The 56,291-nt window shown below is 64.3% G+C and carries 53 protein-coding genes (1 of these 53 running past the window's edge); 23 read left to right on the forward strand and 30 right to left on the reverse strand.

Annotated elements, in window-relative coordinates:
* From rpsA to gyrA, 7 genes are all read right to left on the reverse strand, one after another.
* The coding region (rpsA, locus tag ACE3SS_RS01615) for a 30S ribosomal protein S1 (RefSeq protein WP_374590588.1) at window positions 1-1,219 on the reverse strand (1,219 nt) is incomplete at its 3' end.
* A 191-nt stretch (window positions 1,220-1,410) separates the two neighbouring features.
* The gene (locus tag ACE3SS_RS01620) at window positions 1,411-3,456 is read right to left on the reverse strand and encodes a bifunctional 3-phosphoshikimate 1-carboxyvinyltransferase/cytidylate kinase (RefSeq protein ID WP_374590590.1); all 2,046 of its coding nucleotides are present in this window, start codon (window positions 3,454-3,456) and stop codon (window positions 1,411-1,413) included.
* Between the two features lie 36 nt (window positions 3,457-3,492).
* The gene (locus ACE3SS_RS01625; protein ID WP_374590710.1) at window positions 3,493-4,386 is read right to left on the reverse strand and encodes a prephenate dehydrogenase; all 894 of its coding nucleotides are present in this window, start codon (window positions 4,384-4,386) and stop codon (window positions 3,493-3,495) included.
* A gap of 17 nt (window positions 4,387-4,403) precedes the next feature.
* Entirely contained in the window at window positions 4,404-5,534 is a 1,131-nt protein-coding gene (gene pheA / locus ACE3SS_RS01630; protein ID WP_374590592.1) for a prephenate dehydratase, read from the reverse strand.
* Window positions 5,527-6,618, reverse strand: coding sequence for a 3-phosphoserine/phosphohydroxythreonine transaminase (gene serC, locus ACE3SS_RS01635; RefSeq protein ID WP_374590594.1), 1,092 nt, complete (start codon window positions 6,616-6,618; stop codon window positions 5,527-5,529). The genes pheA and serC overlap by 8 nt, the downstream gene beginning before the upstream one ends.
* 45 nt (window positions 6,619-6,663) lie before the next feature.
* Complete coding sequence (locus ACE3SS_RS01640) at window positions 6,664-7,242, reverse strand: DUF2059 domain-containing protein (protein WP_374590596.1); 579 nt, start codon at window positions 7,240-7,242, stop codon at window positions 6,664-6,666.
* Window positions 7,239-9,878 (reverse strand): DNA gyrase subunit A, encoded by a 2,640-nt coding sequence (gene gyrA, locus ACE3SS_RS01645; RefSeq protein WP_374590598.1) that lies wholly within the window; start codon window positions 9,876-9,878, stop codon window positions 7,239-7,241. Before gyrA ends, ACE3SS_RS01640 begins: the two co-directional genes overlap by 4 nt.
* 433 nt (window positions 9,879-10,311) lie before the next feature.
* Here gyrA and ompA point away from each other — a divergent pair, with 433 nt between their 5' ends.
* Entirely contained in the window at window positions 10,312-10,977 is a 666-nt protein-coding gene (gene ompA, locus ACE3SS_RS01650; RefSeq protein WP_374590600.1) for an outer membrane protein OmpA, read from the forward strand.
* A gap of 96 nt (window positions 10,978-11,073) precedes the next feature.
* On the opposite strand, the gene ACE3SS_RS01655 is transcribed toward ompA, so the two are convergent.
* Window positions 11,074-12,684, reverse strand: a complete 1,611-nt coding sequence (locus ACE3SS_RS01655; protein WP_374590602.1) for a GMC family oxidoreductase N-terminal domain-containing protein — start codon at window positions 12,682-12,684, stop codon at window positions 11,074-11,076.
* On the reverse strand, window positions 12,681-13,184 hold the full coding sequence (locus ACE3SS_RS01660) for a hypothetical protein (RefSeq protein WP_374590604.1): 504 nt from the start codon (window positions 13,182-13,184) through the stop codon (window positions 12,681-12,683). The genes ACE3SS_RS01655 and ACE3SS_RS01660 overlap by 4 nt, the downstream gene beginning before the upstream one ends.
* A 288-nt stretch (window positions 13,185-13,472) precedes the next feature.
* Between ACE3SS_RS01660 and ACE3SS_RS01665 the strand changes: the two genes are divergently transcribed.
* Window positions 13,473-15,191, forward strand: coding sequence for a long-chain-fatty-acid--CoA ligase (locus ACE3SS_RS01665; protein WP_374590606.1), 1,719 nt, complete (start codon window positions 13,473-13,475; stop codon window positions 15,189-15,191).
* Window positions 15,192-15,384: 193 nt separating this feature from the next.
* Window positions 15,385-15,849: a hypothetical protein gene (locus tag ACE3SS_RS01670; protein WP_374590608.1), complete on the forward strand. Its 465-nt coding sequence runs from the start codon at window positions 15,385-15,387 to the stop codon at window positions 15,847-15,849.
* Window positions 15,850-16,289: 440 nt separating this feature from the next.
* On the opposite strand, the gene ACE3SS_RS01675 is transcribed toward ACE3SS_RS01670, so the two are convergent.
* From ACE3SS_RS01675 to ACE3SS_RS01710, 8 genes are read right to left on the reverse strand one after another with little or no spacing between them, the layout of a single operon-like run.
* Complete coding sequence (locus ACE3SS_RS01675) at window positions 16,290-17,687, reverse strand: ISL3 family transposase (RefSeq protein WP_374590610.1); 1,398 nt, start codon at window positions 17,685-17,687, stop codon at window positions 16,290-16,292.
* Window positions 17,688-17,689: 2 nt separating this feature from the next.
* Entirely contained in the window at window positions 17,690-18,310 is a 621-nt protein-coding gene (locus ACE3SS_RS01680; RefSeq protein WP_374590612.1) for a DUF5710 domain-containing protein, read from the reverse strand.
* 9 nt (window positions 18,311-18,319) lie between these two features.
* On the reverse strand, window positions 18,320-18,985 hold the full coding sequence (locus tag ACE3SS_RS01685; protein WP_374590614.1) for a hypothetical protein: 666 nt from the start codon (window positions 18,983-18,985) through the stop codon (window positions 18,320-18,322).
* Window positions 18,986-19,017: 32 nt separating this feature from the next.
* Window positions 19,018-19,407: a hypothetical protein gene (locus ACE3SS_RS01690; protein WP_374590616.1), complete on the reverse strand. Its 390-nt coding sequence runs from the start codon at window positions 19,405-19,407 to the stop codon at window positions 19,018-19,020.
* 21 nt (window positions 19,408-19,428) lie between these two features.
* The gene (locus ACE3SS_RS01695) at window positions 19,429-20,136 is read right to left on the reverse strand and encodes a GIY-YIG nuclease family protein (protein WP_374590618.1); all 708 of its coding nucleotides are present in this window, start codon (window positions 20,134-20,136) and stop codon (window positions 19,429-19,431) included.
* Window positions 20,137-21,123: a hypothetical protein gene (locus ACE3SS_RS01700; protein ID WP_374590619.1), complete on the reverse strand. Its 987-nt coding sequence runs from the start codon at window positions 21,121-21,123 to the stop codon at window positions 20,137-20,139.
* 13 nt (window positions 21,124-21,136) lie between these two features.
* A complete protein-coding gene (locus tag ACE3SS_RS01705) occupies window positions 21,137-21,853 on the reverse strand; it encodes a hypothetical protein (RefSeq protein WP_374590620.1) in 717 nt (238 codons plus the stop codon).
* On the reverse strand, window positions 21,850-22,968 hold the full coding sequence (locus ACE3SS_RS01710; RefSeq protein WP_374590622.1) for a Fic family protein: 1,119 nt from the start codon (window positions 22,966-22,968) through the stop codon (window positions 21,850-21,852). Before ACE3SS_RS01710 ends, ACE3SS_RS01705 begins: the two co-directional genes overlap by 4 nt.
* A gap of 95 nt (window positions 22,969-23,063) precedes the next feature.
* Here ACE3SS_RS01710 and ACE3SS_RS01715 point away from each other — a divergent pair, with 95 nt between their 5' ends.
* Entirely contained in the window at window positions 23,064-23,900 is an 837-nt protein-coding gene (locus tag ACE3SS_RS01715; protein ID WP_374590624.1) for a DUF535 family protein, read from the forward strand.
* A 33-nt stretch (window positions 23,901-23,933) separates the two neighbouring features.
* Here the strand turns inward: ACE3SS_RS01715 and argH are convergent, their stop codons facing one another.
* Window positions 23,934-25,325 (reverse strand): argininosuccinate lyase, encoded by a 1,392-nt coding sequence (gene argH, locus ACE3SS_RS01720; protein WP_374590626.1) that lies wholly within the window; start codon window positions 25,323-25,325, stop codon window positions 23,934-23,936.
* 92 nt (window positions 25,326-25,417) lie between these two features.
* Here argH and ACE3SS_RS01725 point away from each other — a divergent pair, with 92 nt between their 5' ends.
* A complete protein-coding gene (locus ACE3SS_RS01725; RefSeq protein WP_374590627.1) occupies window positions 25,418-26,527 on the forward strand; it encodes a histidine kinase in 1,110 nt (369 codons plus the stop codon).
* Window positions 26,528-26,544: 17 nt separating this feature from the next.
* The gene (locus ACE3SS_RS01730; protein WP_374590629.1) at window positions 26,545-27,324 is read left to right on the forward strand and encodes a LytR/AlgR family response regulator transcription factor; all 780 of its coding nucleotides are present in this window, start codon (window positions 26,545-26,547) and stop codon (window positions 27,322-27,324) included.
* On the opposite strand, the gene ACE3SS_RS01735 is transcribed toward ACE3SS_RS01730, so the two are convergent.
* From ACE3SS_RS01735 to motA, 4 genes are read right to left on the reverse strand one after another with little or no spacing between them, the layout of a single operon-like run.
* Window positions 27,325-27,963, reverse strand: coding sequence for a protein phosphatase CheZ (locus ACE3SS_RS01735; RefSeq protein ID WP_374590631.1), 639 nt, complete (start codon window positions 27,961-27,963; stop codon window positions 27,325-27,327).
* Between the two features lie 21 nt (window positions 27,964-27,984).
* Window positions 27,985-28,377 (reverse strand): chemotaxis response regulator CheY, encoded by a 393-nt coding sequence (gene cheY / locus ACE3SS_RS01740; protein WP_374590633.1) that lies wholly within the window; start codon window positions 28,375-28,377, stop codon window positions 27,985-27,987.
* A gap of 57 nt (window positions 28,378-28,434) precedes the next feature.
* Complete coding sequence (gene motB, locus ACE3SS_RS01745; RefSeq protein WP_374590635.1) at window positions 28,435-29,370, reverse strand: flagellar motor protein MotB; 936 nt, start codon at window positions 29,368-29,370, stop codon at window positions 28,435-28,437.
* A gap of 6 nt (window positions 29,371-29,376) precedes the next feature.
* Window positions 29,377-30,237 (reverse strand): flagellar motor stator protein MotA, encoded by an 861-nt coding sequence (gene motA, locus ACE3SS_RS01750; protein ID WP_374590637.1) that lies wholly within the window; start codon window positions 30,235-30,237, stop codon window positions 29,377-29,379.
* 264 nt (window positions 30,238-30,501) lie between these two features.
* Here motA and ACE3SS_RS01755 point away from each other — a divergent pair, with 264 nt between their 5' ends.
* The 5 genes from ACE3SS_RS01755 (at window position 30,502) to ACE3SS_RS01775 (ending at window position 35,112) form a co-directional block, all read left to right on the forward strand.
* On the forward strand, window positions 30,502-31,281 hold the full coding sequence (locus tag ACE3SS_RS01755; RefSeq protein WP_374590639.1) for a hypothetical protein: 780 nt from the start codon (window positions 30,502-30,504) through the stop codon (window positions 31,279-31,281).
* A gap of 75 nt (window positions 31,282-31,356) precedes the next feature.
* Window positions 31,357-32,115, forward strand: coding sequence for a hypothetical protein (locus tag ACE3SS_RS01760; RefSeq protein ID WP_374590640.1), 759 nt, complete (start codon window positions 31,357-31,359; stop codon window positions 32,113-32,115).
* A 40-nt stretch (window positions 32,116-32,155) separates the two neighbouring features.
* The gene (locus ACE3SS_RS01765) at window positions 32,156-32,821 is read left to right on the forward strand and encodes a response regulator transcription factor (protein WP_374590642.1); all 666 of its coding nucleotides are present in this window, start codon (window positions 32,156-32,158) and stop codon (window positions 32,819-32,821) included.
* Window positions 32,797-34,197 (forward strand): sensor histidine kinase, encoded by a 1,401-nt coding sequence (locus ACE3SS_RS01770; RefSeq protein WP_374590644.1) that lies wholly within the window; start codon window positions 32,797-32,799, stop codon window positions 34,195-34,197. Before ACE3SS_RS01765 ends, ACE3SS_RS01770 begins: the two co-directional genes overlap by 25 nt.
* A 90-nt stretch (window positions 34,198-34,287) precedes the next feature.
* Complete coding sequence (locus ACE3SS_RS01775) at window positions 34,288-35,112, forward strand: hypothetical protein (protein ID WP_374590646.1); 825 nt, start codon at window positions 34,288-34,290, stop codon at window positions 35,110-35,112.
* Between the two features lie 198 nt (window positions 35,113-35,310).
* Here ACE3SS_RS01775 and flhC read toward each other — a convergent pair whose 3' ends face one another.
* The 3 genes from flhC to ACE3SS_RS01790 form a co-directional block, all read right to left on the reverse strand.
* Window positions 35,311-35,847, reverse strand: coding sequence for a flagellar transcriptional regulator FlhC (flhC, locus tag ACE3SS_RS01780; protein WP_374590648.1), 537 nt, complete (start codon window positions 35,845-35,847; stop codon window positions 35,311-35,313).
* An 89-nt stretch (window positions 35,848-35,936) separates the two neighbouring features.
* On the reverse strand, window positions 35,937-36,260 hold the full coding sequence (gene flhD / locus ACE3SS_RS01785) for a flagellar transcriptional regulator FlhD (RefSeq protein WP_374590712.1): 324 nt from the start codon (window positions 36,258-36,260) through the stop codon (window positions 35,937-35,939).
* A 390-nt stretch (window positions 36,261-36,650) separates the two neighbouring features.
* Window positions 36,651-37,346: a glutamine amidotransferase gene (locus tag ACE3SS_RS01790; protein ID WP_374590650.1), complete on the reverse strand. Its 696-nt coding sequence runs from the start codon at window positions 37,344-37,346 to the stop codon at window positions 36,651-36,653.
* A gap of 132 nt (window positions 37,347-37,478) precedes the next feature.
* Between ACE3SS_RS01790 and ACE3SS_RS01795 the strand changes: the two genes are divergently transcribed.
* The 9 genes from ACE3SS_RS01795 (at window position 37,479) to ACE3SS_RS01835 (ending at window position 48,975) form a co-directional block, all read left to right on the forward strand.
* A complete protein-coding gene (locus ACE3SS_RS01795; RefSeq protein WP_374590652.1) occupies window positions 37,479-38,198 on the forward strand; it encodes a transposase in 720 nt (239 codons plus the stop codon).
* 138 nt (window positions 38,199-38,336) lie between these two features.
* Entirely contained in the window at window positions 38,337-43,097 is a 4,761-nt protein-coding gene (locus ACE3SS_RS01800) for a glutamate synthase-related protein (protein ID WP_374590654.1), read from the forward strand.
* A gap of 34 nt (window positions 43,098-43,131) precedes the next feature.
* A complete protein-coding gene (locus tag ACE3SS_RS01805; RefSeq protein ID WP_374590656.1) occupies window positions 43,132-44,595 on the forward strand; it encodes a glutamate synthase subunit beta in 1,464 nt (487 codons plus the stop codon).
* A gap of 235 nt (window positions 44,596-44,830) precedes the next feature.
* Window positions 44,831-45,679: an ABC transporter ATP-binding protein gene (locus ACE3SS_RS01810; RefSeq protein ID WP_374590658.1), complete on the forward strand. Its 849-nt coding sequence runs from the start codon at window positions 44,831-44,833 to the stop codon at window positions 45,677-45,679.
* Complete coding sequence (gene mlaE, locus ACE3SS_RS01815) at window positions 45,679-46,461, forward strand: lipid asymmetry maintenance ABC transporter permease subunit MlaE (RefSeq protein ID WP_374590714.1); 783 nt, start codon at window positions 45,679-45,681, stop codon at window positions 46,459-46,461. Before ACE3SS_RS01810 ends, mlaE begins: the two co-directional genes overlap by 1 nt.
* A gap of 20 nt (window positions 46,462-46,481) precedes the next feature.
* Entirely contained in the window at window positions 46,482-46,955 is a 474-nt protein-coding gene (gene mlaD, locus ACE3SS_RS01820) for an outer membrane lipid asymmetry maintenance protein MlaD (protein WP_374590660.1), read from the forward strand.
* Window positions 46,952-47,920 carry a VacJ family lipoprotein gene (locus ACE3SS_RS01825; RefSeq protein ID WP_374590662.1) on the forward strand — a complete coding sequence of 323 codons (969 nt, stop codon included), beginning with the start codon at window positions 46,952-46,954 and terminating at the stop codon, window positions 47,918-47,920. Before mlaD ends, ACE3SS_RS01825 begins: the two co-directional genes overlap by 4 nt.
* Window positions 47,921-48,027: 107 nt before the next feature.
* A complete protein-coding gene (locus tag ACE3SS_RS01830; protein ID WP_374590664.1) occupies window positions 48,028-48,678 on the forward strand; it encodes a phospholipid-binding protein MlaC in 651 nt (216 codons plus the stop codon).
* Between the two features lie 15 nt (window positions 48,679-48,693).
* Complete coding sequence (locus tag ACE3SS_RS01835; RefSeq protein ID WP_374590666.1) at window positions 48,694-48,975, forward strand: lipid asymmetry maintenance protein MlaB; 282 nt, start codon at window positions 48,694-48,696, stop codon at window positions 48,973-48,975.
* Between the two features lie 10 nt (window positions 48,976-48,985).
* On the opposite strand, the gene zwf is transcribed toward ACE3SS_RS01835, so the two are convergent.
* The gene (gene zwf / locus ACE3SS_RS01840) at window positions 48,986-50,461 is read right to left on the reverse strand and encodes a glucose-6-phosphate dehydrogenase (RefSeq protein ID WP_374590668.1); all 1,476 of its coding nucleotides are present in this window, start codon (window positions 50,459-50,461) and stop codon (window positions 48,986-48,988) included.
* A 178-nt stretch (window positions 50,462-50,639) separates the two neighbouring features.
* On the opposite strand from zwf, the gene tal reads away from it, so the two are divergent.
* Genes tal through ACE3SS_RS01855 form a run of 3 tightly spaced genes read left to right on the forward strand, consistent with a single transcriptional unit; the run spans window position 50,640 to window position 53,948 of the window.
* Window positions 50,640-51,590, forward strand: a complete 951-nt coding sequence (tal, locus tag ACE3SS_RS01845) for a transaldolase (RefSeq protein ID WP_374590670.1) — start codon at window positions 50,640-50,642, stop codon at window positions 51,588-51,590.
* A gap of 20 nt (window positions 51,591-51,610) precedes the next feature.
* Window positions 51,611-53,269, forward strand: coding sequence for a glucose-6-phosphate isomerase (gene pgi, locus ACE3SS_RS01850; RefSeq protein ID WP_374590672.1), 1,659 nt, complete (start codon window positions 51,611-51,613; stop codon window positions 53,267-53,269).
* A gap of 28 nt (window positions 53,270-53,297) precedes the next feature.
* A complete protein-coding gene (locus ACE3SS_RS01855) occupies window positions 53,298-53,948 on the forward strand; it encodes an oxidoreductase (protein ID WP_374590674.1) in 651 nt (216 codons plus the stop codon).
* Between the two features lie 5 nt (window positions 53,949-53,953).
* On the opposite strand, the gene ACE3SS_RS01860 is transcribed toward ACE3SS_RS01855, so the two are convergent.
* The 4 genes in view from ACE3SS_RS01860 to ACE3SS_RS01875 are tightly spaced (at most 42 nt apart) and all read right to left on the reverse strand, a layout consistent with a single transcriptional unit that may run on beyond the window.
* The gene (locus tag ACE3SS_RS01860; RefSeq protein ID WP_374590676.1) at window positions 53,954-55,027 is read right to left on the reverse strand and encodes an MBL fold metallo-hydrolase; all 1,074 of its coding nucleotides are present in this window, start codon (window positions 55,025-55,027) and stop codon (window positions 53,954-53,956) included.
* Window positions 55,028-55,052: 25 nt separating this feature from the next.
* Entirely contained in the window at window positions 55,053-55,784 is a 732-nt protein-coding gene (ubiE, locus tag ACE3SS_RS01865; protein WP_374590678.1) for a bifunctional demethylmenaquinone methyltransferase/2-methoxy-6-polyprenyl-1,4-benzoquinol methylase UbiE, read from the reverse strand.
* A 42-nt stretch (window positions 55,785-55,826) separates the two neighbouring features.
* On the reverse strand, window positions 55,827-56,225 hold the full coding sequence (locus ACE3SS_RS01870) for a gamma-butyrobetaine hydroxylase-like domain-containing protein (RefSeq protein WP_374590680.1): 399 nt from the start codon (window positions 56,223-56,225) through the stop codon (window positions 55,827-55,829).
* Window positions 56,222-56,291 carry the end of an HIT family protein gene (locus tag ACE3SS_RS01875; RefSeq protein ID WP_374590682.1) on the reverse strand. The gene runs 371 nt beyond the window's last position, so 70 of the gene's 441 nt are visible here — the last part of the coding sequence; its start codon lies beyond the right edge, outside the window — the gene reads right to left on this strand; its stop codon occupies window positions 56,222-56,224. Before ACE3SS_RS01875 ends, ACE3SS_RS01870 begins: the two co-directional genes overlap by 4 nt.

Below are 56,291 nucleotides of genomic sequence, written 5' to 3' on the forward strand. Positions count from 1 at the left end.
ACAGGTCGGACAGGTGCACCAGGCCGTCGATGCCAGCGGCCAGACCCACGAACACGCCGAAGTCGGTGATCGACTTGACGGGGCCCTTGACCTTGTCGCCACGCTTGAAGTTGACGGCGAAGTCGTCCCAGGGGTTCGGCTTGCACTGCTTCATGCCCAGGCTGATGCGGCGCTTGTCTTCGTCGATCTCGAGAACCATGACTTCGACTTCGTCGCCCAGGGTGACGATCTTGCTCGGGGCCACGTTCTTGTTGGTCCAGTCCATTTCGGACACGTGAACCAGGCCTTCGATGCCGGGTTCGATTTCAACGAACGCACCGTAGTCGGCGATGTTCGTGACCTTGCCGAACAGACGGGTCGAAGCCGGGTAACGGCGCGACACGCCCACCCACGGATCGTCGCCCATTTGCTTCAGGCCCAGCGAGACGCGGTTCTTCTCGGCGTCGAACTTCAGGACCTTGGCGGTCAGCTCTTGACCAACCGTCACCACTTCGCTCGGGTGACGCACGCGGCGCCATGCCATGTCGGTGATGTGCAGCAGGCCGTCGATGCCGCCGAGGTCGACGAAGGCACCGTATTCGGTGATGTTCTTGACCACGCCGTTGACGATCGCGCCTTCGCGCAGCGTTTCCATCAGCTTGGCGCGCTCTTCGCCCATCGAGGCTTCAACCACGGCACGGCGCGACAGCACGACGTTGTTGCGCTTGCGGTCGAGCTTGATGACCTTGAACTCCATGGTCTTGCCTTCGAACGGCGACATGTCTTTCACAGGGCGCGTATCGAGCAGCGAACCGGGCAGGAAGGCGCGGATGCCGTTGACCAGCACGGTCAGGCCGCCCTTGACCTTGCCGCTCACGGTGCCGGTCACGAAGTCACCGGACTCGAGTGCGGTTTCGAGCGACAGCCACGAAGCCAGACGCTTGGCCTTGTCGCGCGACAGGATGGTGTCGCCGTAGCCGTTTTCGATGGCGTCGATGGCCACCGAGACGAAGTCGCCGACTTGCACTTCGACTTCGCCTTGATCATTCTTGAACTCGTCGATGGGCACGTAGGCTTCGGACTTGAGGCCAGCGTTGACGACGACGAAGTTGTGCTCCACGCGAACCACCTCGGCCGAGATGACTTCGCCAGCGCGCATGTCTGAGCGCTTCAGAGACTCCTCGAACAGGGCGGCAAAAGATTCCATGCCCTGCGAGGCAGCGGTTTGGGTTTGAGTCATGAGATTTCCTGATGCCGGTTGATGAACCGCCGGCTGCGGTGCTGTGGTCCGACCGGTGTCGGCAGCGGGTTGCGTTGAACAACCGGTCTTCAGGCGAAGCGATGTCTGATGGACTTCAGAAACCCGTTGCGCCCCAGGCACCGGGCGGTGCGCTGGCGAAGACCGGAGCCTAGGGTGTCAATTCGCGGCGATCAGGCCACGAAGTGACGGTGCTCGGCCCACCAGCCCAGGACCAGGTCGATGGATTCTTCGACCGTCATCTCGGAGTTGTCGAGCAAACGAGCATCTTCGGCGGGCTTCAAAGGCGCAACGGCACGGGTGCGATCCCGCAGGTCGCGCGCTTCCAAGTCCGCGAAAAGATCGTCGAGGTTAGCGGAAAATCCTTTGGAAATCAACTGGTTATGGCGACGCAGGGCGCGCGTGCGGGTGCTCGCCGTGAGAAACACCTTGAGCGGCGCGTACGGAAAGAGCACCGTGCCCATGTCCCGCCCATCGGCCACCAGGCCGGGGATCTGGCGGAACGAGAGCTGCAGGTCGAACACCGCCTGGCGAACCGCTGGCCAGGCCGAGATGCGCGAGGCCATCGAGCCGACGGATTCGTCGCGCAGGGTCTGCTTGACTTCTGTGCCATCGAGCCAGACCTGCTCGCCCTCGAAGCGCAACTTGAGCGTGGCGGCGAGGCGGGCCAGGGCGGGTTCGTCGTCGGGCGACACGCCCAGGCGCATGGCGGCCAGCGCGGTGGCGCGGTAGATCGAGCCCGAGTCGAGCAGATGAAAGCCCAGGCGGGCGGCCAGTTCGCTGGCCAGCGTGCCCTTGCCCGAGGCGGTGGGGCCGTCCACCGTGAGCACCGGGATGTCGGTGGGGCGGGTGGTGACCACGCCGAACAGGCTCTCGAAGTAGTCAGGGAAGGTCTTGGCCACGCACTTGGGGTCTTCGATGCGTACCGGCACGGCTGGGGCCTCGCTGCCATACAGCGCCGTCAGCGGGTTGAAGGCCGCCAGCGAGAAGCACATCGCCATGCGGTGGTCGTCGTAGGTGTGGATGCTGGCCGCGCGCCAGGCTTCGGCGCTGGCGGGCGGCGTGACGGTGATGTAGTCGGCGCCTTCCTCGACCGTGGCGCCGAGCTTGCGCAACTCGCGGGCCATGGCGGCGATGCGGTCGGTCTCCTTGACGCGCCAGCTCGCGATGTTGTTCAGCCGCGTGGTGCCGCGGGCGTAGAGCGCCATCACGGCCAGCGTCATCGCGGCGTCGGGGATGTGGTTGCAGTCGAGCTCGATGGCGTTGAGCGGCCACCCCTTGCCTGGTTCGCCGCGCTTCACCTCGAGCCAGTTCGGCCCGCTCGACACCTGCGCGCCCATGGCCTGCGCGGCCTCGATGAAGCGGATGTCGCCCTGGATGGACGCCGCGCCGACGCCTTCGATGCGCAGCGGCGCGGTGGTGGCCGCCAGGGCGCCGGCGGCGATGAAGTACGACGCCGACGAGGCATCGCCATCGACGGGGATCTCGCCCGGCGACTGGTAGCGGCTGCCCTGCGGGATCACGAAGCGCGACCAGCCTTCGCGCTGCACGTTGATGCCAAAGCGTGCCAGCAGGTTGAGGGTGATCTCGATGTACGGCTTCGAGATCAGCTCGCCCACGACCTCGATGGTCAGGGCCTGCTGTTGCGACACCAGCGGCAGCGCCAGCAGCAGCGCCGTCAGGAACTGGCTCGACACGTCGCCGCGCACCTTGATGGGCGCGGCCAGCTGCAGCGTGCCGCCGGCCAGCCGCAGCGGCGGGTAGCCCTCGACGCCCAGGCAGTCGATGTGGCAGCCGAGCGGGCGCAGCGCGTCGATCAGGTCGCCGATCGGGCGTTCGTGCATGCGCGGGATGCCGCTGAGCTCGAAGGTGCCGCCCTGGCTGGCCGACAGCAGCGCGAGCGCGGCCGTGAGCGGGCGCATGGCGGTGCCGGCGTTGCCCAGGAATAGTTGGGCGTCGCGCACCTTGAGTTGGCCGCCCAGGCCGGTGATCAGCATCGCCCCGTTGGCCTCCGCTTCGATGGCGCAGCCGAGCTTGCGCAGGCTGTCGAGCATCACGCGGGTGTCGTCGGACTCGAGCACGTCGAGCACGCGCGTCGTGCCCTCGCTCAGGCCGGCCAGAAGCAGCACGCGGTTGGAGATGCTCTTGGAGCCCGGCAGACGGACCGTGCCGCCCGCACCAGACAGCGGCGGCAGATCGAGGAAGGCGATGTCGTACATGAAAGAGTCGGGGGAGTCGAAGGACGCCCCGATGAATCAGCGGCTGCCCGAGGAGCCGGTGGTTTTGGGTCCGCTCAGGTGCCAACGGCCCCGGGCTTGAGAGATCTGGCGGATGCGTTCTTCGAGTGCTTCGGCATTGCCGTCGCGCATGGCGGTCTCGAACTCGTCGAGTACCGAGCGGAACAGTGCCGACTGACGGATCACCTCGTCGCGATTGGCGATGAGCACGTCACGCCAGACGTGCGGGGCGCTGGCGGCGATGCGGGTGAAGTCGCGAAAGCCCGGGCCCGCGAGTTGCAGAAAGTCCTTGCCCGCCGGCTGGTTGGCGACCGCGCTGAAATAAGCGAAGGCCAGCAGGTGCGGCAGGTGACTCACGGCGGCGAACGCGGCATCGTGGTTCTCGGGGCGCATCTTCAGCACCTGGCAGCCGATGGCGGCCCACACGTCGGTGGCCTTTTGCAGCATCACCGGGTCGGTCTGCGAGGTGGGCGTCAGGATCACTTGCCGGCCGGCGTAGAGCTTGGCCTCGGCGTGGTCGATGCCGGCCTGCTCTTTGCCCGCGATCGGGTGCGCGGGTACGAAGGACTGCGCCCGATCTTTGAGCACGCGCTTGGCGGCGTTCACCACGTCAAGCTTGGTGCTGCCGACGTCCATGAAGAGCGTGGCGGGGGTGACCATGTGGCGGATCGCCAGCAGGGTGCGCTCGGTGGCGGCCACGGGCACGGCGATCAGCACGATGTCGGCGCCCGACACGGCCAGCAGCGCCGATTCGGCCGCCACGTCGATCACCCCCATGCGGCGGGCTTTCTCGAGGGTCGAGGGCGATTTGCTGTAGCCGACCACGCGGTCGACCAGGCCGGCCTGCTTGAGTGCGAGCGCGAACGAGCCCCCCATGAGGCCGCAGCCGATGACGCCGAGTTGATTGAACATGGCCATGGGGCGGAGATTCAGTGAGTGTCCAGAGGGTAGGCGCCGAGCAGCTTGAAGAACGAGCACTGCGCGCGCAGTTCGTTCAAGGCGGCGGCAACGTGGGGCTGTTCGGGGTGGCCGGCGAGGTCGATGTAGAACAGGTATTCCCATTGACCCGAGCGTGCCGGGCGCGACTCAAACCGCGTCATCGACACGCCATGCCGCTTGAGCGGCACCAGCATGTCGTGCACCGCGCCGGGCCGGTTCGCCACCGACACGACCAGACTGGTGCAGTCGTGGCCCGAAGGCTGCGGCTGCGGATGCTGCTCGGGCAGAGCAACGATGACGAAGCGGGTGCGGTTGTGGGCGTCGTCTTGAATCGCCGGCGCGACGACGTGAACCCCGTAGGTGGATGCCGCGCGGGCGCTGGCGATGCCGGCGACGCGCTCGTCTTGCGTGGCCAGACGGGCGCCCTCGGCGTTGCTGGACACCGGGCGACGCTCGGCATCGGGCAGATGCTGGCTCAGCCAACCCTGGCATTGCGCCAGCGCCTGTGGATGGGCACAGACCACCTCGATGCCGGCCAGCTCGGTGCGCTTGCGCAGCAGGTTGTGGCGCACCATCAGGCTGGTCTCGCCGACGATCATCAGCGGCGTGGTCAGGAACAGGTCGAGCGAACGGGCCACCATGCCCTCGGTCGAGTTTTCGACCGGCACCACGCCGAAATCGGCCGCACCGGCGGCCGTGGCGCGGAACACCTCGTCGATGTTGACGCCCGGCACGCCGGCGATCGACGAGCCAAAAAAGCCGAACGCGGCTTCTTCGCTGAAGGTGCCCGCCGGGCCCAGGTAGGCCACGCGCGTGGGGGCTTCGAGCGAACGGCAGGCCGACATGATCTCGCGCCAGATCGGCGCCACGCTCTCGGCGCGCAGCGGGCCGGGGTTCGCGGCCTTGAGGCCATCGATCACCTGCGCTTCGCGCTCCGGGCGAAACACCGGCGAGCCTTCGCGCTTCTTGATCTCGCCCACGTGCTGGGCCAGTTCGGCGCGCTGGTTGAGCAGCGCGAGCAACTGACGGTCGAGGGCGTCGATCCGCACCCGCAGCGAGCCCAGATCGGCGCCCGACTCGGACGCTGTCACGCAAGAAGTTGTAGGCACCGGATCAGCCATGACGCGCTTGGAAGTCTTTCAAGAAGGCCACCAGGGCCCGCACGCCCTCGATGGGCATCGCGTTGTAGATGCTGGCGCGCAAGCCGCCCACCGACTTGTGCCCCTTGAGCGAAAGCAAGCCGCGGGCCTTGGCTTCGGCCAGGAAGGGTTCGTACAGCCGATCGTCAGGCAGGAAGAATGGGACGTTCATGCGCGAGCGGCAATTGGGCGCGACGCGGTTGACGTACCAGCCGGACTCATCGAGGCAGCCGTAGAGCAGCTCAGCCTTGGCGATGTTGATTTGCTCGATGGCCGCCACGCCGCCTTGGCGCTTGAGCCACTGGAACACCAACCCGGCGATGTAGATGCCATAGGTGGGGGGCGTGTTGTACATCGAGCCGTTGTCGGCCACGACCTGGTAGTCGAAGGCCGTGGGGCAGTGCGGCAGGGCGTGGCCGAGCAGGTCGTCGCGCACGATCACGAGCGTCACGCCGGCCGGGCCGATGTTCTTCTGGGCACCGCCAAAAGCCAGGCCGACGCGGCTCCAGTCGATTGAGCGCGAGAGGACGTGCGACGAGAAGTCGATCACCAGCGGCGCGTCGCTGCCCAGCGCCTTCAGGTCGGGTAACTCGTGGAACTCGACGCCATGCACCGTCTCGTTGCTGCACAGGTGCACGTAGGTGGCGTCGCGGCTCAGGCGCCAGCTGCTCGGCGATGGCATCGAGGTGTGCTGGTCACCCTCGTTGCTGGCGGCGATGTTCACGCTGCCGTACTTGCGCGCTTCTTTTTGCGACTTCTGGGACCACGAGCCCGTGACGACGAAATCCATCGTGCCGCCACGCGAGAGGTTCAACGGCACGATGGCGTTCTCGGCCAGCGCGCCGCCCTGCATGAACAGGATCTTGAAGTTTGCGGGCACCGCCAGCAACTCGCGCAGGTCGGCCTCGGCCTGCGCACAGATGCTGACGAACTCCTTGCCCCGGTGGCTCATCTCCATCACGCTCATGCCGCTGCCGCGCCAGTCGAGCATCTCGGCAGCGGCTTGCGCGAGCACTTCTTCGGGCAGGGTGGCCGGCCCGGGGGCGAAGTTGTAGGGGCGTGTCATGGTGAGGCAGTCGTCAGGGGCCGCATCCTTCGATGCGGCAGAGAGTCACTTCTTGGCCGGAGTCGCTGGAGCGGTCGATGCGGCCGGAGGTGGCGTGATCGTGATGCCGAGATCCTTGGCCACGGTCTGCTGCAGGGTCTTCAGGCGCGGCTCGAAGGTGGACTGCGCATCAGCCGCGAGTTGCTGCAGCAGGGCGTCCTGCACTTGCGGCAACACCTGCTGGAATTTCTTGTTGACGGGCGACTCCGTCCAGGCGATCAGCTGCTTGAGCTCGTCTTCGGTGAAGCTTTCTTCCAGCTTGGCGCCGATCGTCATCGGGGCCAGCTTCATGGCCTTGGCCTTGATGATGGGCGTTGCTTCTTCGACGTACTTCTTGATGTCGGCCTCGACCTGTTTGGCAACAGCCTCGCGCTTGTCAGGCGGCACCTGGGTCTGCAGAGCCTGACCGGCTGCCTGCATGAGCTGGATTGCCGGACGCTCGGCCATGTTGCGGGCGAGGGTCTCGATGTTGGGTTGCTGCAGGGTCAGGAACTTCTGCACCAGCTCCTTCTTGGTCGGGGCGGCCACGGCAGCCACGGCGGCGGCCGTGAGAGTCAAGGCAATCAGAGGCTTCTTGAATTTCATGTCGTGGTCTCGTCAGCGGGGTTGTCATCGCCGGCATCGCTGCCAGCATCGGTTTGCGCATCGTTCTCGACGATACGCTGCAAGCCGATCAGCTTGGCGCCTTCGTCCAGGGCGATGAGAGTCACGCCCTGGGTCGCGCGACCCAGTTCGCGAATTTCAGAAACACGGGTGCGTACCAGCACGCCCTTGTCGGTGATCAGCATGATTTCGTCTTCGGCGCGCACCAGCGTGGCGGCCACCACCTTGCCGTTGCGCTCGCTTTGTTGGATCGCGATCATCCCTTTGGTTCCGCGACCGTGGCGCGTGTACTCGACGATGCTGGTGCGCTTGCCGTAGCCGTTTTCGGTGGCGGTCAGCACGCTTTGCGTTTCGTCTTCGGCCACCAGCATGGCGATCAGCGATTGGCCTTCTTCCAGCATCATGCCGCGCACGCCGCGGGCGCTGCGGCCCATCGGGCGCACGTCATCTTCGTCGAAGCGCACGGCCTTGCCGCCATCGGAGAACAGCATCACGTCGTGCTTGCCGTCGGTGAGCGCGGCACCAATCAGGAAGTCGCCGTCGTCCAGGCCCACGGCGATGATGCCTGCCTTGCGCGGGTTGCTGAATTCAGTGAGCGCGGTCTTCTTGACGGTGCCCATGGCGGTGGCCATGAAGACGTAGTGATCTTCGGGGAAACTGCGGAATTCGCCGGTCAGCGGCAGCACCACGTTGATCTTCTCGCCGTTCTCGAGCGGGAACATGTTGACCATCGGCTTGCCGCGCGAGTTGCGCGAGCCTTGCGGCACTTCCCACACCTTGACCCAGTAGACGCGACCGCGGTTGCTGAAGCACAGGATGTAGTCGTGCGTGTTGGCGATGAAGAGCTGGTCGATCCAGTCGTCTTCCTTCGTGGCCGTGGCCTGCTTGCCGCGGCCGCCGCGTTTTTGCGCGCGGTACTCGGACAGCGGCTGGCTCTTGATGTAGCCGGTGTGCGAGATCGTGACCACCATGTCGGTGGGCGTGATCAGGTCTTCGGTGCCGAGTTCTTGCGCGTTGTGCTCGATCACGCTGCGGCGCGCGCCGACCTTGGTCTGGCCGAACTCGAGCTTCAGCGCGGTCAGCTCTTCGCTGATGATGAAGGTCACGCGCTCGGGCTTGGCGAGGATGTCGAGCAGGTCGGCGATCTGGGCCATGACTTCCTTGTACTCGCCGATGATCTTGTCCTGCTCCAGCCCGGTCAGGCGTTGCAGGCGCATCTGCAGGATCTCGCTGGCCTGGTCGTCGGACAGGCGATACAACCCATCCGGCTGCATGCCGTAGCTGGCGGGCAGGCCTTCGGGGCGGTAGGCGGCGCGGCCACCGGGCGTGTCGGCCTCGGCGCGGGCGAGCATGTCGCGCACCAGGCCGGAGTCCCAGCTCTTGCTCATCAGGGCCTGCTTGGCCACCGGCGGCGTCGGCGAGGTCTTGATGGTTTCGATGAATTCGTCGATGTTGGCCAGCGCCACGGCCAGGCCTTCGAGCACGTGACCGCGGTCGCGCGCCTTGCGCAGCTCGAACACCGTGCGGCGCGTCACCACTTCGCGGCGGTGTTCCAGGAAGATCGAGACCAGATCCTTCAGGTTGCACAGCTTGGGCTGACCGTCGATCAGCGCCACCATGTTGATGCCGAAGGTGTCCTGCAACTGCGTCTGCTTGTAGAGGTTGTTCAGGACAACCTCAGGCACTTCGCCGCGCTTGAGCTCGATCACCACCCGCATGCCGGACTTGTCGGACTCGTCCTGGATGTGGCTGATGCCTTCGATCTTCTTCTCGTTGACCAGCTCGGCAATGCGTTCGAGCAGGTTCTTCTTGTTCACCTGGTAGGGGATCTCGTCGACGATGATCGCCTGACGCTCACCCTTGCCGATGTCCTCGAAGTGGCACTTGGCACGCATCACCACCTTGCCACGGCCGGTGCGGTAGCCGTCGCGCACGCCCGAGAGGCCGTAGATGATGCCGGCGGTCGGGAAGTCAGGCGCGGGGATGATTTCCATCAGCTCGTCGATCGAGCAGTCGGGGTTCTTCAGCGCGTGCAGGCAGGCGTCGACCACCTCATTGAGGTTGTGCGGCGGGATGTTGGTGGCCATGCCCACGGCGATACCGGCCGAGCCGTTGACCAGCAGGTTGGGCAGGCGGGTGGGCAGCACCAGCGGCTCTTTTTCGGAGCCGTCGTAGTTGGGGCCGTAATCGACGGTGTCCTTGTCGATGTCGGCCAGCATCTCGTGCGCGATCTTGGCCAGGCGGATTTCGGTGTACCGCATGGCCGCCGCGTTGTCGCCGTCAACCGAGCCGAAGTTGCCCTGGCCATCGACCAGCATGTGGCGCAGCGAGAAGTCTTGCGCCATCCGCACGATGGTGTCGTACACCGCCGAGTCGCCGTGCGGGTGGTACTTGCCGATCACGTCACCAACGATACGCGCCGACTTCTTGTAGGGGCGGTTCCAGTCGTTGTTCAACTCGTGCATCGCGAACAGCACGCGCCGGTGCACCGGCTTGAGGCCATCGCGCGCATCGGGCAAGGCCCGGCCGACGATCACGCTCATCGCGTAATCGAGGTACGAACGCCGCATTTCCTCTTCGAGGCTGATGGGCAGGGTTTCCTTGGCGAACTGGGTCATGAGGTGGTGAGCGATCAATACACACAAGCCATACAGGCTGCGTCGTCGTGTGGCGCCACACGGCAGCAGGCTGAAACGCGCAGAATTGAGCCGCTCTGCAGCGTCGAGCGAAAAGATGGGATTCTAAGTAACGTTCAACGTGATTCCTTGCTTCGACGCGAGGCGGGTCAAATATCGGCTTGCCGGTGGCGAGGCCGCCAGCGCCTGTGTCGGGAGCGCCCGAGGCGGCTGGTTGTTTGGTATTGTTGCGGTATCGCAACATTCAAATGAATGCATGACACTACGCGCGCCCAGCGATTGAGGTGAAAACCCTATGTGGCACAATGAATCTCAATGGGAAGCCTGAGAAGAATTGTTTGGCGATCCTGCGGTTTTGTTGTCGAATCTTGTGTTTGTTGCAGCACTTTCCGCTGCTCTTTTTGTGAGGAGAACCATGAATAATCTGAACAAGGTGGCGCGCCTGTTTGCGTCCGTCGCTCTGGTTGCCGCTGCATCAAGCTCGTCCGCTCAGACTGTTGACAACTGGCGTGCCTCGGATGGCACCGTGTGGCGCAGCGGTGCTGACGCTACGCTGTGCGCCCGCAATGCGGGGTGGACTCCCGCCACCGGCGTGCAAGGTTGCGACGGCGTGCCGCTGCCTCCCGCTGCGCCTGCTCCGGTGGCCGCTCCGGCTCCGGCTGCGGCTCCGGTGGCCCCGGTCGCTGCTCCCGCCCCGGTGGCTGCGCCTGCTGCCCCGACCACAGAGAAGGTCACCTACTCGGCTGACGCCCTGTTCGACTTCGACAAGGCTGTGCTGAAGCCCGAAGGCAAGGCCAAGCTGGATGATCTGGCTCAGAAGGTCAAGGGCATCACTCTCGAAGTGATCATCGCCACGGGTCACACCGACTCGGTGGGCAAGGACGCCTACAACCAGAAGCTGTCGGTGCGTCGTGCCGAAGCCGTCAAGTCGTACCTGACCGGCAAGGGCATCGAAGCCAACCGCGTGTACACCGAAGGCAAGGGTGAAACCGCCCCGGTGGCCGACAACAAGACCGCCGAAGGTCGCGCCAAGAACCGTCGCGTGGAAGTCGAAGTGGTCGGCACCCGCACGAAGCAATAAGACCGATGGCAGGCTGCGTGCCTGCCGGCCGATCTGAAAACCCCGCCTCTCACGGCGGGGTTTTTTTGTGCCCGAAATACTCGAGCCCGCGTTTCCTTACACCAGCGCGACGTCCTTGCCGCTCAGGCGCTTGGCCAGGCCGGTAGCGAGCCGGGTACTCAGCCCGTAAACCGACAGTTGCGGGTTGGCGCCGATGCTGGTCGGGAAGAGCGATCCGTCGTGGATCGACAGGTTATCCAGTTGCCAATGCACGCCGTCGGGACGCGTGACGCCCTGCGGCTCGGTGCCACCGAGTTGGCAGCCCCCCATGATGTGCGCGCTGCCAAAGCCCGTGAGGTGCGGCTCGATGGGTAGCGTGGTGAGCGCGGCTTTGGCTTGCTCCCAGCTGGTGTAGTACTCGGCCAGTTCGTGCTGGGGGACGACCTTCTTGGCGCCAGCGGCGAACTGGATTTCAGCCATGCTCAGCAGGGATCGACGTGCGCCATCGAGGACGTAGCGTGAGATCGGGTAATCGAGCTGTGGCGAACCATCGTGTTGCAGCTTGACTTGTCCGCCCTGACTTTGCTCGTGGAAGCCGTCGCGCAACAGCGCCAGCGCGACGTGCGTGTTGGGCAGCGCGGCCATGTGCTCGGCCAGCTTGGAGCCGTAACCGCCCAGAATCACCGACGACAGCGCCGGGTGTAGCGGGGGAACCTCGATCTTGTAGCCGATCGGGCCGTCAACGGGCTGGGTATGCAGGAAGTGATCGGTGTAGATGGACTGCGGCGCGCCAGCCCAACCCTCGACCTTGTCGTCGAACAGCGCGATCGAGAACACCACCGGATGCAAGAAGGTGCGCTTGCCCAGCAGGCCGTGCGGATCGGGCGCGTTGGAGCGCAGCAGCAGCGCGGGCGAGTTGATGGCGCCGCCCGAGACCACGTAATGCTTGGCCGTGACGCGCATGGTGCGCTCGGAGACCTTGTCGCCATTGAGATGCACCGGCGCGCAGATCAGCGCCTGCACCTTGCCGCCGCTGATATCGAGCTTCTCGGCGCGGGTGTGGTGGAAGAGCTTGGCGCCGGCGTCCAGCGCGGCCGGGATGGTGGTGATCAGCATCGACTGCTTGGCGTTGGTGGGGCAACCCATGCCGCAGGAGCCGAGGTTGTAGCAGCCCTTGACGTTGCGCGGGATCACCTTGGCCTCGATGCCGAGTTTTTGCGCGCCGATGCGCAGCAGCTCGTTGTTGCGGTTCGGCGTGCCTTCCCAGGGGTGCATGTTGAGACGCTGCTCGACTTGCGCGAACCACGGCGCCATCTCGGCTTCGCTGAAGTCCTTCAGGCCGAAATGCTCTTGCCAGTAGGTCAGCGTGGTGGGGGGCGTGCGGAAGGAGCTGGTCCAGTTGATGACGGTGGTGCCGCCCACGCAGCGGCCTTGCAGCAGCGTGATGGCCTTGTCGGCGGTCTTGCGGGCGGCGCCTTCTTGATACAGCTCGGCGTAGGCCTGCGACTCGCGCTGGTTGAAGTCGGCGCTGGTCTTGAGCGGGCCTTCTTCGATCAGCACGACGGCGAGTCCGGCCTTGGTGAGGATTTCGGCGGTGACGCCGGCGCCAGCGCCCGTGCCGATGATGGCCACGTCGCACGAGAGGGTGTCAGGCAGACCTTGCGTGCCGTCGGTGACGTGCCAGCCGCGCGTCAGACCTTGGCGGAAGGGGTCGGGGAGCTTGCTCATAGATCGGTGGGGCCGGGGTAGCCGGCGGACTTCCAGTTTTCGGGTTGGGCGAGAAACACGATGGTGGTGAGATCGCGCACGGCGTGATAGACCATCTTTTGCGTGGTCATGGGGTGGGTGCGCAGGGTTTCGAGCGCGGCTTGAACCTGCGCCACGCTGGCGTTGGCCCAACTGGTGGGCATGTAGGTGAGCGCCGCGCGCCCGACCGTGTTGCCGAGCAGCCCGAGCAGCAACGAAATTTCTTGGCGCAGCGCGGCGGGTACGCCGAGCAGGAAGGTTTCCATGTGCTGCACATGCTGGGCCAGGGCGGCCTCGCGAGCGGCGGCATCGGCGGGCAGCAGGTTGTCGAGCACGCCCAGCGCGATGCCGCGCAGCACCTCGCGGCCGCTGTCGGTGAGGTGGTCGTCGGCGATGCCGCGCCGCATGAAGATGGTGCCGCCGAGCACGGCGCCGGCGCCGGCCACGACCAGGGCGGCGCGGAGGAAGAAGCGTCGTTTCATGTGAGGAAACAGCGATGGGTTCGAGGATGACGGCTTCCAGTCGGACGCCGCCGGATGGGTGTGGTACCCGGGAGTATCAACGAGGTCGATTAGGACGGAATCGCTGAACGTCGCGCCCTATGAAAAACCCGAATGCTCCCGATCGATGGGGTCTCATGGCGGGGCACCCTGTCCTGGCGCATGGTTTGGGGGCTGGCGCTGACGCACAATCTCACATTTGCGCATGGCGTGACCACCGCCGATACGTGTGGCCGCCGTGCATGGGTCTCGATGGAGTTTTCTTTAGATATGACACACGACGCGACGCACGTCCCGCACGACAAACCTTGGCTGGCTGAATATCCGGCCGACGTTCCCGCCGAAATCGACGTGGCGGCTTACCCCTCACTGGTCGCGTTGCTGGAAGACTCCTTCCGCCGCTTCGCCGATCGCGACATGGCTTCGTTCATGGACGTGGGCATCTCGTACCGCGAAGTGGACGAAGCCTCGGTGGCGCTGGCGGCCTGGCTGCAATCGAAGGGCCTGGCCAAGGGCGCCCGCGTGGCGCTGATGATGCCCAACGTGCCGCAATACTGCGTGGCGATTGCCGCCGTGCTGCGCGCCGGCTACGTGGTGGTCAATGTCAACCCGCTGTACACGCCGCGCGAGCTGGAGCACCAGCTCAAGGACTCGGGCGCCGAGGCCATCATCATCCTTGAGAACTTCGTCACCACGCTGCAAGAGGTGATCGACCACGTCCCGGTCAAGCATGTCGTGATCGCCTCGATGGGCGACGCGCTGCCGTTCGTGAAGAGCCTGCTGGTCAACTTCGTGGTGCGCCGTGTCAAGAAGATGGTGCCGGCCTACAACCTGCCGGCCAAGGCCGGGCGCACCGTGCTGAGCTACAAAGCCGTGATCGAAGAAGGCCGCAAGCTCAAGCTCAATCGTCCCGCGGTTGGCCCGGACGACGTGGCCTTCCTGCAATACACCGGCGGCACCACGGGCGTGTCGAAGGGCGCGACGCTGCTGCACCGCAACGTGGTCGCCAACATCCTTCAGTGCGAGGCGTGGTTCATGCCGGTGCTGCGCCGCCTGGGCGACAAGCAGCTCACCTGGGTCTGCGCGCTGCCGCTGTATCACATCTTCGCGCTCACGGCCTGCTACATGCTGGGCGCGCGCCTGGGCGGCATCAACATCCTGATCGCCAACCCGCGCGACATGCCCGGCTTCATCAAGACGCTGCAGGGCTGGAAGGTCAACATCTTCCCGGCCGTGAACACGCTGTACAACGGCCTGGTGCACCAGCCCGACTTCGCCAAGCTCGATTTTTCAGAGCTGATCGTGTCCAACGGCGGTGGCATGGCCGTGCAGCAGGCCACGGCCGAGGCTTGGCTCAAGGTGACGGGCTGCCCGATCGCCGAGGGCTACGGCCTGTCGGAGACCTCGCCGGTGGCCACCGTCAACCGCCTCGACATCCACCACTTCACCGGCACCATCGGCCTGCCGCTGCCCAACACCGAAATCGCCATCTGCGACGACGACGGCAAGCACCTGCCGCTGGGCGACGCGGGCGAGATCTGCATCCGTGGCCCGCAGGTGATGGCGGGCTACTGGCAGCGCGCCGACGAAACCGCCAAGGTCATGACCGCCGACGGCTTCTTCCGCACCGGCGACGTCGGCGTGATGGACGACCAGGGCTACGTGAAGATCGTCGACCGCAAGAAGGACATGATCCTGGTCTCGGGTTTCAACGTGTACCCGAACGAGGTCGAGCAGGTGGTGAGCATGTGCCCGGGCGTGTTGGAGTGCGCCGCCATTGGCGTGCCCGACGAGCACTCGGGCGAGGCCGTCAAGGTGTTCGTGGTCAAGAAGGACGAGTCGCTCACGGCGGCCGCCATCAGCGAGTTCTGCAAGCACAACCTCACCGGCTACAAGCGGCCCAAGCACATCGAGTTCCGCACCGAGCTGCCCAAGACCAACGTGGGCAAGGTGCTGCGCCGCCATCTGCGGCCGGACGCCGCCAAGTAAGCGCGGGCTGGGTACACAACGAAAACGGGGGTACGCAAGACCCCCGTTTTTCGTTGACAGGCACATTGTGAGCAGACGCAAGCCGCGCAAGGCTGGCGTCAGGGCGGGGTGTCGTCCACCGCGGCGAGGGGCACGTTGAAGGATCACCTCAACGGTTTTTTACCCAACCGCTCAACTGCAAAGGACGACTGCCATGAACAAGACTTCCGCTCTGATCGCTTCCGCTGTGCTGGCCCTGATCGGTGCCGCTGCCCAAGCCCAGGCGCCTGCCGCGCCGGTGGGTGCCAGTGCTGCACAGCAGGTGCGCCAGGACAACCGCGAGATCCGTCGCGACAACCGCGACATTCGCCAAGACCGTCGCGACCTGACGCAAGACCGCAAGGACGTGGCCCACGATCAGGCTGACTTGAAGCAAGACCGCCGTGAGCGCGCCGTGTTGCAGCACCGTGAAGACAAGGCCGTGGCCAACGGCAACACCCAGGCTGCCGAGCGCATCGAGAAAAAGCGCGAGGCCGAAACCCGCGAGATCCAGCACGACAAGCGCGACGTGGCGCATGACCAGGCTGACGTCAACCACGACAAGCGCGATCTGCGTCATGACAAGCGCGAACGCGCCCACGACGTGAAGAAGCGCAACCACGACGCGGCCAAGATGTAACGATCTTGCGGGGCTGCGCGACGCGGCCCGTAAAAAAGCGAAGCGCACCGCATGCATTTGATTTGAATAGCCCGCCGGATTTGTTCTGGCGGGTTTTGTCTACTTTGTTGTCCGTGCGATACGACAGCGTCGTCGCGTGTTCGGTGGTTCTCGCTCGGGCACATTCGAGTGCTGTTGTTGGCTTGGCGTCAGCCAATTGAATGCACAACCTGATGAACAAGTGATACTTTGTAAAGTTTTCATAAGACTTCACGAAGCGTCATGGTTTTAGCAACGCTTCCTCAGCCTGCTGGCGAGGGACATCATTTGAGTGCACGCACGCCGTGGCCGTCGGTGCGGCAGTTTTTGTCGCTCAAGCGAAGCAGCGCCTTCAACATCGGTCGGCGAGTCAAGATTCAATTGCAATTCGCGGCTATTCGTAAAAGCGTGTTGGAACGGAATCAAAGTTCACCCGCCTCGATCATGCGGATGAGTGTTGAAATGTCCGCCCCGTAGTTCTTGGGTGGCGGTGGTGCTTTGTGTTGGTCGGCCTCTTTCGGAGGCTTCATTGCCCGCACCTTTTCCAGCACGGGCAGCCCGTAGCCCATCGCGTCATCCGGCAGCGCTCTGCCCATCTCAACAGGCTCTGGCGCACGCTTTCTCTCGAACTTGGGTCTTGCCTGCTTTCGGCTATGGATGCCCTCGGTGAACAGAATCTTCGCCCGCAGCGCCTCGAACGAGTAGCCCCGGCCGAGCCGGTTCATGACGCGGATCAGCGAGTTCAACGACTCGGTGTAGGCGTTGGTGACGGGGTGCTCGAAATAGTTGAGGATGAAGGGTTGCCAGTTCGTGAAGGCCCGGATCAGGTCGTGGAAGTACGGCCTGATCTCGGGCGACACATCCTTGCTCCAAGCCTCGTAGCGTCTCAAGGCGGCCTCCGGTGAGTCCGAGTCCTCGTAGATGGCGTAGAAGGCTTCCTTGAGCCTGTATGCCTCACCCAAGGCCGGGTAGTTCTTCGTCCAGCCGTCGAGATTCAGACGCTCTTCATCGTTCAACGTGCGCTCGCGCTTCAAGAGCACGAAGCGGTCGTGCATTAGCCCGCGCTTCTGTTTCAGCGTCAGTTCGGCCCGTAGCCCTTTACGGGCCTTCTCCATCGCGTCGTTCGCCATCCTGACGACGTGGAACTTGTCGATGACGATGGTGGCGTCCGGCAGTACAGCGCTCACCGCGTCGCGGTAGGGCGTCCACATATCCATCGCCACGTACTGCACCTTGTCCCGGTTCGGCATCTTGAACAGGTACTTCGACACCGTATCCTTGTTGCGGTTGTGGAGCATGTCCACGATGGTGTTGTTCTGGATGTTCGAGACGACGCAGCGCGGCTTGTTGATGATGTGGATTTCATCAATGCCCATCCACTTCGGCGTCTCGAAGCGAACGGTCTGCTCAAGCTCGTTGATGTAGTCGCGGAAGATGTTGCGGATAGTTCCTTCAACCACCCCGGTTTCATCTGCCAGCGAGGTGAAGGTGCGCTTCAAGCTCTGTTGCCCGATCCACTTCACCAGCCGGTCGGTCATCATCCGGTTCTCTGCAAGCACCGGCAGCGCCTGCGAGAAGGTCTTGCCGCAGGCTTGGCAGCGTAGCCGCTTGGTGTCGATGTAGATGCCCACGCGCTTGCCGTGCATGGGCAAGTCCTTGAACACCTGCTCGCGGGTGCCCCATGAGGTCAGGCGGTCAGACTGGCAGTGCGGGCACGCCGAAGTCACGTCCACCGGCTCGGCGGTGACGTGGTAGTCGTGGTCGGCTTCTTCAACCCGCAGCACCCGGTACTGCGGGAGGTTCAGGATGTTGGCGGGCATGGTCAGGCCCGCCGCATGTATTCAAAGAGGTGATCGCCGTAAGCCGTACTGCCATTGCAGCCAAACGGTTCGGCAAACTCATGTAGGACGATCAGGGAAGCAGCGCGCTCATCCATCGGGAAGAACGCGCCCTGCGGCTCGCAGTACATCTCGAAGTCGCCCTGTTTCATGCCGCAGTGCTCGCAGTGGTTCATCCAGTACGAGCTTTGCGTGGTTTTGCTAAAATCGACGCGGTAATGCCGTGAGAAGGCTTTGATGCGTGCCGCCACTGCGGGCAGAAGATCGGTGACGTAATGAACGATGGTTGGCTCGTCATACCGATACCACACATCCCGCTCATCATCCTCTTCATCAGGCTCCAGCGTTTCGTGCCCGGCAGGCAGGATGAAGCCATAGACGCTTGTGAGTTCGTTGCACTTCCAGCACGGTTTGGCGGACTGGGCGATGAAATAGCTGCTTGAGCGAACGCCGATGTCCGGCTCGCTCGGCAACCACCGCCCGAAGGCGCTCACGTCTACGCCGTCTGGCGCATACCAGACCTTGCGTTCACCATCCCAGCGTGCGCCAAGCCGCTTGGCATCATCCTTTTCGGCGAAGGGTACTGTGAGGTCAATGCGTGGCATATCGCCTCCTCAGTCCAGCCCTTTCGCTTCCCAGCCTTGGCTGGTCAGCTTGATGGCGTGCTTGGACTCTTTGCTTCCCGCGCCATCAAGGATGCTCTTCACGACCGGGAAGGCGGCCTGCACCTCGGGGTTCTTGGCCCAGTCGGCGAGGTTGTTGACCTTGTAGGTGTAGGTGATGCCTGCCTCTTGGTAGTCGCCGAACTTCATCGGCCCTTCCCACTTGACGATCTTGTCCAGCGCCTTCTTGCCCCAGCACAGGTCAGTCTGCTTCTCGGTGGTCTTGCCGTTGAGTCCGATGGATGCGACTTCCTTCTCCTGAGCGAACGGCTTGGCCGCGTCGGTCAAGGTGTAGCGCTTGATCTTGGCCTTGGCACCCGTGGGCTTGCCCATGATCCCCATGATGTCCACCTCGGTGTCCTCGCCCTTGACCAAGCCAGCCGCTTCGAGCGCGGCCATCTGATTGGCGCTCCCGGCCTGCATGGTCTTTTGCAGGCGCAAGTCCATCTCGGACAAGTCAACCGGCCAGCGCTTGGTGTTCAGACAGAGGTCGCCCTTCTTGTCGAAATACTGGGTCATGGCCGCGCCGAAGTTCTTTTCGTTGGCGTCGGTCTTGCTGCCGCAGGCGGCCAGTGTGGCGATGCTGAGGGCGGCGAGGGTGGCGATGTTCTTCTTCATGAATTTCCCTTGTGGTTGTTGAATGGATGGAGTTACGACTGATCCCATGCGTCGATGGTCAGTGCAGCATCAGTTGGGCAGTTGCGAATGCGCTCAGGCCGCAGGTTCACCTTGCCCATCCAGCCGGGAGGCTGTGCATACTCTTCGCCCTCATCCATGCCGAACACCCAGATGCCGTCGTCGGCAGGCTTGATAGCGTCGCCGGTAATGAGCGGCAGCACGATGCCTGCCGTGGAGGTGTAGCGGTTCGGATACCCGTCACCACGCAGCTTGGTGGCCTTGCCTTCTTCGACCAGCTTTTCCAGCCAGCGAATGCCACCAACTCCCGTTTCCCACTCCGCGAGAACGGACTTCTTGCGGTCAATGATGGCGTCCCGTTCTTCGGGGGTTTGTGTCGAGACGACGATCCAGTATCCGAGCATGGTTTCCTTTCTTCGATGCCATCAGAACGGCACACGACTGGCAACGAACAATTCGACCGGCGTGAGGCCACGCTCCACAAGTTCCGGCAGAGGCAGCGAAGCGGCCAAAATTTCCGATGTGGGCCATTGGCTCGGCTGACCAACTGGGACGCTTGGCAGGGGAAGGCGGCCCCAGTTGTGGGCGTCGGGAGCGGCGTAGCCTGCTTCGACTGCGAGCTTTAACCAGTAGCCCTCGAAGCGTGATGCGTAGCTCTGGTCGCCATCAACCCACGTGAGAACGGTCGCACGAACCTCGACCTGCTCGCGAGCGGCCCATTCGGTGAGTGCGGATGACGCATGGCCGGGGCGATGCCGCCGTAGATGTTCACGAAATCGACGTTTGAGATTGACCGTCTGACCGATGTAGCAGGCTTTGCGCTCGCCATCACTGCTGCGCGCTGTCAGCGCATATATCCAGTAGCCTCCGGTGCGACGGACATCGCACACTGCTTTGCTTTCGGGCAGTGGAGGTGCTGGCAACGCTGGCTTTTGTGTTCGTGACTCATTGACAAAGGAAAAATGCACTCGAAACCGCCGCCCGTCGTTCCCACGAAGGCCAAGGTAGTCACGTCCATTGCGAGTGACTTCCAGCTTGTCAGCAGCTACTCGGTCTAGTAGCTGACGCATCGAGGCAATTTGACAAGAATCTATGGCCGCCTGTAATGAAGCCTTTGCTTCGACTGCCTCCATTTATGCACCTGCCAAAGCCATTGGCTGGAAACGTGATGAGGCAAATTGCATGGAGGCCGACTCACCCAGAGGTGCGTCCTCTTCGTCAAGCGTTCCGTTGTATCTCGGCTGGTAATACTCGATGCACGCACATTCAAGGCCGAACAACAACACCCGGATACGACCCCACGCCGCTTCCTTTTCCGCTGATGTCACCGCATCATTAAGCGCAGGGAGCTTCCAGAATGGATAGTGAATGACCGCCACACGGGCTTGCGGGTGCCGCTCCAAGACGAGCTTGAGCTTATGGTGAGATTCGGCATTACTGAGCCGCTGCGAGAATCTTTGCGACATGCCGACATACAGCACTTCGTCATCGTCGAACGCCACATACACGCCTGCACCGTCTCTAATAAATAGCTGGCGAAACTTTGCGGCCCCTCGCAATTGCGAGATTGGTTGGGATGCACCGTGCAAGCAGCTTGTAGACGGGAATCGAAATGATGCAAATTCGTCGGTGTAATCCGCATCGGGCAGCGCCTTTGCGGGCGCGGCCCGCCTTTGCTCTGCTTGGCGGCTGCTCGATAGATTGGTGCCAAATCGGTTGAGCAGTAGATCGCGGCAAGTCCATACCTGCCATGTACCTTCATCACCGAAAGAAAGGCGGTTCTGGCGAATAAAGTCCAGCATCCGGCGAGCGATGGAACCACCGCCCTCATCTTCCGGCAAGAATTCAACCGGCATCCTTCTTTTATTGCCACGCCCAACCTTCCTGCGCCACAGCGACGGATGTCGGCGCTGTAAAAGATCGAACCCTTCAAATTCACTTCCCAGCGCATCAACCAACGGCCCGAACGAATCGACCTCAAGTACATACGACCTATCGAGATCACTGCGTTCAATCTTTTGCAGGGAAAACTCATGGAGATTAAAAACATCCCAGTGCAAGCAAACCTTGTCTTGCCCTTCGCTGTCCTTCTCCGTCAATATCAAAACAAATTCTTTCATCAAGAATCTCCCGCTATTCGGATGGAAACTTGACAGTTGCCAGCGCCTCATGCTCACTCACGACTGGCAAGCGATCACGGGGCACAGGTTCAGGAGAAGTCCAATCGGTTTCGCCGATGGCGATGAAGCGATCAATTGCGGCCTCGATGGATGCCTGATTGATGACATCCACATCGAGCACGATCTTCAAACCGATGCCGTAAACGTAGCTGCGGTCGAGTTTGAAGGATTCGTGAATCGTGGGAGGCTCGTTTCGAGCGATCTCCGATTCCAGCTTTCGCCACTGCTCATGAAAGGTCAGGCCACCAAACTGCTCGAAACGCATTTCCTCGCGCTCGGCCAGTCTGTAGGAAAGGATTTTTCCGGTGCTTGAGCGCTGCGCAGGCACGAACTCCCAATTGGAGTTCTCTTCTCGCTCTTCCGGTGTCAGCATCGCAGCCACGCGGGTGTGTGCGATGTCATGGGCCTTGTCCCAGAACGCCTTCTTGGCGGTCACAAAACTGGCATTCCAGATCGTGAATCGTTCCGTACCCGGAAAGTAGAAGTCGAACCACTGGTTGTACAGATCAGGACGGCCCGGCTCATTTAGCACGAGTCGGCTGGTAAACCTGCCACCGTACTCGGCTACGTCACGGCGCATCTTGCCCTTGAGGCGAACGACCTCGTGGCTGCGCTTGTGCCGTGGCAGGGTCACGAAAGGAGGGCGTCGCTTGGCTCCGGGAAACTTCATGGCTCGCACCCTCTCTCGCCTCGCGCCTTGGCATATTGCGCTTGCAATTCAGGGGCAAGTCGTTTGATGGTCGCCCGAATTTCAGCCTGCCGTGTCGAAGTTGTTGCGCCCGGACTGTGCTTGCACAATACATCTGCCACACTCTCCGGCGCTTGTCCATGCTCACCAATACTTTCAGTCATCGCTCCGATCTCAACCGCAGGCCAGTCAACTTTCTCTGGAGCGCCAACTGCTTTCATTGCTTGCGATGCGTGCCGCCAAAATGTAAAAGCAGCGCCGCCACCTCGCTCAAGGTTGGAAAGATTTGAGATTCGAGAAAGATATTGTTCGTCGCTGTCATCCAACTTCAACGGCTCAGGCTTTTTCCCGGTCACAACCTCAAGATACAGGTCAAGGCTTCGTGCGACACAGCGAGCCACCATACGTGTGAAGTCGTCGTAATCACGATCTACACATGATTTTTCAAGCGCGTCAAAGTATTCAAGACGATCTTCACGAAGAATAATGGCGACCGGATAGCCCTCTCTCATCAATTCAAGATTCAACAACAAGCGGGCCGTCCGTCCGTTCCCATCTTTGAATGGATGGATTTCAACAAATCTAGTGTGCAATTGTGCCGCCCGGTCAATCGGATGCAGCTTCTGTGCATCCGACTTGTACCAGTCAATCAACCCTGCCATCTCATCCCGCAGATGCAGATGATCTGGCGGAATGAATCCAGCGCCAGTAATTAGAACGTTTGCAGTTCTGTATACGCCAGCGATCGGATCATCAATATTCTTCAGAACCAAGTGATGAATATTTTTGATGTTCCACTCATTTATCTCTTCGACTTTTGAGGCCAACTCATCAACAAAGTGAATGGCGTCGTGATGGTTAATCGCCTCAAAATGCTCACGCAATGATTTTTTGCCGATTGTGATTCCATCTTCGAGTACAACTTTGGTTTCTCGCAAAGTAAGCGTGTTGCCTTCAATTGCATTCGAGTTGTAAGTCCAATCGAGAGCCAGCTTCTCTCGCAACGAGGCGGCCGTCAGCGGCGGCAAGGGGCGATGCACGTCTAACTCAGCCTTTCGCTGATCGACGCGGCGCAGCAGTTCAGTGAGGTCGAGCATGGTTCACCACAGTGTTTTACGAATTTGATAGTCATCATCATATGGCATCTTGACCATCGAGGCAACACTCTTTTGCGATTTTGTTGTGCAATGCGTTGTCTGCGGAAAACTTCGGCGCCCACACGCTTTTACGAATAGCCCAATTCGCCTACACCCGACGTTTGCGTTGGAGGCTCGATAGCGTTGTGCAGAGAACCGGCGGGGCGGCGCTTCTGCTCAAGCGCCATCCGGTGTTTTTCAGGGCGTTGTTTGACCAGTTCTTCGACGCACGGTTTTCTGCCCGTGATCGTTTTGACGCTGTGGCGGCTGACATCAAGTTTGTCGTGCCGCAGATCAGTCGATGCTGGCCCGAGTATCTGCAGTCATTCGAGCCGATCGTGCTTTGGCGTCCAGACCACTCGATTTACAGGGCGGAGTTTTCGGTCAACGATCAGACGCCGCAAGAAGGGTTGTGGCGGCTGTGCTTGGCACGTCAGGACGGCGTGCGGGTGTACTCCCTGACTTTTTCGGTCGTGCACGACAAGCTGGTCATCGGGAGCATGCAGGGGCCGCCGCCAGTAGCGGACGCGTTGGCGGTGATCCGGCAGGCCACCAAGGATCTGCACGGCTTGCGCCCGCATGTCTTGCTGGTCGATGTGGCTCGCAGCGTGGCTCATGCGTGGGCGCTCAAGCGACTTTGCGGCGTGGACCCATCGCATCAGTTGAAGGCGGCCCCCGACAGCTCGGACACGGAGCGAGTGCACTTCGACTACCGGGGCTTCTGGGCGGAGCTGGGTGGTGCGCGCGCGCCAGACGGCTATTGGTCCTTGCCGCTGGTCAGCGTCAGCAAGCCGCTGGAAGCGATCGAATCGAAAAAGCGCGCGATGTACCGCGCGACGCGCGACCATGCTGGCCGACCTGCGACACCAAATCGACCGCCAGTGTGCGCTTGATGCGTCCGGTTGGCCCGACGGGCAGCCATAACCCTATAGCAGCCGCGCCTTGTGCCGCGCCACTTGCGCGCGCACCTGGGCCGGCGCCGTGCCGCCCAGCAGGTTGCGGGCGTTGAGCGAGCCGCGCAGGCTCAGCACGTCGAACACGTCTTGCTCGATGGCCGGGTTGTAGGTCTGCAGCTTGGCCAGCGGCAGTTCGGACAAGTCCACGCCTGCAGCAATCGCATCCTTCACCGCGTGGGCCACCACCTCGTGCGCGTCGCGGAAGGGCAGGCCCTTCTTGACGAGGTAGTCGGCCAGGTCGGTGGCGGTGGCGTAGCCGCGCTTGGCGGCGCGCTCCATCGCCTCGGGCTTGACGGTGATGCCGCCGGCCATCTCGGCAAAGATGCGCAGCGTGTCCTTCAGCGTGTCCACCGTGTCGAACAGCGGCTCCTTGTCTTCCTGGTTGTCCTTGTTGTAGGCCAGCGGCTGGCCTTTCATCAGGGTGATCAGGCCCATCAGGTGGCCGACCACGCGGCCCGTCTTGCCGCGCGCCAGCTCGGGCACGTCGGGGTTCTTCTTCTGCGGCATGATCGACGAGCCGGTGCAGAAGCGGTCGGCCAGGTCGATGAAGCCGAAGCTCTGGCTCATCCACAGGATCAGCTCTTCGCTCAGGCGCGACACGTGCACCATCACCAGCGACGCAGCTGAGGTGAATTCGATGGCGAAGTCACGGTCGCTCACGGCGTCCAGGCTGTTCTGGCTGACGGCTTCAAAGCCCAGCGTGCGCGCGACGCGTTCACGGTCCAGCGGGTAGCTGGTGCCGGCCAGCGCGGCGGAGCCCAGCGGCAGGCGGTTGACGCGCTTGCGCAGGTCGATCATGCGTTCGGCGTCGCGGGCGAACATTTCAACGTAAGCCAGCAGGTGGTGACCGAAGGCCACCGGCTGCGCCACTTGCAGGTGCGTGAAGCCGGGCAGGATGGTCTCGGCGTTCTGCTCGGCCACGCTCACCAGCGCCTTTTGCAGCTCGGTGAGCAGCACGCCGATTTCGTCCACCTCGCCGCGCAGCCACAGGCGCACGTCGGTGGCGACCTGGTCGTTGCGGCTGCGACCGGTGTGCAGGCGCTTGCCGGCGTCGCCCACCAGTTGCGTCAGGCGGGCTTCGATGTTGAGGTGCACGTCTTCGAGCGCGAGCTTCCACTCGAACTGGCCGGACTCGATCTCTTGCGTGATCTGCGCCATGCCCTTCTGGATGGCGGCCCAGTCGTCGGCGCTGATCAGACCTTGGGTGTGCAGCATCTCGGCGTGGGCCAGCGAGCCCTGGATGTCGGCGCGCCACAGGCGCTTGTCGAAGAACACGCTGGAGGTGTAGCGCTGCACCAGCTCGCTCATGGGCTCGGAGAACAGGGCGGACCAGGCTTCGGATTTCTTGTCGAGTTGGCTCATGGTGGTGCGGGAAGGGCGGGCGGGAATTACAGTGCGGAGCATCAAACTCCAGAAGGTCTGTCATTGTAGGTGGCAGGCTTTCGGCACAAACGATGACGCACTTGCCACCCACCAGCCGCCCGCCGCGACCCACGCCGCCCGCCGATGCTCAGCAAAGCACCTTGTTCGGCTTGACCGAGCTGGGGGTGTCCGACTGGCAGCACGCTCGCCGGCAGGCCTGGCGGGTGGACGGCTCGGCGCTCGACGTCTGCCACGTCGGCGTGGTGTTGCGCACGGTGCTGGCGGTGCATCTGGCGGTGCTGCTCGGCGTGGCCTTCGTGGCGACGGGGTGGCGCGAGGCGCTGCTGCTGTTCAGCTCGGCCACGGTGGTGTCCTTGCCGGCCGTGCTGATGTGGCTGCTGACGGCCTGCGCCACGCAGCGCTGGGTGGCGCGCTGGCCGCTGGCCCTGCAGTGGGCGGCGCTGGCGGGGCTGGGCGCGGTGTGCGCGGCCTTGCCGGCGTGGCCGCTGCGCGGCACGGTGCCGGACGTCTTCGGCTGGGCGCGCCCCGGGCCGCTGCTGGCCGTGGGGGCGGTGGCGGGGGCCAGCGTGTTTCACTGGCTGCGCCTGCGCTCCCGGCTGGTGATGCCGGCGGCGACGTCGGCGCGGCTGGTCGAACTGCAGGCGCGCATCCGGCCGCATTTCTTGTTCAACACGCTCAACACGGCGATCGCCCTGGTGCGGGTGGACCCGGCCCGCGCCGAGACCCTGCTCGAAGACCTGGCCGAGCTGTTCCGCGCCGCGCTGGCCGATGCCCAGGCCCAGGTCACGCTGGAGCAGGAGGTGGAGCTGGCGCGGCGCTATCTGGACATCGAGCAGGTGCGCTTCGGCCAGCGCTTGCAGGTGGTGTGGGAGCTGGACGCTCAGGCCAACCCGGCCCGGCTGCCGCCCTTGATCTTGCAGCCGCTGGTTGAAAACGCGGTGAAACACGGAGTGGAGCCGTCGGCAGAAGGCGGCACCATACGCATCAAGACCAGCGTGCACCGTGGGCAGGCCGTGCTGCTGGTGAGCAACACGGTGTCGGGCGCGCCGTCCACGCCCGGCCACGGCATCGCGTTGCACAACGTGCAAGAACGCCTGCAACTGATGCACGACGTGGCCGCACGTTTCGAGACTTCTCAGCGCGATGGCGAATACCGGGTGCGGATCGTCGTGCCGCTGTGACCCCTCAGGAGGCAGACATGGCCTTGCGAGTGCTGATCGTTGATGACGAAGACCTGGCCCGCCTGCGGCTCAAGAGCCTGCTGGGCGACTGCGCCGAGCCCCGCTGCGAGGTGATCGGCGAGGCGGCCAACGCGGCCCAGGCGCTGGCCTGGCTGGGCGAGCACCACGCCGACCTGGCGCTGCTCGACGTGCAGATGCCCGGCGCCGACGGCACCACGCTGGCGGCCCGGTTGCGCGAGTTGGCGCCGCAGATGGCGGTGGTGTTCATCACGGCGCATGCCGAGCACGCCGTCAAGGCCTTCGAGCTGGAGGCGGTCGACTACCTGACCAAGCCCGTCAAGCTGGCGCGCCTGCAAGACGCCTTGCAGCGGGTGGCGCGCCGCGTGGCCGCCGAAGGCGATGGGGCTGCCGCATCGGCCACCGGCGCCGAGGCCGTGCTCCCCGATCTGGTGGTCAACGACCGGGGGCGCGTGGTGCGCGTGCCGGTGTCCGACGTCCTGTTCTTGAAGGCCGAGTTGAAGTACGTGACGCTGCGCACGGCGCTGCACACCTACGTGCTCGACGACTCGTTGACCGAGCTGGAGCATCGTCTGGGGCCCGATTTCGTGCGTATCCACCGCAACGCGCTGGTCTCGCGCCAGGCCATGCGGGCGCTGGAGCGCCGGCAGGACGACGCCGATGGCGGCGAAGCCTGGGCCTTGCGGGTGGGGCCGACCGACGAGTGGCTGGCCGTGTCACGCCGCCAGGTGGCGGCGGTGCGCGAGGCGGTGGCGCGCTCGGCGCACCGCCCGCATTGATCAGAAGCCGAGGCTGGCGAGCAGGTCGTCCACTTCGCCCTGATTGGCCACCACGTCGGTGCGCCCCTCGGGGTTGACGACCGGGCCGTGCAGGGCCGCTTCGACCTTGTGCGCCTGATCGGGCGGCACGGTCTGCACCACCAGCTTGACGAGCTGGTCTTCCAGGTCGCCGGCGAGCTTCACGACCTTGGCCACCACCTGGCCGGTCAGGTCATGGAAGTCCTGCGCCATCATGATGTCGGTCAGCGACTGGTCGATGCGCGCGGTGGTCTTCTCGACGTCTTCGACGAAGTTCAGCACCGCGCCGCTGGCCACGGCCTTCACCGGGTCGGCGACGATGGCCGCGGCAATGCGGCGCGTCTCGCTGCTGATGTGCTCGTGATCGGCCTTGGCCTGATCCACGAGGTTCAGCACCTTGTCGGCGGCCTCGGCGGTCTTCTTGGCGATGTAGTGCAGACGGCTGCGCGCGTCGGGCAGGTCGTCCACCGTGTGCTTGAGCTTGGGCATCACGCCCAGCTGGTTGAGCGTGTCGTGCAGCTGACGAGTCAGCGAGCCGAGCTGGTGGTAGACGTCGGCGGAGGCCGTTGCCGGCGGACAGCAGTCTTGCAGCGGCGCGTCGGGCAGGTTGTCCATCTTCATGGTGGGGCTCCCAATCGACCGTCAGGCAGTGGCCAGTTTTTGCATGATCTTTTGCACCTTCTCCTCCAGCGTCGCCTTGGTGAAGGGCTTGACGATGTAGCCGGCCGCGCCGGTCTGGGCCGCCAGCACGATGTCTTCCTTGCGGGCTTCGGCGGTCACCATCAGCACGGGGATGTGCTTGAGCGTCTCCTCGGCCTTGATCGCCTTGAGCAGCTCGAAGCCGTTCATGTTGGGCATGTTGATGTCGCTGACCACGAAGTCGTAGCTGCCGTTCTTCATCATCGTCAGCGCGACCGCGCCGTCCTCGGCCTCGTCGGCGTTGTTGTAGCCGAGTTCCTTGAGCAGGCCGCGCACGATGCGCCGCATGGTGGAGAAGTCGTCCACGATCAGAAACTTCATGTCAGGGTTGCTCATGGTGTGTCCTCGCGCAATTCACGGGTGGCTGTTCAATGGCCGTCTCAACAGACTTTGTTATCGGTTGTTTGGCGTCGAGCTTGAATCGGCGGCCGGGGCGCTGGCTGCGGATTCCGTCTCATTTGTCGTTTCAAAGAAGCGGTCCTCAGCTTCGCGGTTCATCACGATGATGCTGATGCGGCGGTTGATCGGGTTGAGCGGGTCGCCCTTGTCGTAGGGGCTGCTGGCCGCCAGGCCTTGCACGCGCAGCACCTTGTCGCCGGGCAGGCCGCCGAGCATCAGCTCGCGGCGCGAGGCGTTGGCGCGGTCGGCCGAGAGCTCCCAGTTGCTGTAGCCCTGCTCGCCGGCGCTGAACGGCGCCGAGTCGGTGTGGCCCTCGATCGTCAGCTTGTTCGGCACCTCGGCCAGCACCATGCCGATGGCCACCAGCAACTCGTGCATATAGGGTTTGACGATGGCGCTGCCGCTGTCGAACATCGGCCGCGCCTTGTCGTCGACGATCTGGATGCGCAGGCCGTCGCGCGTCATGTCGAGCCGCAGCTGCGATTTGTAGTTCGTCAGCATCGGGTTGTTGGCGATCACCTCTTCAACCCGTTTTTTCAGGGCCGACAGGCGCTCGGCTTCGGCGGCGGCCTGCTGGGCCTTGAGCGCCTGCAGGTTGTAGGTCTTCTTGGGGGCCTCGACCTCGCCGTTCTTCACCTGGCCGGTGGACTGCGACAGATCCTTGCCGCCGCCCTTGATGATTGAAGACGAATCGCCCGAACCGCTGCCGCCCAGCATGGCCACCTTGAGCGGCGCGTTGAAGTAGTCGGCGATGCCCTTCTTGTCGCCCTCGGTGGTCGAGCCCAGCAGCCACATCAGCAAAAAGAAGGCCATCATGGCCGTCACGAAGTCGGCGTAGGCGATCTTCCAGGCGCCACCATGGGCGGAATGGCCGCCCTTTTTGATGCGCTTGATGATGATCGGTTGGAGCTTTTTGGAATCACCCGCCATGACGGATCACTTCTTGCCCTTGACGTGCTGTTCGAGCTCGCTGAAGGTCGGGCGCTCGGTCGAGTACAGCACCTTGCGGCCGAACTCCACGGCGATCTGCGGGGCGTAGCCCTGCATGCTGGCCAGCAGCGTGGTCTTGACGCACTGGAATTCCTTGGTGGCTTCGTCGAGCTTTTGCTCCAGCAGACCGCCGATGGGCTCGACCACGCCGTAAGCCAGCAAGATGCCCAGGAAGGTACCGACCAGCGCCGAGCCGATCATGCCGCCCAGCACCTGCGGCGGCTGGCCCACCGAGCCCATGGTGTTCACCACGCCCAGCACGGCGGCCACGATGCCGAAGGCGGGCAGGGCGCCGGCCAGGCGGGCGATGGCGGCCACCGGGGCATGGCCCTCGTGATGGTGCGTTTCGATTTCGCTATCCATCAGGCTCTCGATCTCGTGGGCGTTCAGGTTGCCCGACACCATCATGCGCAGGTAGTCGGTGATGAACTCCACCACATGGTGGTCGCTGCCGACTTGCGGGTATTTCTTGAACAGCGCCGAGTTGTGCGGGTCCTCGACGTCTTTTTCGATCGACATCAGACCCTCTTTGCGCACCTTCTGCAGGATGTCGTAGAGCAGCGCCATCAGCTCCATGTAGCGCGCCTTGGTGTACTTCGAGCCCTTGAAGACCTGCGGCAGAGCGCTCAACACGGCCTTGAGCACCTTGGGCTGGTTGTTGACGACGAACGCACCGATGGCGCCACCGCCAATGGCCATGATTTCGGTGGGCATGGCGTGAATGATCACGCCCATGTTCCCGCCGTGGATGATGTAAGCGCCGAAGATGCAACCCAGCGCGACGACGTAGCCGATGATGACAAACATGCTGTTGTCTTGCGAAGAAAAAGATATCCCTGGGCTTATCGTCAACTGCACCGGCCCACTTGAGGTGAGTCTGCCTGGGCAGAGTGTGGGTGATGGGTCAAACAGCGCGACTGGCATGGCGCAATTTCGCGCAGACCGTGAAATATGTGGCGTGGCGCCCACCCGAAATGAGCGATGGATGATCTCGGACGATACCGATCTATGGCAGCCCTAAGTTACGACGGCCAGACTCTCGTATCGGCACATCACCCAATGGAGCGCGCCTTGAACAATTCGTCTTTCGCCGAGCCCAGCCGATGGCTCAACAAGGTGCCCGAGGTCACGCTGGCGTTCTGGTGCATCAAGATCATGTCCACCACGGTGGGCGAAACCGTGGCTGATTCCCTGGCCCTCAACGCGGGCTGGGGGCAGGGCGTCACGCGTACGGTCATGGCCGTGTGGCTCGCGGCTACGCTGTTCATGCAGTTGCGCGCCCGGCGCTGCGTCCCCTGGCTTTATTGGCTCACCGTCGTTCTCGTGAGCGTGGTGGGCACGCAGATCACCGATCTGCTGACTGATGGACTGGGCGTCAGCCTGTACATCAGCACGAGCGCGTTTGCTGCGCTGCTAGCGGCGCTTTTCGTCGTCTGGTATCGGGTGGAGCGCACGCTTTCCATTCGGCATATCGTGACACGCCGACGCGAGTTGTTTTACTGGGCCACGATCTTGTGTACGTTTGCGCTGGGTACCGCCGCCGGTGACCTGGCTACCGAGGCGCTTGGTTTGGGGTTCACCTGGGGCGTCGCCACATTTGGCGCGTTCATCGGCGTCACCTTCGCGGCTTGGCGCCTGGGAGGTTCTGCTGTCTTGACATTCTGGGTTGCCTACATCTTGACGCGTCCGTTCGGGGCTGCGTTGGGTGACTTTCTGACCCAGCCCCGGTCGTCCGGCGGCCTTGGCATCGGTGCGCTGTGGACCAGCTCGCTGTTTCTCGCGGCGATCGTCGCCCTGGTGGCGGTCGCGCAAGTCAACCAGAAACCCAACCGGGCTGCCCCGCGCAGCTGATCAACCTTTATGCATACGTCGAATGCGCGGCATGTCCGTCTTCCACTTGAGAGAGTCTGAGTCGAGGTGTCTGTCATGAAATTCAACACGGAACGCACGCTGGCCAAGGTGCCGGAACTCACGCTGGGCTTCTGGCTCATCAAGGTCGCGGCCACCACGCTCGGCGAAACCGCGGGGGATGCGGCGTCGATGTCCTTGAACCTGGGGTACTTGGTGAGCACGGCGCTGTTTGCAGCGGTGTTCATTGGGGTGGTCATTGCGCAGGTCCGGGCGACAAGATTCCAACCGCTGCTGTACTGGGCCACCATTGTCGCGACCACCACGGTTGGCACCACGATGGCTGATCTGGCTGATCGCTCGCTGGGCATCGGCTATGCGGGAGGCAGCAGTCTGTTGCTCATGCTGTTGCTGGCTTCGCTGCTGATCTGGCATCGAACGATGGGATCGATTTCGGTGTGCACCGTCAATTCGACCCGAGCCGAGACGTTCTATTGGGTCACGATTATGTTTTCCCAGACGCTGGGAACCGCCCTGGGCGACTGGACGGCAGACACCGCCGGTATGGGCTACACCGGCGCCGCGATGGTGTTTTCAGGCTTGCTGGCGCTCATCGCGGCGATCTACCGGTGGACCACAGTCTCGCGCACCGCCTTGTTTTGGGCGGCTTTCATCCTCACTCGCCCGCTGGGCGCGGTGATCGGTGATTTTCTTGACAAGCCGTTGAGCAGCGGCGGTCTGGCGCTCAGCCGTTTCGGCGCCTCGGCGGTGCTGCTGAGTTTCATGCTGGGTTGTATGCTGGCATTCAGGCAGCGGGCTGCGACGTCGGCGCATTGATGCGCCGACGGTCGAGCGAAACGGGGAAGGGGGGCGAGACGTGCGGGTCTTGCTTGTCGAAGACGATCCGATGATTGGCGAGGCCATTCACGCCGCGTTGAAAGGCGAGTCTTACGCCGCCGACTGGGTGCGCGACGGGCCGTGGGCGCTGAGCGTCTTGCGAGATCAGCGTTACGACCTGGTGTTGCTCGACCTCGGCTTGCCCGGCAAGGATGGTCTTGACGTGCTGCGCAGCCTGCGCATGGCCGACAACCCGGTGGCGCTGCTGATCATCACGGCTCGCGATGATCTGCACGATCGCCTGCAGGGATTGAACGCGGGTGCGGACGACTATCTGCTGAAGCCTTTCCACATGGCCGAGTTGCTTGCCCGGATGCGGGCCGTCTTGCGGCGCCAAGGGGGGCACGCGGTGGGGGTGTTGAGCAACGGGGTGGTCTCGCTCGATACGGCAACTCGGCAGGCCCAGGCATCAGGTGTCGCGGAGACGCAGTTGTCGGCACGCGAGTTTGCCTTGCTTCAGGCGTTGATGATTCGTCCCGGCGCAATCTTGTCTCGCAGTGAACTGGAAGACCGCATCTATGGCTGGGGCGAAGAGGTGGAAAGCAATGCGGTTGAATACCTGATCCATGCGATCAGGCGCAAGCTGGGCGTAAACGTCATCAAGAACGTGCGGGGGGTGGGATGGATGGTTTCAAAACCCGTCTAGCGGCGCGCTCGAATCAGTCGCTGCAGTTCAGGCTGTCGTTCTACTTGGCTTTTACCAGTCTCTCGGTGGCTCTGGTTGCCGGTATCGTCTCGTTCGTGTCGGCGTTGAGCGAGGCGCATGATCTGCAGGACGACATGCTCCGGCAAATCGCGGTGTTGGCCGCGTCAGCGCCGAGCCAGTACACGCGAGGCGGCATTTCCGAATTGTCGCCATCCGATGCGGACGAAGAGACCCGCGTGATGGTGCAGTGGTTGTCCGGCACCAGCGCGGCGAGCGCGCCCCAGGCGTCTGCTTCTGCGCCCTTGTCCGGCCTGTCCATTCCCGTCGGCATCAGCGACGGGCTGCACACCTTGACGGTGGACGGAGAAGACTATCGCGTGGCGGTGTTGACGTCGGCCGGTGGTTCTCGGGTGGCGGTTGCGCAAGAAGGCGGCATGCGCAACGAAATTGCCCGAGGCAGTGCGCTGCGCACCGTTGCGCCGTTGCTGGTGCTGGCACCGTTGCTGGTTCTGATGGTTGCCGCCGTTGTGCACCGCTTGATGATCCCGATTTCACGGCTGTCGGACGAGGTCAACGCGCGCACCGAACGCTCGCTGCATCCGGTCGAGACTGATGACGTGCCGACCGAATTGCGCCCTTTTCTGCAGGCCATCAATGGGCTGCTGGCCCGTGTGAAGCAATCGATGGACTTGCAGCGCCGATTCCTGGCGGACGCGGCGCATGAGTTGCGCTCGCCGCTGGCGGCGTTGTCGCTGCAGTCCGAGCACTTGTCTCACGCCGACATGTCGGACATCGCGCGCGAACGATTGACTACTGTGCAAAAAGGCATCGAGCGTGGCCGCCATCTCCTCGAGCAGCTGCTGTCGTTGGCGCGCGCGCAGACCGCGCCGCCGAGCGCGCCGCCGGCTGCCGCCACCGTGTCGGCGCGAGGCCTGTGCCGCCAGGTGATTGAGGACTTTGTCGCCTTGGCCGAATCCAAGAACATCGATCTGGGCATGACGGGCGGCGCCGATGTCGCGCTTGCCGTCGACGAGATGGCGCTGCTGACCGTGGTGAAGAACTTGGTCGACAACGCGATTCGCTACAGCACGGCGGGCAGCGAAGTCGATCTCGACGTGAGCATGCGCGCGGACGCCGTGTGCATCTCGGTGCGCGACCATGGCCCCGGCATTCCCGTGCCAGAGCGCGAGCGCGTCTTTGATCCGTTCTACCGAGTCCTGGGTACCGAGGAACGAGGCTCAGGTCTGGGCCTGGCGATCGTCAAGGAGATCACCGACCGTCTGGGTGCTCAGGTGACCCTGGCGTGCACCGACGAGTCTGCATGCAGCGGGCTGACCGTGACGGTGAGCTTGCCTGTCAGCGTTTTGTCATTCTGACGGTCCGATCAGTCAGCGGCGGCTAAGAAATGGCTAAGCCAGCCAGCCGACACTGGCCGGCTATGTTCATTTCTCTCAGGAGAGACGCAATTGGGACTGACCTTGGTCATGGCGACCACTTTATACATGCGGGCCCAATCGGGCGAATTGGCCGGAATGGGCAACACGGTTCTCAAGCCCCGGGCCACGATTGGCATCAAAGGCGAAGGGGTGGTGGCCGGACATGACGACCAGTTGCTGGACTACGACATTCAGGTGATATCGGGCCATGCACGTACCGGTTCAAGCTCGGTGGTGCAAGCGCAGCAAGAACTGCGCGGCCGGGCGGAGTATTTGTACAGCTACCACCAGAGCGCGAGCGACCGCATATCGGTTGGGCCGAGTTTTGAATTTGCGCTGCCGAGGCACAACTATTCGCCCTTCGTCCCTCAATCGGAGAACAACAGCTACGCGATGGAAGAAGGCGAGGTGCTCAAGCGCATGGGGTTGGTCGGCATCGATCTGCGGCTCGATGCAGGCGGCGAGAAGATAGCCTCCACGTTGCGCAACATCGTCTATCTGAATGGCAGTCGGATCGGCCCCAATCTGGAGACTTATCAGCCCATGCTGGGGCTGCTCTGGAACATGAATTACTACGTTCTGGGTACCGCCGATGCGCCGCGCCTCACGCTTCGATCGAATCTTGATTTCTACTTTGCCAAAAAGGCGCGCGTGTCGGCATTCAACGCGCATGACGGGCTGGGCGGCACTAAGCGAGAGCTCGACATTGACATCGGCTTGTCTTATGCGGTCACGCAGCACGACGATCTGACGTTGGACATGTGGGGTACCAACAACCTCAACCGCGGCTCCAGCGCCACCGTTCCCTACAGCTTTCGAGATGGCTTCTCTGTTGGCTTCAACCATCGGTTCTGAGTCTTCCGGGCGGCTGAGCCTTGCCAAAAAAAGCGGGCCCCATCGGGGCCCGTTTAAAAAGCACATAAACCGTGCTAGGAGGAGACAAGCAGGACGCTTCAAGCAGAAACCGTCCACCTGCTTATTCGGTTGTCTGGAGGGCTACTTGAGCCCCTTGCGCGCGCCGATCGCGGTCGATGTGCGCAATAAGTCCGAATTTCAGTGCAGGTGAAGGGCTCCGGCGGCCTTGCCCTTGCCGGCGCGAGCCGGGGGGTTGCACAGGCCGCAGACGTATTGGCGCGCGATCTCGTGGGGGTGGGTGACGAAGTGGCCACCGCACTTGGTGCATTTGGTGAGGGTGAGCATGCCGTTGTCGACGAATTTGACCAGGCGCCAGGCGCGGGTCACGGACAGCAGGGGCTCGAGGCCTTGAGCTTGCGTTTGCTCGAGGTAGAGGCGGTAGGCCTTGATGACGGTGTCGATCTCGTCGATCGCGGCGACCTTGTTGAGGTACTCGTGGATGTTGAGGAAGAGGCTGGCGTGGATGTTGGGCTGCCAGGTCATGAACCAGTCGGTCGAGAAGGGCAGCTGACCCTTGGAAGGCGACTTGCCGGCGACTTCCTTGTACAGGCGCAGCAGGCGCTCGTAGGACAGATCGGTCTCCGATTCGAGCACCTGCAGCCGGGCACCCAGCTGGATCAGGGTGATGGCGCGGTCAATCTGGCGGGCTTCGGTCAACAGGCTCTTGCTGCGCATGGCGAATTCCTCGTGCATCCTCGCGAGCGCTCGGGCGCGGCGCGATGGGGGCGTTCCGACTGAGGGCAGTCGGCTCAACAGTTGCGAACTCAGGCGGCTTCTTGGTGACGGCCAGCCATCAGGATGCTGGCGTGCAAGCGGCCCACGCTTTCGTTGGCGGAGGATTTGCCATGGTTGGTCAGCAGGCCCCAGACCATGTCGTCGTCGATACGCATGCGGCACAGCAGCGTGTTGCCGGCGGCGACCTTCATCATTTGAGCGGGGGTCAGCACGGCGATCAGGTCGGCGGTTTCTTCCGAAATGCCGAGGCGGAACAGGGCTTGTTCGCGGTCTGCGCGAATCAGGCTCTGTGCGAGCATCAGGTACGACAGGTTGGTTTCGCGGATCTCAACCAGGATTTGATCGGCGTTCATGGCGGCGGTGTTCATGCTTGGCTCCAGTTCAAGTTTGTGACTGAGTTAACGAAACGTCTGCTTGTCGTCGGGCGTTTGTTGTTTTGGCCTCAACGTGAAACGAATTCTGAACACCGGGTCTCGGTTCCTGAATAGGCGGGGCGCTGTATCCCGTGTAGTTGCACGGCGCAACGTTCTGTAAGAAAAAATCTGACAAAGTTGATTTGTCAGCGATGAAAAAGGGGCAAGTCCCAGCCTATTTGCAAGCCGGTTTTCGGGCCGCTTTTCCCTGTGAGAACAGGGCTTGCCGCAGGTCGCTGATCGCGCCTTGTGCAGTGCGTCACGCCGGCCCGTCACCGGTGTCGGAACGGCCGGTTTGCAGGGCGGCTTGTAAGACGCGTGAGGCGGCGATCAGGCCGCCAAGTCATCCAGCCAGCGCTGAATCAGGGCCGCTGAAGCCGCCTCGAGGGCCGGACCGTGCTGCCGCGAGGCGGCGCGCAGTGCATTCACGTCGATACCGGCGCCACTCAGCTCGCCGGTGTGGCCGATCAGCCATTGCTCGATGCGGCGCCAGTCGGCCTCGGCATGGAACTGCAGGGCCAGCGCGTGCCGGCCGTGGCTGAAGGCCTGGTGTGGGTACAGCGTCGTGCTGGCCAGCAGCGCGGCGCCCTCGGGCAGATCGAAGGTGTCGCCGTGCCAATGCAGCACGGGCAGGTCGCGCAGCACGCCCAAGGGCGAGGCCAGCCCGGCTGCCGAGAGCTGCAGCGGGCTCCAGCCCAGTTCCTTGCGCCCGCCGGGGTAGACGCGCGCACCCAGCGCTGCCGCCATCAATTGCGCCCCGAGGCACAAGCCCAGCGTGGGGCGTCCGGCCAGCAGCCGCTGCCGCAGCGCGGCGATCTCGGCGGTCAGAAACGGGTAGCGATCGGCCTCATACACCCCGATGGGGCCGCCGCACACCACGAGCAGATCGGCTTGCTCCAGATCGTGGGGCGTCGCGTCCACGCCCGCATCGACCGAGCGGATCGCGTAGCCGCGTTCTTGCAGCGGGGCGGTGAACAGGCCGGCATCTTCAAAAGCCAGGTGGCGCAGAACGAGGGCGGTTTTCATGATCGATCAGCAGGTATTGGGCAGGCGGTTGGCGGCAAGAATGAGTGGGCGCACCGGATTGTGCATGCGAGCCGCCCGATCCGCAGCAAAATTGGGGTCATATCAACCTGACGACGCAAGGATCGACTTTCCATGGCCCGATTGGCCCGATTGGCGGTGGCTGGCTGGCCGCATCTGGTGGTGCAGCGCGTGCACGACGGCCAACTGTTGGCGCGCGACGATCTTGACCGCGCCACCTTGCTGGCGGCCCTGCGCGACGCGGCGCGCGTGACGCAAGTTGCCGTCCACGCCTATTCGTTCGACGACAGCCGCCTGCTGCTGCTCGCCACGCCGTCCGACGACACCGCCCTGAGCGCCATGATGCAGGCCTTCGGGCGCCGCTACGTGGCGCTCTACAACCGCCGCCATGCGCGCACCGGCAGCCTCTGGGCCGAGCGCTTTCGGGCCACGGTCATCGAGCCGGCACGGTATGTGCTGCCCTGCATGGCGTATGTCGAACTGCACTCCACTGGGGCGCTGGCGAGCGGGGCGGGTCTGCCGACCGTCAGCGGCTGGGGCGCGCGGGTGGCCGAAGATCGCTGGTCCAGCGGGCCGCATCACCTGGGCCGCCGCGCCGACCCGCTGGTCACCGACCACCCGCTGTACTGGGGGCTCGGCAACACGCCCTTCGAGCGCGAAGTGGCCTACCGCCGCTTGCTGGACGAAGGCTTGAGCGCGGCCCAGGTGGCCGACATCGGCGCGGCCGTGCACAAGGCCTGGGCGCTCGGCGGGGCGGCATTCGTCGCCGAGCTTGAGAAGTCGAGCGAGCGTCGCCTGGCCCCTCTGCCGCGTGGCCGCCCGCGCAAGGCGTAGATGTGTCCCCAATTTACTTGCTGTTCGTCACGACCTTTCTGCTTTTTGGGTTCTGACCCCATTTGTTTTGCCTTGAATCTCGACCCTCTGGGAAGTATCCTTGTCACATTCCCTTCATTTTGATAGTTGGAGAGCGCCATGACTCAGGCGAACTCGGGGACGGCGTCCCCTCAAGAAATCAAAGCCCTGGCCCAAGCCGGCCTCTACGATCCGGCCAACGAGCACGACGCGTGCGGCGTGGGTTTCGTGGCGCACATCAAAGGCCAGAAGGCTCACGGCATCGTTGAGCAAGGCCTGAAGATCCTCGAGAACATCGACCACCGCGGCGCGGTGGGTGCCGACCCGCTGATGGGTGACGGCGCCGGCATCCTGATCCAGATCCCCGACGAGTTCTACCGCGCCGAAATGGCCAAGCAGGGCATCGAGTTGCCCCCGCCCGGCGAATACGGCGTCGGCATGATCTTCCTGCCGAAAGAAAGCGCTTCGCGTCTGGCATGCGAGCAAGAGCTCGAACGCGCCATCAAGGCCGAAGGCCAGGTGCTGCTGGGTTGGCGCGACGTGCCGGTGGACCGCGACATGCCGATGTCGCCCACCGTGCGCGAAAAAGAGCCGGTCATCCGCCAGGTCTTCATCGGCCGCGGCCCGGACATCCTGGTGCCCGACGCGCTCGAGCGCAAGCTCTACGTGATCCGCAAGACGGCCTCCAGCGCCATCAACGCGCTCAAGCTCACGCACGGCAGCGAGTACTACGTGCCCAGCATGAGCTGCCGCACCATCATCTACAAGGGTCTGCTGCTGGCCGATCAGGTCGGCAAGTACTACAACGACCTGCGCGACGAGCGCCTCACCTCGGCCATCGCCCTGGTGCACCAGCGCTTCTCGACCAACACCTTCCCCGAGTGGCCGCTGGCTCACCCGTACCGCATGGTGGCCCACAACGGTGAAATCAACACCGTCAAGGGCAACTTCAACTGGATGCGCGCTCGCGAAGGTGTGATGAAGTCGCCCGTGCTGGGCGACGACCTGCACAAGCTCTACCCGATCAGCCTCGACGGCCAGTCCGACACCGCCACGTTCGACAACGCGCTCGAACTGCTGACCATGTCCGGCTACCCGCTGGCCCACGCCGCGATGATGATGATCCCGGAAGCCTGGGAGCAGCACACGCTGATGGACGAGCGCCGCCGCGCCTTCTACGAGTACCACGCCGCCATGATGGAGCCGTGGGACGGCCCCGCCGCGATGGTCTTCACCGATGGCCGCCAGATCGGCGCCACGCTGGACCGCAACGGCTTGCGCCCCGCTCGTTTCATCATCACCGACGACGATCTGGTCGTGCTGGCATCCGAATCGGGCGTGCTGCCGATTCCTGAGAACAAGATCGTCAAGAAGTGGCGCCTGCAGCCGGGCAAGATGTTCCTGATCGACTTCGAGCAGGGCCGCATCATCGAAGACGAAGAGCTCAAGGCCACGTTTGCTCGCGCCAAGCCCTATCGCCAGTGGATCGAGAACGTGCGTATCAAGCTCGACTCGATCGAAGGCCAGGGCGGCACCGGCGGCTTCCGCGAGTCGATGCTCGACCGCCAGCAAGCCTTCGGCTTCACGCAAGAAGACATCAAGTTCCTGCTCGCCCCGATGGCCACGGCCGGCGAAGAGGCCACCGGTTCGATGGGCAACGACAGCCCGCTGGCCGTGCTGTCCGGCAAGAACAAGCCGCTCTACAACTACTTCAAGCAGCTGTTCGCGCAGGTCACCAACCCGCCGATCGACCCGATCCGCGAAAACATCGTGATGTCGCTGGTCTCGTTCATCGGCCCCAAGCCCAACCTGCTCGACATCAACGCGGTCAACCCGCCGATGCGTCTTGAAGTTTCGCAACCCGTGCTCGACTTCGACGACATGGCCCGTCTGCGTGCCATCGAGAAGCACACCGGCGGCAAGTTCAAGCCCTACGAGATCAACATCACCTACCCGGCGGCCTGGGGCCACGAAGGCGTTGAAGCCAAGCTGGCTTCGTTGTGCGCCGAGGCGGTCGATGCGATCAAGAGCGGCCACAACATCCTGATCATCACCGACCGCGCCATGGACCGCGACCACATCGCCATCCCGGCGCTGCTGGCGCTGTCGGCCATCCACCACCATCTGGTGCGTGGCGGTCTGCGCACGTCGGCGGGTCTGGTGGTCGAAACCGGTTCGGCCCGCGAAGTGCACCACTTCGCCGTGCTGGCCGGCTACGGCGCCGAAGCCGTCCACCCCTATCTGGCGATGGAAACCCTGGCCGATCTGGCCAAGGAGTTGCCGGGCGAGTTGTCAGCCGAGAAGGCCATCTACAACTACGTCAAGGCCATCGGCAAGGGCCTGTCGAAGATCATGTCCAAGATGGGCATCAGCACCTACATGTCGTACTGTGGCGCTCAAATCTTCGAAGCCATCGGCTTGAACAAAGACCTGATCGACAAGTACTTCCGTGGCACGCCCACGCAAGTCGGTGGCATCGGCGTGTTCGAGGTGGCCGAGGAAGGCATCCGCAACCACAAGGCGGCCTTCGGTAATGACCCCGTTTTGGCCAACATGCTTGACGCCGGCGGCGAATACGCCTGGCGTACTCGTGGTGAAGAGCACATGTGGACGCCGGACGCGATCGCCAAGCTGCAGCACAGCACGCGCTCGGGCCAGTTCGATACCTACAAGGAATACGCCCAGATCATCAACGACCAGAGCAAGCGCCACCTGACGCTGCGCGGCCTGTTTGAATTCAAGTTCGACCCGGCCAAGGCCATCCCGGTCAGCGAGGTCGAATCGGCCGCCGAGATCGTCAAGCGCTTTGCCACCGGCGCGATGTCGCTGGGTTCGATCAGCACCGAGGCCCACAGCACGCTGGCGCTGGCCATGAACCGCATCGGCGGCAAGAGCAACACCGGCGAAGGCGGCGAAGACCAGGCCCGTTATCGCAACGAGCTCAAGGGCATCAAGATCAGCTCGGGCACGAAGGTGTCGGACGTGGTGGGCAGCTCGCGCATCGAGGCCGACTACGAGATGCAAGACGGCGACAGCCTGCGCTCGAAGATCAAGCAGGTGGCCTCGGGCCGCTTCGGTGTGACCACCGAGTACCTGGTGTCCGCCGACCAGATCCAGATCAAGATGGCTCAGGGCGCCAAGCCCGGTGAAGGCGGTCAGCTGCCGGGCGGCAAGGTGTCCGAGTACATCGGCAAGCTGCGTCACTCGGTGCCGGGCGTGGGCCTGATCTCGCCGCCGCCGCACCACGACATCTACTCGATCGAAGACTTGGCTCAGCTGATCCACGACCTGAAGAACGTGAATCCGAAGTCGGACATCTCGGTCAAGCTGGTGTCCGAAGTGGGCGTGGGCACGGTGGCCACCGGCGTGGCCAAGGCCAAGGCCGACCACATCGTGATCGCCGGCCACGACGGCGGCACGGGCGCGTCGCCCTGGTCGTCGATCAAGCACGCCGGCACGCCGTGGGAGCTCGGCTTGGCCGAGACGCAGCAGACGCTGGTGCTCAACCGCCTGCGCGGCCGCGTGCGCGTGCAGACCGACGGCCAGATCAAGACCGGCCGCGACGTGGTGATCGGCGCGCTGCTGGGCGCCGACGAGTTCGGCTTCGCGACCGCGCCGCTGGTGGTCGAGGGCTGCATCATGATGCGCAAGTGCCACCTCAACACCTGCCCGGTGGGCGTGGCCACGCAAGACCCGGTGCTGCGTCAGAAGTTCTCGGGCAAGCCCGAGCACGTCGTCAACTACTTCTTCTTCGTCGCCGAAGAGGCGCGTCAGATCATGGCGCAGCTCGGCATCAAGAAGTTCGACGACCTGATCGGTCGCGCCGACCTGCTCGACATGAAGAAGGGCATCGAGCACTGGAAGGCCAAGGGCCTGGATTTCAGCCGTGTCTTCGCGCTGCCCCCGGTGCCGGCCGACGTGCCGCGTCTGCACGTCGACACGCAGGACCACGGCCTCGACAAGGCGCTCGATGTTCGCCTGATCGAGAAGGCCAAGCCCGCCATCGAGCGCGGTGAAGCCGTCAAGTTCATGGAAGTCGCCAAGAACGTCAACCGCACCGTCGGCGCGATGCTGTCGGGCGAGCTGATCAAGCACCACCCCGATGGGCTGCCTGATGACACCGTGTTCATCCAGATGGAAGGCACGGGCGGTCAATCGTTCGGGGCTTTCCTGGCCAAGGGCATCACGCTGTACCTGATTGGTGAAGCCAACGATTACACCGGCAAGGGCTTGTCGGGTGGCCGCGTGGTCGTGCGTCCGAGCATCGACTTCCGTGGCAACGCCACCGACAACATCATCGTCGGCAACACCGTGCTCTACGGTGCGACCAGCGGCGAGGCCTTCTTCCGTGGCGTGGGCGGCGAGCGCTTTGGCGTGCGTCTGTCGGGCGCCACGGCGGTGGTCGAAGGCACGGGCGACCACGGTTGCGAATACATGACCGGCGGTACCGTGGTCGTGCTGGGCAAGACCGGTCGCAACTTCGCGGCGGGCATGTCGGGCGGCGTGGCTTACGTGTACGACGAAGATGGCCAGTTCGCCAAGCGCTGCAACACGGCGCAGGTGTCGCTGGACAAGGTCTTGCCGGCCGCCGAGCAGCAGACCAGCGTCGACAAGGCCATCTGGCACCGTGGTCAGACCGACGAGGCGCTGCTCAAGAAGCTGATCGAAGACCACCATCGCTGGACGGGTTCGCTGCGCGCCCGCGAGATCCTCGACAACTGGGGTGCCTCGCTGGGCAAATTCGTGAAGGTCTTCCCGAACGAGTACAAGCGCGCGCTGGGCGAGATCAACGCCAAGCAAGAAGCCGACGTCACCATCGCCAAGGCCAAGGGCGACGACAAGGGCGGCAAGCCGGCCACCGGCAAGAAGGCCAAGGCCTGATCGGCTGGTCTGGATCGAACTAGGAGTTCATCAAATGGGAAAAGTAACTGGCTTCTTGGAATTCGAGCGTCTCGAAGAGGGCTATGAGCCCGTCGAGAAGCGCGTCAAGAACTACAAAGAGTTCGTCATCGGCCTGAGCGAAGACCAAGCCAAGGTGCAGGGGGCACGCTGCATGGACTGCGGCACGCCGTTCTGCAACAACGGCTGCCCGGTCAACAACATCATTCCGGATTTCAACGATCTGGTGTACCGCGGCGACTGGAAGAACGCGATCGACGTGCTGCACAGCACGAACAACTTCCCCGACTTCACCGGTCGCGTCTGCCCGGCACCGTGCGAAGCGGCTTGTGTGCTGAACATCAACAACGATGCCGTGGGCATCAAGTCGATCGAGCACGCCATCATCGACCGCGCCTGGGCCGAAGGCTGGGTCAAGCCGCAGCCCGCCGCTGTCAAGACGGGCAAGAAGGTCGCCGTGGTGGGTTCCGGCCCCGCCGGCATGGCCGCGGCCCAGCAGCTGGCTCGCGCCGGCCACGCCGTGACCGTGTTCGAGAAGAACGACACCATCGGTGGCCTGTTGCGTTTCGGCATCCCCGACTTCAAGTTCGACAAGTCGCACATCGACCGTCGCGTCAAGCAGATGGAAGGCGAAGGCGTGGTCTTCAAGACCAACACCATCGTCGGCGAACTGCCCAAGGGCTCGAAGGTCACCAACTGGGCGCAGCACACCGTTTCGCCCGAGCAGTTGAACAAGGAGTTCGACGCGGTGATCCTGGCCGGCGGCGCCGAGCAATCGCGCGACTTGCCCGTGCCGGGGCGTGACTTGGCGGGTGTCCACTTTGCGATGGAATTCCTGCCGCAGCAAAACCGCGTCAACGCCGGCGGCAAGGTCAGCGGCCAGATCATGGCCACGGGCAAGAATGTGATCGTGATCGGCGGCGGCGACACCGGCTCCGACTGCGTGGGCACCTCGAACCGCCACGGCGCCAAGAGCGTCACCCAGTTCGAGCTGATGCCGATGCCGCCCGAGCAAGAGAACAAGGAGCTGACCTGGCCGTACTGGCCGATCAAGCTGCGTACCTCGTCGAGCCACGAAGAAGGTTGCACGCGCGAGTTCGCCATCGCCACGAAGGAATTCATCGGCGAAGGCGGCAAGGTCACCGGCGTCAAGACCGTGCACGTCGAGTTCAAGGGCGGCAAGTTCGTCGAGATCGCCGGCACCGAGAAGGTCTACAAGGCCGACCTGGTGCTGCTGGCCATGGGCTTCACCAACCCGGTCGAGACGCTGCTGAGCGGCTTCGGCGTCGAGAAGGACGCGCGCGGCAACGCCAAGGCATCCACCGACGTCGGCGGCTACAAGACCAACGTCGGCAAGGTGTTCGCTGCGGGCGACGTGCGCCGGGGGCAATCGCTGGTGGTGTGGGCCATCCGCGAAGGTCGTCAGGCCGCCCGTGAAGTCGATGCCTTCCTGATGGGCTCGACCAGCCTGCCGCGCTGATCGTCCGCTTAGCGTCGGGCGCTGTTCGTCAGTGCCCGAACCGCTCCATGAAGCCGCTCCCGGATCGCTCCGGCGAGCGGTTTTCTTTTGTGGCCGACGAATTGACGGTGAATTCAGGTGGTTTACGCGGCAGCAAAGCCACAGCGGCCGGAGGATAAATGCGCTTATCTCCTATGATCGACTCCTCGTGCCCGACGCTTTGTTGCGCGGGACGGGTTTCATTCGCAACGGATACATGTCCTCAGTCAGCGCGCCTGCCACCGAATCCTCTCAGCCCTCGACCGCCTCTGCGCTGGTCGAGTTGCGCGGCGTCACCTGCGGCTACGGTGATCGGGTCATCCTGCACGACATCGATCTGATCGTGCCGCGCGGCAAGGTCGTGGCCCTGATGGGTACCTCGGGTGGCGGCAAGACGACCGTGCTGCGTCTCATCGGGCGCCAGCTCACGGCGCTCAAGGGTCAGGTGCTTTTCGACGGCGTTGACGTGGCCACGCTGGACCAACGTCAGATGCAGGCCACGCGCCGTCGCATGGGCATGCTGTTCCAGTTCGGCGCGCTGTTCACCGACCTGTCGGTGTTCGACAACGTGGCGTTTCCGCTGCGCGAGCACACCAACCTGACCGAGCCGATGATTCGCGACCTGGTGCTGATGAAGCTCAACGCGGTCGGTCTGCGCGGCGCGCGCGACCTGATGCCCAGCCAGGTGTCGGGCGGCATGTCGCGGCGCATTGCCCTGGCACGCGCCATCGCGCTCGACCCCGAGCTCATCATGTACGACGAGCCTTTCGCCGGGCTCGACCCGATTTCGATGGGCGTGGCCGCGCGCCTGATCCGCGAGCTCAACGACACGCTGGGCGTGACCAGCATCGTGGTGTCGCACGACGTCGAAGAAACCTTCCTGATCGCCGACCACGTGGTCTTCCTGGCCAACGGCACCATCGCGGCCCAGGGCACGCCCGACGAAATGCGCCACAGCGACGACCCCCTGGTGCGCCAGTTCGTGCGGGCCGAACCCGATGGGCCGGTGCGCTTCCACTACCCCGCCGCCAGCTTGCGCGACGACTTCCTCGGGAGGTCGGCATGATGAAGTGGTTGCATCCCAGCGAGCTCGGCTTTGCCGTGCGTCAGTTGCTGGTTGACCTGGGCTATGCCGCTCGCATGCTGGTGCGCCTGTTCACCCTGCTTGGCGTGGTGTTGCGCCGGCCGCGCCTGGTGACCGAGCAGATCCACTTTCTGGGCAACTATTCGCTGGCCATCATCCTGGTGTCCGGTTTGTTCATCGGCTTCGTGCTGGGCTTGCAGGGCTACAACATCCTGCAGCGCTACGGCTCCAGCGAGTCCTTGGGCCTGCTGGTGGCCTTGTCGCTGGTGCGCGAGTTGGGCCCGGTGGTGTCGGCGTTGCTGTTTGCGGGGCGGGCGGGCACCTCGCTGACCGCCGAGATCGGCCTGATGAAGGCGGGCGAGCAACTCGCCGCCATGGAGATGATGGCGGTCGACCCCGTGCAGCGCGTGCTGGCGCCGCGCTTCTGGGCCGGCGTGGTCGCCATGCCCTTGCTGGCGGCGGTGTTCAGCGCCGTCGGCATCATCGGCGGCTGGGTGGTCGGCGTGCTGATGATCGGCGTGGACTCCGGCGCGTTCTGGTCGCAGATGCAGACCGGCGTCGAGGTGTTCGAGGACGTCGGCAACGGCATGATCAAGAGCCTGGTGTTCGGCATCACGGTCACCTTCGTGGCCTTGTTGCAGGGCTACATTTGCCAGCCCACGCCGGAGGGTGTGTCGCGTGCCACCACCCGCACGGTGGTGATCGCGTCGCTGGCGGTGCTGGGTCTCGATTTCATACTCACGGCCATGATGTTTTCGATCTGAGCCGGGCGGGAGAGCAAAACATGCAACGTGCAAAACATGATGTCTGGGTGGGGCTTTTCGTGCTGATCGGCGCGACGGCCATCCTGTTTCTGGCCCTCAAGGCGGGCAACCTGCTGAACCTGTCGTTCGACGAAACCTACTCGGTGGTGGCGCGTTTCGACAACATCGGCGGACTCAAGGCTCGTGCCGCCGTCAAGAGCGCCGGCGTGGTGGTGGGCCGCGTGGCCGCGATCACGTTCGACGACAAGACCTATCAGGCCCAGGTCGAGCTCAATCTGAACAAACGGTTCGTGTTCCCGAAAGACAGCTCGGCCAAGATCCTGACGGCCGGTCTGCTGGGCGAGCAATACATCGGCCTGGAGCCCGGCGCCGAAGAAAAGAACCTGGTGGCGGGTGACGTGATCAAGCAGACGCAGTCCGCCCTGGTGCTCGAATCGCTGATCAGCCAGTTCCTCTACAGCAAGGCGGCCGACGCCGGGGAGGGCAAGAAATGAAACTCACGCGCGCATTGCCGGTCATCGCCGGCGCGGTGCTGGTTGGTTGGTCGACGGGGGCTGCGGCAGTGCAGGCCTACGACCCGCTGGAGGCCTACAACCGCCAGGTGTTCTCGTTCAACCGCGGGCTGGACGATTACGTGCTGAAGCCGGTGGCGACCACCTACCAGAAGGCCGTGCCGAACTACTTTCAAGACGGCATCCACAATTTCTTCTCGAACGTGCGCGACGTCTGGTCGGCGGCGAATCTCCTGTTGCAGGGGCGCGGTGGCGATGGGCTGAACGAGGTGCTGCGCGTGGGCGTCAACAGCACGTTCGGCCTGCTGGGCTGGCTCGACATCGCCAGCGAGATGGGCTTGCAGCGGCACAACGAAGACCTCGGCCAGACGCTCGGCCGTTACGGCGTGGGGCCGGGGCCCTACATCGTCTGGCCTTTCTTCGGGGCTTCGACGCTGCGCGATTCCGTCGACATTCCGGCCTACTGGAAGGTTGCGCCGGAGCCCTACGTCGAATACATCCCCTCGCGCAACATCATGTGGGCGGTCGATATTGTCAGCACCCGGGCTTATCTGCTCAACGCGAGCAAGTTGCTGGACGACGTGGCGCTCGATCCGTACACCTTCACGCGCGACGGCTACCTGCAGCGACGTCGCAGCCAGATCTACGACGGCGACCCGCCCGATGAGCCCGAAAGTGACGATTCGTCGAGCGACGCGGGGCGGCAACCGGCCACGCGTCTGCAAGGCGCGCTCGAATTGCGGTCGTGGTCGAGCGAAGCCAACGGCGGCGGTGGGTTGATGGTCTTGCGTCGCGGGCCCCTGGCGGCCAAGGATGCCGCCGCGAATGAGGACGTGCGCGCCGCCGAGCCGCGTGGCGAGTCGCGCGTGCAGCCCGTGGCGCGCACGGGCTGGAGCGCGGTGGCGTCGGAGCGGCCGCGCGATACCGATTTCGTGCCCGCTCCCTGAGCCTGGCGTCTGGCGCCGGAGTTGCAAAATAGTGTCAAGCGGGTCAACAGCGCCCGATGCCGTGCGTTGAAAGGGCACGGCAGTTCAAGTCTGTCGAAAGGAAGATCATGTTCAAGCGTTGGATGTCTGTCGTGAATCGGGTGTTGCTGGCCGTATCGATCGTGTCGGCACCTTTGCTGGCCTCGGCGCAGCAAGCTACCGCACCCGACGAATTGGTCAAGCAGCTCTCGACCCAGGTGCTCGAAACCGCCAAGCGCGACAAGGGTCTGCAATCTGGCGACGTCGCCAAGCTGACGGCGCTGGTCAACACGGTGATCATGCCGCACGTCAACTTCGAGCGCATGACGGCCTCGGCGGTCGGCAAATATTGGCGTCAGGCCAACCCGCAGCAGAAGCAGCGTCTGCAAGACGAGTTCAAGGCCCTGCTGGTGCACACCTACGCGGGTGCCCTGTCGCAGGTGAAGGACCAGACCATCGAGTACCGCCCGATGCGCTCCAAGCCTGAAGACACCGAGGTGGTGGTGCGCAGCTTCGTGCGCGGCAAGGGCGACCCGGTGCAACTTGACTACCGTCTTGAAAAGTCGGTCGACGGCTGGAAGATCTACGACGTGAACGTGCTCGGTGCCTGGTTGGTCGAAAACTACCGCAACAGCTTCTCGCAAGAGATCTCGGCCTCGGGCATCGACGGCCTGATTGCCAAGCTCAGCGAGCGCAACAAGACCAACGCGGGCAGCGCATCCGGCGCGGCCAAGGGCTGAGGCAGGGCGCACGCGATGCTGCTGCTGCCCGCCGTCCTGACGCACGAGCAAGCGCGCGACACCGTGCGCCTGTTTCGCGAATCGGCTGCCCGCATCGAGGGCGCCGAGCTGGTGCTGGACGGCTCGGCGTTGCAACGCTTCGACTCGTCGGCGCTGGCTGTGATCGTCGAGTGCCAGCGACTGGCTTCGGCGCGCGGGCAGACCTTCGTCGTGCGGGGGCTGCCGTCCAAGCTGCTCGAACTCGGGCGGCTCTACGGGGTGTCCGACCTCATCGGCGCATCGGCCACGCCGGCCTGACGGGTCGCGTTCACTCCTCTTCGGCCCAGGCAAAGCCGTCCCGCGCCACCAGCGCACTAGCCGCCGCCGGGCCCCAGGAGCCCGCGGCGTAGCTGCGCGGCTCGCCTCCGGTGCCATTGGCCCAGCTGTTCAGGATGGGTTCGACCCAGCGCCAGGCTTGCTCCTGTTCGTCGGAGCGCACGAAGAGGTTGAGCCGACCGGCCAGCGCGTCGAGCAGCAGGCGCTCGTAGGCGCCCACGCGCTCGGTCGGGAAGGCGCGGTCGAAATCGAGGTCGAGCGACACGGGCGACAGCACTTCGCTGCTGAGACCACCGCTCACCTCCTGCACCACGACGCTGCCCTTCGCGGCCAGCAGATGCAGTTGCAGGCCGTCCTCGGGTTGCAGCTTGATCACCAGGCGGTTGGGGCGGTTGAGGCCGGGGAAGATGCTGTGCGGTGTCGGCCGGAAGTTGATGACGATCTGCGCCTCGCGGGCCGCCAGGCGCTTGCCGGTGCGCAGGTAGAACGGCACGCCGGCCCAGCGCCAGTTCTGCACCTCGGTGCGCAGGGCGACGAAAGTCTCGGTCTGGCTGTCGGGCGGCACCTTGGCCTCGTCGCGGTAGCCTGCCACGGCCTGCCCGGCGATCGAGCCGGCGCGGTATTGGCCGCGCACCACATCGCGCTGCACGCTCTCGGCGGTGTAGGGCTTGAGCGAGCGCAGCACCTTGAGCTTTTCGTCGCGGATGGCGTCGGCGTCGTTGGTGGACGGCGGCTCCATCGCGATCATCGTGAGCAGCTGCAGCGCGTGGTTCTGGATCATGTCGCGCAGCGCGCCGGTGCGGTCGTAGAAGTCGCCGCGCGTGCCCACGCCCAGGCTTTCGGCCAGCGTGATCTGGATGTTGGCGATGCTCTCGCGCCGCCACAGCGGCTCGAACAGCACGTTGCCGAAGCGCAGGGCCATGAGGTTCTGCACCGACGGCTTGCCGAGGTAGTGATCGATGCGCAGGGCCTGCCGCTCGCTGAACACCGAGCGCACGATGCGGTTGATCTCTTGCGCGCTGGCGAGGTCGTGGCCGAGCGGTTTTTCGAGCACCACGCGCACGCGCTCGCCGTTGAGCCCGGCGGCGCCGAGTTGCTCGCAGATCTGCGGAAAGAGCGCCGGCGCCGTGGCCAGGTACATCACGACCGTGTCGGCGCTGCGTTGCGCCAGCCAGCTCTTGAGGCAGGCGTAGGCGCTGGGTTGGGCCAGGTCCATGCGCAGGTAGTGCAGGCGGCGGGCGAATTGGTCGTACTCGTCGTCGCTCGGGCGCTTGGCGCTGTCGGCCTCTTGCAGGCGCGGCTTGAGCCAGGCGCGGTAGGCGTCGTCGGTGAGGTCGTCGCGCGCCACGGCCAGGATGCGCCCGTCGGCCGGCAGGTTGCCGTGGCGATGGGCCTGGAACAGCGAGGGCATCAGCTTGCGCCAGGTGAGATCGCCGGTACCGCCGAAAAATACGAGGTCGAAGGACATGGTTCGAGAAAGTTCCGCCGAAAAACAAGGGACGCCGTCCAGACACCGAGTATGAGGGGATTGCACCGGCACCGAGGGCAAACCGTCTTCAGCGTGCCACACACTCAAGACACAATAGGCCTTTCGGCTCGCGCCCAAGCGTTGAAAAGCGTGCCGAACCGACCAAGACTCTTGCGCCATGGCCAATCAGCTCGACCAACTCAAGCAGTTCACCACCGTGGTGGCTGACACGGGTGACTTCAACCAGCTCGCGCAGTTCACGCCGCGCGACGCCACGACCAACCCCTCGCTCATCCTCAAGGCCGTGCAGAAGGCCGACTACGCGCCGTTGCTGGCCGACACCGTGGCGGCGCATCGCGGCGCGGCGCACGACGAGATCGTCGACCGCCTGCTGGTGCGCTTCGGGATCGAGATCCTGAAGATCGTGCCGGGGCGCGTGTCCACCGAGGTCGATGCGCGCCTGAGCTTCGATGCCGCCGCCACCGTGGCGCGCGCGCGCCGCATCATGGCGCTCTACGAGGCCGCAGGCATCGACCGCAGTCGCGTGCTCATCAAGATCGCCGCGACGTGGGAAGGCATCCAGGCCGCCGCCGAGCTCGAGCGCGACGGCATCCATTGCAACCTGACGCTGCTGTTCTCGCTGCCGCAGGCGGTGGCGTGCGGTGCGGCTGGCGTGCGGCTCATCTCACCCTTCGTGGGACGCATCTACGACTGGTACAAAAAATCGGCCGGCAGCACTTGGGTCGAGGCCGACCAGGCTGGCGCCAATGACCCGGGCGTGCAGTCGGTGCGCAACATCTTTGCCTACTACAAGCAGTTCGGCATCGCCACCGAGGTGATGGGCGCGAGCTTCCGCAACGTCGGCCAGATCATCGCGCTGGCGGGCTGCGATCTGCTCACCATCAGCCCCGAGCTCATGGCGCAACTGCAGGCCAGCGAGGCGCCGCTCGCGCGCGCGCTCGACCCCGCTGCGCGCGACGCCAGCCTGCAACGCATCGAGCTGAACGAGGCGGCCTTCCGCTACGCGCTCAACGCCGACGCCATGGCCACCGAGAAGCTCGCCGAGGGCATTCGCCTGTTCGCGGCCGACGCGGCCAAGCTCGACGCCCTGATCGACGCCCAACGCTGACGCGGCGGCCCGCACTTTCGATGAATCAGCACATGTACCCGGCCGGTGCGCCGCGCTGCGACCAGACCGTGGCGTGGACAGCGCTGCGTGGCCACTTCGAGGGCCATGGGCGCGACTTCGATCTGCGCGAGGCCTTCGAGCGCGACTCGGCCCGCTTCGGTCACTTCAGCGTGCAGGCGCCCGACGTCTTCGCCGATTTCTCCAAGATCCAGATCGACCTGGCTGGTGCACGTCTGCTGGTCGAGCTGGCGCGCGAATGTCGGCTCGAAGCCCGCCGCGACGCCATGTTCGCCGGCGGCATCGTCAATCCGACCGAAGGCCGCGCCGCCTTGCACGTGGCCTTGCGCGCGCCGCGTGGCAAGGGCCCGCACAGCGACGAAGTGCACGCGGCGCTCGACTGCATGCTGGCCTACGTCGAGCAGGTGCGCGACACCGCCGCCAGCGGCATCCGCCACGTCGTCAACATCGGTATCGGCGGCTCCGACCTCGGCCCACAGATGGCCGTGCCGGCGCTCGACGCCTTTGTGCACCCGAATCTGAGCTTCCATTTCGTCTCCAACGTCGACGGCCACGATCTGGCTCAGGTGCTGCGAAAAGTTCATCCGGCCGAGACGCTGTTCGTGATCGCCTCCAAGACCTTCACGACCCAGGAGACCATGGCCAATGCCGAGCTGGCGCGCGAGTGGTTCGTCGCCAACGGCGGGGTGGACGTGGTCAAGCACTTCGTGGCCACCACCACCAACGAGAAGCTGGCGGCCGAGTTCGGTATTACCACCACCTTCGGCTTCTGGGACTGGGTGGGGGGGCGCTACTCGATGTGGTCGGCCATCGGCCTGCCCATCGCGCTGGCCATCGGGGCCTCGCACTTCCGCGAGCTGCTCGACGGCGCGCACGCCATGGACGAGCACTTCCGCACGCTGCCGCTCGAGCGCAACCTGCCCGTGCTGCTGGGTCTGCTCGACGTGTGGCAGCGCAACTTCCACGGCTACACCAGCCGCTGCGTCGTGCCTTATCACCACGGCCTGCGCCGCCTGCCGGCCTACCTGCAGCAGCTCGAGATGGAAAGCAATGGCAAGCGCGTCGACCAGGCTGGCGATGCCGTGCCTTTCGCCACCTGCCCGGTGATATGGGGCGAGCCCGGCACCAACGGTCAGCATGCCTTTTTCCAGATGCTGCACCAGGGCTCCGACGTGATCCCGGTCGAGTTCATCCTGGTCAAGCGCGCCACGCACGGCGGCCACTGGAGCGAGCGTCAGCAGGCGCTGCTCGATCGTCAGCAGACCATGTTGCTGGCCAACGGCCTGGCGCAGTCGCAGGCCCTGATGCTGGGCAAGACCGCCGAGCAGGCTGGGCGCGAGAGCGTGCCCACCGCCGCGCCCGATTTCGACTCGGCCGTCATTGCACGGCACCGCAGCTTTCCGGGCAATCGGCCCAGCCTCACGCTGCTGCTGGAACGCCTCACGCCGCGCTCGCTGGGCGCGCTGGTGGCGCTGTACGAGCACCGCGTCTTCACGGCGGGCGCGCTGTGGGGCATCAACAGCTTCGACCAGTGGGGCGTGGAGCTCGGCAAGGCCTTGTGCAAGGAGCTGCTGCCGCGTCTCGAAAGTGGCGACGTCAGCGGGCTCGATGCCTCCACCGCCGGCCTGCTGGGCCATTTGCGTCCGCATCCGGCGCGCTAGTCGTCGCGCCGCCACTGCTGCGTTCACCGTGACCACGCCCTACACCGCCTTGCTCGCTGGCGCCACGGGGCTGGTGGGGCGCGAATGCCTGCGTCTGCTGGTGGCCGACGCGGCGTGCGCCGAAGTGCGGGTCTTGCTGCGGCGCCCGTTGCCGGCTGCTGACCGGCACCCCAAGGTGCGTGAATGCGTGGTCGATTTCGGGCGCCTGGCCGAGCACGCCGAGTGGTTCGCGGTGGATGAGGTGTTCTGCGCGCTGGGCACCACCATCAAGGTCGCGGGCTCGCAGGCGGCTTTCCGGCGCGTCGATCACGACTACCCCCTGCAGATCGCCGAGCTCGCGCAGTCGCAAGGCGCGCGGGGCTTGCACGTGGTCAGCGCCTTGGGGGCGAACGCGCGCTCCAGCGTCTTCTACAACCGCGTCAAGGGCGAGCTGGAAGACGCGCTCAAGGCGCTGCGCTTCGCGTCGCTCACGATCGCGCAGCCTTCGTTGCTGCTGGGCGAGCGCGCCGAGTTCCGGCTGGGCGAGGAGGTGGCCAAGCGGTTCGCCTGGTTGATTCCCGGCCCGTGGCGCCCGGTGCGCGCGGTGCAGGTAGCGGCTGGTCTGGTGAACGCTGCCCGAGCTGCCCGCCCCGGCGTGCGCGTGCTGGGCAATACCGAGTTGCGCTCGGCCGCCAACTGATCAGGTCAGACGGCGTTGAAGCGCCACACGCCGTCGGCGTCCTGCTGACGACTCAGTTGGCCGTCGAACCACAAGCGGTGCAAATGCGCCACGGCCTCGCCCATCGCGAAGGTGGTCTGGTGCAGATCGAGCGTGCGCTTGAACAGCACCTGCAGCAACTCGGCGGCGCTGGTGGGCGCGGCGCGGCAGGCGGCCAGCGTGTCGGCCAGGCGCTCATCGTGGTGCGCCACGAGGTGGGCGACGCGCTCGTGCACCCCGACGAAGGGCTTGCCGTGCGAGGGCAGCACCAGCGTGTCGGCCGGCAGGCTGCGCAGGTGGGCCAGGGCGCTCAGGTATTGCGCCAGCGGATCGGCCTCGGGTTCGAGGTCGGAGACGCTCACGTTGGTCGAGATGCGCGGCAGCAGCATGTCGCCCGAGATCAGCACGCCCAGCGACGGGCTGTGCAGGCTGATGTGCTCGGGGCTGTGGCCGCGGCCTTCGATGCACGTCCAGTCGTGCCCACCGATGCGCAGGCGCTGGCCGTCGGTCAGGCGCGCGAAGCTGGTGGGCAGCTCGGGCACCATCGAGCCGTAGTAGTTGCCGCGCTGGCGGATCTTCTCGACCGAGCCCGGGTCGGTCAGGCCGTGGGCGCGAAAGAACGCGGCCGAGCGCTCGCCGCCGAAGGCACCGGAGCGGCTGAGCAGAAAGTGGCCGCAGAAGAAGTCGCCGGCGCTGGCCCACAGTCGGCAATCGCGTCCGGCTGGCGACCAACGCTGCGTCAGCCAGCTGGCGTTGCCGATGTGGTCGGGGTGCAGGTGGGTGGCGATGACCCGCAGCACCGGCAGGCCCTGCAACTCGTTGGCGAAGATCTGCTCCCAGGCAGCGCGCGTGCCGTCGTTGGCGATGCCGCAGTCCACGATGGTCCAGCCGGCTTGGCCGTCGAGTTCGTCGCGCAGCAGCCAGAGGTTGACGTGGTCGAGGGCGAAGGGCAAAGCCATGCGTATCCAGCGCACGCCGGGGGCGACTTCGAGCGTCGTGCCCAGGGCGGGCAGGGCGTCACCCAGCGGGTAGGAGAGACCGGCGTCGGGGGCTGCGAGCATGGGGCGCGGCGAAGACGTCAGGGCGTCAGCACTTCAACCCGACGTGCAGCGCCACCACGCCAGCCGTCAGGTTGTGCACGTCGACGTGGCCGAAGCCGGCCGTCTTCATCATGGCCTTGAGCGTGGCCTGGTCGGGGTGCATGCGGATCGACTCGGCCAGGTATTGGTAGCTCGCGGCGTCGCCGGCCACCAGCTGGCCCAGCTTGGGCAGCACGTTGAACGAATACCAGTCGTAGGGCTTTTGCAGCGGGGCGATGACCTTCGAGAATTCGAGCACCATCAGCTTGCCGCCCGGCTTGAGCACGCGGCACATCTCGGCCAGGGCCTTGTCCTTGTGCGTCATGTTGCGCAGGCCGAAGGCCACGGTGACGATGTCGAACGAGTTGCTCGGAAAGGGCAGCGTCTCGGCGTCGCAGATGGCGGTGGGCAGCAGCAGGCCTTCGTTGGTCAGGCGCTCGCGGCCCTGGCGCAGCATGGCCTCGTTGATGTCGGTGTGCACCACGCAGCCGCTGGGGCCCACGCGCTTGGCGAAGGCCTTGGACAAATCACCCGTGCCGCCCGCGATGTCGAGCACGCGCTGGCCGGGGCGCACGCCCGACACGCCGATCGTGTAGGCCTTCCAGAGGCGGTGCAGGCCCATCGACATCAGGTCGTTCATGACGTCGTACTTGCTGGCCACCGAGTCGAACACGCCGCGCACGTGGCGGGCCTTGTCTTGCTCGTTGACGGTCTTGAAGCCGAAATGGGTCTGGCTCATGGTGTGAGGATGAAGTGGTTTCAGTGAACGATCAGCAGGTGATCAGTGCGAGGCGCAGCTCTTGCCCGCGGGCTCGGGCATGGGGCGGTCGCGGTCGATGCCGGCGGCGGCCAGGCGGTCGAGATAGCGTTGCCACAACGGCTCCTGCTCGGCGCCCAGCTGGTAGAGAAAGGCCCACGAGAAGATGCCGGTGTGGTGGCCGTCCGAGAACGTCGGCTGCAGGCCGTAGTGTCCCACCGGCGCGAGGCTGTCGATGTTGACGTGGCGCATGCCGGTCTGCAGCACCTCTTGCCCCTTGCCATGGCCTTGCACTTCGGCCGATGGGCTGTAGACGCGCATCAGCTCGATGGGCAGGCGATGCACCTCGCCGTTGTCGTAAGCCAGCTCCAGCACGCGCGAGGCCTGGTGCAGCGTGATGGCGGTGACCTGCGGCGTGCTCATGATGCGGCGGGTTGATCGAGCGCCTGCACGGCGTGCGCCACGGCGGCGTCGAGCTCAGCCAGCGGC

The sequence above is a fragment of the Aquabacterium sp. genome, from assembly GCF_041915145.1.
Lineage (GTDB): Bacteria > Pseudomonadota > Gammaproteobacteria > Burkholderiales > Burkholderiaceae_C > Aquabacterium.

Coding starts and splice junctions, on each gene's coding strand:
- ACE3SS_RS01870 (WP_374590680.1), bottom strand. CDS start 56,225: ATGAGCACGCCGCAGGTCACCGCCATCACGCTGCACCAGGCCTCGCGC.
- motA (WP_374590637.1), bottom strand. CDS start 30,237: ATGTTTGTCATCATCGGCTACGTCGTCGCGCTGGGTTGCATCTTCGGC.
- ACE3SS_RS01695 (WP_374590618.1), bottom strand. CDS start 20,136: ATGGAGGCAGTCGAAGCAAAGGCTTCATTACAGGCGGCCATAGATTCT.
- mlaD (WP_374590660.1), top strand. CDS start 46,482: ATGCAACGTGCAAAACATGATGTCTGGGTGGGGCTTTTCGTGCTGATC.
- ACE3SS_RS01730 (WP_374590629.1), top strand. CDS start 26,545: ATGGCCTTGCGAGTGCTGATCGTTGATGACGAAGACCTGGCCCGCCTG.
- ACE3SS_RS01655 (WP_374590602.1), bottom strand. CDS start 12,684: ATGAGCAAGCTCCCCGACCCCTTCCGCCAAGGTCTGACGCGCGGCTGG.
- ACE3SS_RS01680 (WP_374590612.1), bottom strand. CDS start 18,310: ATGCCACGCATTGACCTCACAGTACCCTTCGCCGAAAAGGATGATGCC.
- ACE3SS_RS01795 (WP_374590652.1), top strand. CDS start 37,479: ATGGCCCGATTGGCCCGATTGGCGGTGGCTGGCTGGCCGCATCTGGTG.
- flhD (WP_374590712.1), bottom strand. CDS start 36,260: ATGAACGCCGATCAAATCCTGGTTGAGATCCGCGAAACCAACCTGTCG.
- ACE3SS_RS01860 (WP_374590676.1), bottom strand. CDS start 55,027: ATGCTCGCAGCCCCCGACGCCGGTCTCTCCTACCCGCTGGGTGACGCC.
- ACE3SS_RS01725 (WP_374590627.1), top strand. CDS start 25,418: ATGACGCACTTGCCACCCACCAGCCGCCCGCCGCGACCCACGCCGCCC.
- serC (WP_374590594.1), bottom strand. CDS start 6,618: ATGACACGCCCCTACAACTTCGCCCCCGGGCCGGCCACCCTGCCCGAA.
- ACE3SS_RS01760 (WP_374590640.1), top strand. CDS start 31,357: ATGAAATTCAACACGGAACGCACGCTGGCCAAGGTGCCGGAACTCACG.
- cheY (WP_374590633.1), bottom strand. CDS start 28,377: ATGAGCAACCCTGACATGAAGTTTCTGATCGTGGACGACTTCTCCACC.
- ACE3SS_RS01710 (WP_374590622.1), bottom strand. CDS start 22,968: ATGCTCGACCTCACTGAACTGCTGCGCCGCGTCGATCAGCGAAAGGCT.
- ACE3SS_RS01770 (WP_374590644.1), top strand. CDS start 32,797: ATGGATGGTTTCAAAACCCGTCTAGCGGCGCGCTCGAATCAGTCGCTG.
- ACE3SS_RS01835 (WP_374590666.1), top strand. CDS start 48,694: ATGCTGCTGCTGCCCGCCGTCCTGACGCACGAGCAAGCGCGCGACACC.
- ACE3SS_RS01685 (WP_374590614.1), bottom strand. CDS start 18,985: ATGAAGAAGAACATCGCCACCCTCGCCGCCCTCAGCATCGCCACACTG.
- mlaE (WP_374590714.1), top strand. CDS start 45,679: ATGAAGTGGTTGCATCCCAGCGAGCTCGGCTTTGCCGTGCGTCAGTTG.
- ACE3SS_RS01810 (WP_374590658.1), top strand. CDS start 44,831: ATGTCCTCAGTCAGCGCGCCTGCCACCGAATCCTCTCAGCCCTCGACC.
- ACE3SS_RS01690 (WP_374590616.1), bottom strand. CDS start 19,407: ATGCTCGGATACTGGATCGTCGTCTCGACACAAACCCCCGAAGAACGG.
- gyrA (WP_374590598.1), bottom strand. CDS start 9,878: ATGACCCAGTTCGCCAAGGAAACCCTGCCCATCAGCCTCGAAGAGGAA.
- ACE3SS_RS01825 (WP_374590662.1), top strand. CDS start 46,952: ATGAAACTCACGCGCGCATTGCCGGTCATCGCCGGCGCGGTGCTGGTT.
- ACE3SS_RS01805 (WP_374590656.1), top strand. CDS start 43,132: ATGGGAAAAGTAACTGGCTTCTTGGAATTCGAGCGTCTCGAAGAGGGC.
- zwf (WP_374590668.1), bottom strand. CDS start 50,461: ATGTCCTTCGACCTCGTATTTTTCGGCGGTACCGGCGATCTCACCTGG.
- ACE3SS_RS01660 (WP_374590604.1), bottom strand. CDS start 13,184: ATGAAACGACGCTTCTTCCTCCGCGCCGCCCTGGTCGTGGCCGGCGCC.
- ACE3SS_RS01800 (WP_374590654.1), top strand. CDS start 38,337: ATGACTCAGGCGAACTCGGGGACGGCGTCCCCTCAAGAAATCAAAGCC.
- ACE3SS_RS01640 (WP_374590596.1), bottom strand. CDS start 7,242: ATGAAATTCAAGAAGCCTCTGATTGCCTTGACTCTCACGGCCGCCGCC.
- ACE3SS_RS01620 (WP_374590590.1), bottom strand. CDS start 3,456: ATGTACGACATCGCCTTCCTCGATCTGCCGCCGCTGTCTGGTGCGGGC.
- ACE3SS_RS01670 (WP_374590608.1), top strand. CDS start 15,385: ATGAACAAGACTTCCGCTCTGATCGCTTCCGCTGTGCTGGCCCTGATC.
- ACE3SS_RS01830 (WP_374590664.1), top strand. CDS start 48,028: ATGTTCAAGCGTTGGATGTCTGTCGTGAATCGGGTGTTGCTGGCCGTA.
- pgi (WP_374590672.1), top strand. CDS start 51,611: ATGAATCAGCACATGTACCCGGCCGGTGCGCCGCGCTGCGACCAGACC.
- ACE3SS_RS01700 (WP_374590619.1), bottom strand. CDS start 21,123: ATGAAAGAATTTGTTTTGATATTGACGGAGAAGGACAGCGAAGGGCAA.
- argH (WP_374590626.1), bottom strand. CDS start 25,325: ATGAGCCAACTCGACAAGAAATCCGAAGCCTGGTCCGCCCTGTTCTCC.
- tal (WP_374590670.1), top strand. CDS start 50,640: ATGGCCAATCAGCTCGACCAACTCAAGCAGTTCACCACCGTGGTGGCT.
- ubiE (WP_374590678.1), bottom strand. CDS start 55,784: ATGAGCCAGACCCATTTCGGCTTCAAGACCGTCAACGAGCAAGACAAG.
- ACE3SS_RS01705 (WP_374590620.1), bottom strand. CDS start 21,853: ATGAAGTTTCCCGGAGCCAAGCGACGCCCTCCTTTCGTGACCCTGCCA.
- ACE3SS_RS01735 (WP_374590631.1), bottom strand. CDS start 27,963: ATGAAGATGGACAACCTGCCCGACGCGCCGCTGCAAGACTGCTGTCCG.
- ACE3SS_RS01665 (WP_374590606.1), top strand. CDS start 13,473: ATGACACACGACGCGACGCACGTCCCGCACGACAAACCTTGGCTGGCT.
- ACE3SS_RS01675 (WP_374590610.1), bottom strand. CDS start 17,687: ATGCCCGCCAACATCCTGAACCTCCCGCAGTACCGGGTGCTGCGGGTT.
- pheA (WP_374590592.1), bottom strand. CDS start 5,534: ATGGCTGATCCGGTGCCTACAACTTCTTGCGTGACAGCGTCCGAGTCG.
- ompA (WP_374590600.1), top strand. CDS start 10,312: ATGAATAATCTGAACAAGGTGGCGCGCCTGTTTGCGTCCGTCGCTCTG.
- ACE3SS_RS01625 (WP_374590710.1), bottom strand. CDS start 4,386: ATGTTCAATCAACTCGGCGTCATCGGCTGCGGCCTCATGGGGGGCTCG.
- flhC (WP_374590648.1), bottom strand. CDS start 35,847: ATGCGCAGCAAGAGCCTGTTGACCGAAGCCCGCCAGATTGACCGCGCC.
- ACE3SS_RS01790 (WP_374590650.1), bottom strand. CDS start 37,346: ATGAAAACCGCCCTCGTTCTGCGCCACCTGGCTTTTGAAGATGCCGGC.
- motB (WP_374590635.1), bottom strand. CDS start 29,370: ATGGCGGGTGATTCCAAAAAGCTCCAACCGATCATCATCAAGCGCATC.